The sequence below is a fragment of the Xanthobacter oligotrophicus genome (assembly GCF_008364685.1).
GTDB lineage: Bacteria > Pseudomonadota > Alphaproteobacteria > Rhizobiales > Xanthobacteraceae > Xanthobacter > Xanthobacter oligotrophicus.
The window spans coordinates 228,660-286,330 of sequence record NZ_VTTL01000003.1; the positions used below are offsets into that span (position 1 = coordinate 228,660).

43 protein-coding genes and 1 pseudogene (2 of these 44 cut by a window edge) are annotated in these 57,671 nt (G+C 65.6%); 27 read left to right on the forward strand and 17 right to left on the reverse strand.

The window, feature by feature from the left end; translation table 11 throughout:
- Nucleotides 1-149: the 3' portion of a conjugal transfer protein TraD gene (locus FZ033_RS06025; RefSeq protein ID WP_188079330.1), read on the forward strand. Its footprint begins 178 nt before the window's first position; only the last 149 of its 327 coding nucleotides appear in the window; its start codon lies beyond the left edge, outside the window; the stop codon is at nt 147-149.
- 1 nt (nt 150) lies between these two features.
- Nucleotides 151-369, forward strand: a complete 219-nt coding sequence (locus FZ033_RS06030) for a conjugal transfer protein TraD (protein ID WP_149575241.1) — start codon at nt 151-153, stop codon at nt 367-369.
- Between the two features lie 43 nt (nt 370-412).
- Here the strand turns inward: FZ033_RS06030 and FZ033_RS06035 are convergent, their stop codons facing one another.
- The 3 genes from FZ033_RS06035 to FZ033_RS06050 all read right to left on the reverse strand — a co-directional run bounded on the left by FZ033_RS06035 (nt 413) and on the right by FZ033_RS06050 (nt 3,642).
- Nucleotides 413-1,330, reverse strand: a complete 918-nt coding sequence (locus FZ033_RS06035; RefSeq protein ID WP_188079331.1) for a nucleotidyl transferase AbiEii/AbiGii toxin family protein — start codon at nt 1,328-1,330, stop codon at nt 413-415.
- A 5-nt stretch (nt 1,331-1,335) separates the two neighbouring features.
- Nucleotides 1,336-2,124: a type IV toxin-antitoxin system AbiEi family antitoxin gene (locus FZ033_RS06040; RefSeq protein WP_149575243.1), complete on the reverse strand. Its 789-nt coding sequence runs from the start codon at nt 2,122-2,124 to the stop codon at nt 1,336-1,338.
- Between the two features lie 522 nt (nt 2,125-2,646).
- Nucleotides 2,647-3,642 carry an agmatine deiminase family protein gene (locus FZ033_RS06050; protein ID WP_149575244.1) on the reverse strand — a complete coding sequence of 332 codons (996 nt, stop codon included), beginning with the start codon at nt 3,640-3,642 and terminating at the stop codon, nt 2,647-2,649.
- Nucleotides 3,643-3,775: 133 nt separating this feature from the next.
- On the opposite strand from FZ033_RS06050, the gene FZ033_RS06055 reads away from it, so the two are divergent.
- The 5 genes from FZ033_RS06055 to FZ033_RS06075 all read left to right on the forward strand — a co-directional run bounded on the left by FZ033_RS06055 (nt 3,776) and on the right by FZ033_RS06075 (nt 12,697).
- The gene (locus FZ033_RS06055) at nt 3,776-5,428 is read left to right on the forward strand and encodes an ATP-binding domain-containing protein (RefSeq protein ID WP_188079333.1); all 1,653 of its coding nucleotides are present in this window, start codon (nt 3,776-3,778) and stop codon (nt 5,426-5,428) included.
- Nucleotides 5,429-5,493: 65 nt separating this feature from the next.
- Nucleotides 5,494-5,757, forward strand: coding sequence for a hypothetical protein (locus FZ033_RS06060; RefSeq protein WP_149575246.1), 264 nt, complete (start codon nt 5,494-5,496; stop codon nt 5,755-5,757).
- Nucleotides 5,758-5,780: 23 nt separating this feature from the next.
- Nucleotides 5,781-8,474 (forward strand): PD-(D/E)XK nuclease family protein, encoded by a 2,694-nt coding sequence (locus FZ033_RS06065; protein WP_149575247.1) that lies wholly within the window; start codon nt 5,781-5,783, stop codon nt 8,472-8,474.
- The gene (locus FZ033_RS24510) at nt 8,467-11,637 is read left to right on the forward strand and encodes a UvrD-helicase domain-containing protein (protein WP_188079334.1); all 3,171 of its coding nucleotides are present in this window, start codon (nt 8,467-8,469) and stop codon (nt 11,635-11,637) included. Before FZ033_RS06065 ends, FZ033_RS24510 begins: the two co-directional genes overlap by 8 nt.
- Nucleotides 11,638-11,659: 22 nt before the next feature.
- A complete protein-coding gene (locus FZ033_RS06075) occupies nt 11,660-12,697 on the forward strand; it encodes a helix-turn-helix transcriptional regulator (protein WP_210247866.1) in 1,038 nt (345 codons plus the stop codon).
- A 28-nt stretch (nt 12,698-12,725) separates the two neighbouring features.
- Here the strand turns inward: FZ033_RS06075 and FZ033_RS06080 are convergent, their stop codons facing one another.
- The 3 genes from FZ033_RS06080 to FZ033_RS24515 form a co-directional block, all read right to left on the reverse strand.
- On the reverse strand, nt 12,726-14,033 hold the full coding sequence (locus FZ033_RS06080) for a PDDEXK-like family protein (RefSeq protein ID WP_188079335.1): 1,308 nt from the start codon (nt 14,031-14,033) through the stop codon (nt 12,726-12,728).
- A gap of 76 nt (nt 14,034-14,109) precedes the next feature.
- Nucleotides 14,110-14,526: a hypothetical protein gene (locus tag FZ033_RS23980; RefSeq protein WP_188079336.1), complete on the reverse strand. Its 417-nt coding sequence runs from the start codon at nt 14,524-14,526 to the stop codon at nt 14,110-14,112.
- Entirely contained in the window at nt 14,523-14,648 is a 126-nt protein-coding gene (locus tag FZ033_RS24515; RefSeq protein WP_269149853.1) for a hypothetical protein, read from the reverse strand. The genes FZ033_RS23980 and FZ033_RS24515 overlap by 4 nt, the downstream gene beginning before the upstream one ends.
- A gap of 283 nt (nt 14,649-14,931) precedes the next feature.
- Here FZ033_RS24515 and FZ033_RS06085 point away from each other — a divergent pair, with 283 nt between their 5' ends.
- The 4 genes from FZ033_RS06085 (at nt 14,932) to FZ033_RS06100 (ending at nt 22,715) form a co-directional block, all read left to right on the forward strand.
- Complete coding sequence (locus FZ033_RS06085; protein WP_149575250.1) at nt 14,932-16,875, forward strand: AAA family ATPase; 1,944 nt, start codon at nt 14,932-14,934, stop codon at nt 16,873-16,875.
- A gap of 217 nt (nt 16,876-17,092) precedes the next feature.
- On the forward strand, nt 17,093-18,295 hold the full coding sequence (locus tag FZ033_RS06090) for a hypothetical protein (RefSeq protein WP_149575251.1): 1,203 nt from the start codon (nt 17,093-17,095) through the stop codon (nt 18,293-18,295).
- The gene (locus tag FZ033_RS06095) at nt 18,292-20,106 is read left to right on the forward strand and encodes a phospholipase D-like domain-containing protein (protein ID WP_149575252.1); all 1,815 of its coding nucleotides are present in this window, start codon (nt 18,292-18,294) and stop codon (nt 20,104-20,106) included. Before FZ033_RS06090 ends, FZ033_RS06095 begins: the two co-directional genes overlap by 4 nt.
- On the forward strand, nt 20,103-22,715 hold the full coding sequence (locus FZ033_RS06100; protein ID WP_149575253.1) for a DEAD/DEAH box helicase family protein: 2,613 nt from the start codon (nt 20,103-20,105) through the stop codon (nt 22,713-22,715). Before FZ033_RS06095 ends, FZ033_RS06100 begins: the two co-directional genes overlap by 4 nt.
- Before the next feature lie 58 nt (nt 22,716-22,773).
- Here FZ033_RS06100 and FZ033_RS06105 read toward each other — a convergent pair.
- Nucleotides 22,774-22,911, reverse strand: a pseudogene (locus tag FZ033_RS06105) (transposase); the annotation flags it as partial.
- 149 nt (nt 22,912-23,060) lie between these two features.
- Here FZ033_RS06105 and FZ033_RS06110 point away from each other — a divergent pair.
- Nucleotides 23,061-23,774, forward strand: a complete 714-nt coding sequence (locus tag FZ033_RS06110) for a hypothetical protein (RefSeq protein ID WP_149575254.1) — start codon at nt 23,061-23,063, stop codon at nt 23,772-23,774.
- Between the two features lie 36 nt (nt 23,775-23,810).
- Nucleotides 23,811-24,983, forward strand: a complete 1,173-nt coding sequence (locus tag FZ033_RS06115) for a helix-turn-helix domain-containing protein (RefSeq protein WP_269149854.1) — start codon at nt 23,811-23,813, stop codon at nt 24,981-24,983.
- Between the two features lie 411 nt (nt 24,984-25,394).
- Here the strand turns inward: FZ033_RS06115 and FZ033_RS06120 are convergent, their stop codons facing one another.
- Both FZ033_RS06120 and FZ033_RS06125 read right to left on the reverse strand, forming a co-directional pair.
- Nucleotides 25,395-26,171: an SDR family oxidoreductase gene (locus FZ033_RS06120; RefSeq protein WP_149575256.1), complete on the reverse strand. Its 777-nt coding sequence runs from the start codon at nt 26,169-26,171 to the stop codon at nt 25,395-25,397.
- Between the two features lie 49 nt (nt 26,172-26,220).
- Nucleotides 26,221-26,970: a GntR family transcriptional regulator gene (locus FZ033_RS06125; protein ID WP_149575257.1), complete on the reverse strand. Its 750-nt coding sequence runs from the start codon at nt 26,968-26,970 to the stop codon at nt 26,221-26,223.
- Between the two features lie 129 nt (nt 26,971-27,099).
- On the opposite strand from FZ033_RS06125, the gene FZ033_RS06130 reads away from it, so the two are divergent.
- From FZ033_RS06130 to FZ033_RS06155, 6 genes are all read left to right on the forward strand, one after another.
- Nucleotides 27,100-28,377 (forward strand): ABC transporter substrate-binding protein, encoded by a 1,278-nt coding sequence (locus tag FZ033_RS06130; protein WP_188079337.1) that lies wholly within the window; start codon nt 27,100-27,102, stop codon nt 28,375-28,377.
- A 253-nt stretch (nt 28,378-28,630) separates the two neighbouring features.
- The gene (locus FZ033_RS06135) at nt 28,631-29,512 is read left to right on the forward strand and encodes a branched-chain amino acid ABC transporter permease (protein WP_149575259.1); all 882 of its coding nucleotides are present in this window, start codon (nt 28,631-28,633) and stop codon (nt 29,510-29,512) included.
- 73 nt (nt 29,513-29,585) lie between these two features.
- Nucleotides 29,586-32,111 (forward strand): branched-chain amino acid ABC transporter ATP-binding protein/permease, encoded by a 2,526-nt coding sequence (locus tag FZ033_RS06140; RefSeq protein WP_149575260.1) that lies wholly within the window; start codon nt 29,586-29,588, stop codon nt 32,109-32,111.
- A gap of 111 nt (nt 32,112-32,222) precedes the next feature.
- Entirely contained in the window at nt 32,223-33,170 is a 948-nt protein-coding gene (locus FZ033_RS06145) for a 3-hydroxyacyl-CoA dehydrogenase (RefSeq protein WP_149575261.1), read from the forward strand.
- A gap of 46 nt (nt 33,171-33,216) precedes the next feature.
- Complete coding sequence (locus FZ033_RS06150; RefSeq protein ID WP_149575262.1) at nt 33,217-34,182, forward strand: BKACE family enzyme; 966 nt, start codon at nt 33,217-33,219, stop codon at nt 34,180-34,182.
- Nucleotides 34,183-34,386: 204 nt separating this feature from the next.
- Complete coding sequence (locus FZ033_RS06155) at nt 34,387-37,782, forward strand: non-ribosomal peptide synthetase (RefSeq protein WP_149575263.1); 3,396 nt, start codon at nt 34,387-34,389, stop codon at nt 37,780-37,782.
- Here the strand turns inward: FZ033_RS06155 and FZ033_RS06160 are convergent.
- The 6 genes from FZ033_RS06160 to traA all read right to left on the reverse strand — a co-directional run bounded on the left by FZ033_RS06160 (nt 37,751) and on the right by traA (nt 43,727).
- Entirely contained in the window at nt 37,751-39,388 is a 1,638-nt protein-coding gene (locus FZ033_RS06160) for a recombinase family protein (RefSeq protein ID WP_149575264.1), read from the reverse strand. The genes FZ033_RS06155 and FZ033_RS06160 overlap by 32 nt on opposite strands.
- Before the next feature lie 17 nt (nt 39,389-39,405).
- A complete protein-coding gene (locus FZ033_RS06165) occupies nt 39,406-39,900 on the reverse strand; it encodes a GNAT family N-acetyltransferase (RefSeq protein ID WP_149575265.1) in 495 nt (164 codons plus the stop codon).
- Nucleotides 39,897-40,187 carry a type II toxin-antitoxin system TacA family antitoxin gene (locus FZ033_RS06170; RefSeq protein WP_149575266.1) on the reverse strand — a complete coding sequence of 97 codons (291 nt, stop codon included), beginning with the start codon at nt 40,185-40,187 and terminating at the stop codon, nt 39,897-39,899. The genes FZ033_RS06165 and FZ033_RS06170 overlap by 4 nt, the downstream gene beginning before the upstream one ends.
- 65 nt (nt 40,188-40,252) lie before the next feature.
- Nucleotides 40,253-40,486: a hypothetical protein gene (locus FZ033_RS06175; RefSeq protein WP_149575267.1), complete on the reverse strand. Its 234-nt coding sequence runs from the start codon at nt 40,484-40,486 to the stop codon at nt 40,253-40,255.
- Nucleotides 40,479-40,691, reverse strand: coding sequence for a helix-turn-helix transcriptional regulator (locus tag FZ033_RS06180; RefSeq protein WP_149575268.1), 213 nt, complete (start codon nt 40,689-40,691; stop codon nt 40,479-40,481). The genes FZ033_RS06175 and FZ033_RS06180 overlap by 8 nt, the downstream gene beginning before the upstream one ends.
- A 129-nt stretch (nt 40,692-40,820) precedes the next feature.
- On the reverse strand, nt 40,821-43,727 hold the full coding sequence (gene traA / locus FZ033_RS06185; RefSeq protein WP_149575269.1) for a Ti-type conjugative transfer relaxase TraA: 2,907 nt from the start codon (nt 43,725-43,727) through the stop codon (nt 40,821-40,823).
- Nucleotides 43,728-43,898: 171 nt separating this feature from the next.
- Between traA and FZ033_RS06190 the strand changes: the two genes are divergently transcribed.
- The 8 genes from FZ033_RS06190 to FZ033_RS06225 all read left to right on the forward strand — a co-directional run bounded on the left by FZ033_RS06190 (nt 43,899) and on the right by FZ033_RS06225 (nt 54,270).
- Nucleotides 43,899-44,225: a conjugal transfer protein TraD gene (locus FZ033_RS06190; protein WP_188079359.1), complete on the forward strand. Its 327-nt coding sequence runs from the start codon at nt 43,899-43,901 to the stop codon at nt 44,223-44,225.
- Between the two features lies 1 nt (nt 44,226).
- The gene (locus FZ033_RS06195; RefSeq protein WP_149575271.1) at nt 44,227-44,499 is read left to right on the forward strand and encodes a conjugal transfer protein TraD; all 273 of its coding nucleotides are present in this window, start codon (nt 44,227-44,229) and stop codon (nt 44,497-44,499) included.
- Nucleotides 44,500-45,029: 530 nt separating this feature from the next.
- A complete protein-coding gene (locus FZ033_RS06200; protein WP_188079338.1) occupies nt 45,030-49,112 on the forward strand; it encodes a glycosyltransferase in 4,083 nt (1,360 codons plus the stop codon).
- 214 nt (nt 49,113-49,326) lie between these two features.
- Nucleotides 49,327-49,908: a D-sedoheptulose-7-phosphate isomerase gene (locus tag FZ033_RS06205; protein WP_149575273.1), complete on the forward strand. Its 582-nt coding sequence runs from the start codon at nt 49,327-49,329 to the stop codon at nt 49,906-49,908.
- Nucleotides 49,890-51,107: an HAD-IIIA family hydrolase gene (locus FZ033_RS06210; protein WP_149575274.1), complete on the forward strand. Its 1,218-nt coding sequence runs from the start codon at nt 49,890-49,892 to the stop codon at nt 51,105-51,107. The genes FZ033_RS06205 and FZ033_RS06210 overlap by 19 nt, the downstream gene beginning before the upstream one ends.
- A 9-nt stretch (nt 51,108-51,116) precedes the next feature.
- Nucleotides 51,117-52,112, forward strand: a complete 996-nt coding sequence (locus FZ033_RS06215; RefSeq protein ID WP_149575275.1) for a GHMP family kinase ATP-binding protein — start codon at nt 51,117-51,119, stop codon at nt 52,110-52,112.
- 125 nt (nt 52,113-52,237) lie between these two features.
- Complete coding sequence (locus tag FZ033_RS06220; protein WP_149575276.1) at nt 52,238-53,062, forward strand: condensation domain-containing protein; 825 nt, start codon at nt 52,238-52,240, stop codon at nt 53,060-53,062.
- Complete coding sequence (locus FZ033_RS06225; RefSeq protein ID WP_149575277.1) at nt 53,059-54,270, forward strand: MFS transporter; 1,212 nt, start codon at nt 53,059-53,061, stop codon at nt 54,268-54,270. The genes FZ033_RS06220 and FZ033_RS06225 overlap by 4 nt, the downstream gene beginning before the upstream one ends.
- Before the next feature lie 107 nt (nt 54,271-54,377).
- Here FZ033_RS06225 and FZ033_RS06230 read toward each other — a convergent pair whose 3' ends face one another.
- Complete coding sequence (locus FZ033_RS06230; RefSeq protein WP_149575278.1) at nt 54,378-55,808, reverse strand: DUF1254 domain-containing protein; 1,431 nt, start codon at nt 55,806-55,808, stop codon at nt 54,378-54,380.
- A 150-nt stretch (nt 55,809-55,958) separates the two neighbouring features.
- Nucleotides 55,959-57,671: the 3' portion of a TonB-dependent receptor gene (locus FZ033_RS06235; protein WP_149575279.1), read on the reverse strand. Its footprint extends 516 nt past the window's final position; only the last 1,713 of its 2,229 coding nucleotides appear in the window; its start codon lies off the right edge, out of view — the gene reads right to left on this strand; it ends in the stop codon at nt 55,959-55,961.

A 57,671-nucleotide genomic window follows, 5' to 3' on the forward strand; every position in this document is an offset into this window, starting at 1 on the left:
GAAAGAGGGAGGCGTGGGCTAAGCGCGGGGCCGCGTTCTTTCAGGGGCGGACACGCCGAACTGCACCAGCATCTGACCGCGACGTTGGTGGCGCTCAACCGCAACCGGGCAGCGCGCAACCGGCATCAGGGAGCGCGGGCGCGGAATGATATGCGCACCTGGCAGGTCGAGCGTCGCAGGCGGACGCGGCATCTGATCGAACTCGGCGGCCTCGTGGTTAAGGCCGGGATCGTGGACCTGACGGGCGATGATCGCCCCATGATCTACGGCGCACTGCTCTGGATGGCCGAAAAGCTCCAAAGCGATGAGCGCGACAAGGCGCTGGCGCTGTGGGCTGCGAAGGGAAAGCAGGGGTTCGAGGATAGCTGAGCGTCAGCCCATCAAATGACTCGCCCCTTCGATCGCGTTGCGGTCAGGGAAGGAGAACGCGCTCCAATGCGTCGACCAGCTCCCGCCGTTTGGCATCGGACAACTGGGCGAGGTTGCGCTGCTTCCACATGACGGCTGGCAGATGCTGGGCTTCCGGTATCCCGAGAAGTGCCCAATCCGGTTCGCCGCGTTTGAAGCCGGAAAGGAAGCGCCGGTGGTCTTCCGGCATTTCAGCCACCATCGCGGCGATGATCGCTTCCCGCGCTGCCTCAAGGTCCGCAAGCGCGACAGGCTCCTGAGTCATGCCGGCGAAGCCCCGCGCAAACTCCTCATCCAGCGGCTTGCGGGTCGGGGCGAGAACTTCGGCCATCGGACGGTTGTGACTTATGACGTAGACAAGAAAGGCGCGGCGCAACTCGTCGCCGACGCCCTCGTTTGCCAAGAGGCTGCGCACGTCGAAGAGATCGCGCGGGTGCTGGCGGTCGAAGGCCGCCACGATCTTGCCCGCGTAGAGGTCGGCGAATGACACGACCTGCATTTCGGCGAAGCCGAAGGCGTCTTCGACAACGGGCACCACGCTCATTACAACGGGATCATAGACCGCACCACGGAGCACTGGCGTCACCTCGATCTTGATCTGCACGCCGTTCGTCCGAACGATCAGCTTGGTGACGATATTCTCGGCGGCGGAACGCGAAGCATTGACGCGCGCGACAGGGATCGCCCGCTCGATCCGTCCCTTGATCCTCAGCATGGCGGCGTTGATTGCCGCGAGCGAAGCGGCCCGATCTTCGACCGGCAGATAGGTCAGATCGATGTCCACGGAGAGGCGCGGCATGTCGCGCACGAACAGGTTGATCGCGGTGCCGCCTTTGAGCGCGAAAGTCCGCTCCTCCGCCACGAAAGGAAGGACGCGAATGAGCAGGGCGACCTGCTGCCGATATGTGTCCAGGAAGGCCATGAACTTCACGGGCCTCCAAGATCGGACGGCACGGTGATGTTGTAGCGCGGATCGAGCTTGCCACCTTTAGCGAGGACGCGCTTGCCCGAACCCAGATCGACGCGGGATACATCGAGCCGGGATCGCCACGCATGGCGGTGGCGGTCGGCGAAGTAGAGAAAAAGCCGCTTCACCTTCACGCTGGCGCAAGCCTCCAGTAGGGTTTGCAAACGGCGTGGGCTCAGATCGCTCATCCCCTCCATCAAGGCGTCGGCCTGATAAAAGCTCTCATGCTCGGGCAGTTCGTCGAGCAATTCTAGAACGGCGCGCTCCTTGCTGGAATAGCGGACAGGTAAGGTCAGGCCACCGGCGCTGACCATGACCGGGTTTGATTCGGGCGGTGCGTCGGCGCCGCCGGGAAAGAGCCGCAGGCTGTTGTGCCAAGGAAAGGTCACGTCGAGCGGCAGGTCCGCCAGCCAGGTCGGCGGGCGCTTCGGCCCGTAGAGGTGAACCTCGCGCACGGCTGCCGAAAGGTAGTGGGCGTAACCCTGCTGTTCGAGCGCGGTGCGCCCGCCGACGGTTAGCGGAAGGTCCAGCACCGTCTGGAGTGAGACGGCCACCTGCTGCCAGGTGAGTGGCGTGCGCGACCGGCGATAGACGCGCCGGGCCGGACTATCGAGCCAGCCCGCGCGAACATACTGGCTGCGCAGCGCCGACGAATAGCTGTGGGCCTCCATCCAGGCGGCATCGGCCAGGAGCCCTTCGGGGAGTTCCTGCTGAAGTCGGTTTAGCTTGCCTCCAGAACGCATATCCATGCTTAGCATTTTGGTATATTTTTAAACCGTTGTCGAGTTCATATTGTCCGACACTCGCTAAGTCATGCTTTGCGTTTATTGAAATTTGCAAACCACACCCCCTAAGATCATTGAGGGGACCTGGCCTGCTGCCGGTTCTGTGGACACGAGGTTAAGCTAATTTAGCTCGCTCCTCGAACTCGACGGGGCCGAGACAGGCCAATGTCAGTACCAAAAACCGGAGGGCTTGTGCCCAAATACCTCGGCAGCCACCTCCTAGCCCGCATTCCGCCCTTCATCCCGCCCCCTCACTCGGCCGTCGTGAGGGCTGGGATGCCGCTCACATCGACCTCGCGCTCCGCATGCCACAGGTCATGGCCGGCCTGCATGCGCAGCCAAACAAGCCCCGTCATTGTGAGCAGTCACGCGAATCGCTTAAGCCACGGCGGCATCTCAGCCCGCAGTTCGGAAAGGGGATCAGGACGCCCAGCCCCTCCCGAGGCGAAGCATCTGCCCTGGCTGTCGATCAGCGCATATGCTGGCTCAGACATTCAGCGTAGAGCAGTGGATCCCGCCACCTTCGGCGATGAGGTAAGGAAGCTCCATAGGGACTATGTCCCGGTGCGGAAACGCCGATTTCAGGGCTGCGGCGGCAGCGGCGTCGCTTTCCGCGTCGCCGAAGGCGGGGAGGATGACCGCGCCGTTGACGATGAGAAAGTTCAGATATGTCAGGGCATCGTACTTGCCATTCGTCTTGACTTGGCCGGGCCCGGCGATGGGAATGATCTCGAAGGGTGCCCCGTCGTCCTGACGCGCCGCCTTCAGCGCCGCGACATTCTTCTCCTCAGTGGCATCAACCATCACCACACCGGGCGCCACGAAACGTGCGATCCCATCAATATGCCCACGGGTCACGTCGCCCGGATCGGTCGAGCCGGGGAGCCAGACCACGTGCGCGGCGCCGGTCTCTGCCTTGAGGCGTGGCTCGGCGCCCGCCCGATCGAGACCCTCGTTCCGTTTTTGATGCAGGACGCAGCTTTCCGTCGTCATCAACGTACCAGCCCCGTCGCAGTCGATCGCACCACCCTCAAGCACGAAGGAGGTCTTGCGCCCCGTCTTGCACAAATGCTCTCGCGCAAAGAGCGTGGCCAGATCTCCATCCACCTCGTAGCCCTTGGCGGTGAATCTCCCGCCCCAGGCGTTGAAGTTCATGTCGAGCCAGGAAAACTGCTCATCCGAGGCCCACAGCGGAAGCCCGAGCGTATCGCGGGGCCAGATTCCGAAATGCGGCATGAACAGCGGCTCGACATTACCGGCGCAAATACTGTCCGCCTGTGCCCGCTCTTGCTCGTTGAACAGCAATGTCACGGGCACGTATCTGGCGATGGCCTGCGCCAGCTTGACCAAGTCGCTCCTAACTCCCGGAAGATGCCCTTTTTCTATGGCCGGCTCACGCGAGGACCCATAGCACATATAGACACGCTGCTGTCTCTCCCACTCAGCCTTGATCCGCATCGTCTTACCCCTCCGGTGGCGCATCGCCTTCCGGGCCTGGCACCCTTACATGCGCCGTGCTTTAAAAACGGTCGTTTGGGCCCGATGACGCAGACGCTTGTAGCTGCCCCTCGCTACCCTTAAGACGAGCATATTAACGCGGCGGGAGGTGGGTCGAGTGGCGGAGCTTTTTCCCTCGGACATAACGCCGCTCCATTTGTCGCTGGGCGAAACCTCCGAATTGCGCACCCTGGATCTGCTGCGCCGCCGCCTGCCCGCGGACTATGCGGTCTACCATTCCGTCCATTGGTCGCTCTCCACCAGCGCACGCGTGATGTTCGGCGAGGCGGACTTCGTCATCGTCAACCGCTCGGGCGAGGTGGTCATCATCGAGCAGAAGGCGGGGCGGCTGGAGGACACGCCGGAGGGCCTTGCCAAGCGCTATGACGGGGCGGTGCCCAAGCTGGTGGCACCGCAGATCCACCGAAATCAGGACGCCCTGCGCAAGCAATTCCTGCGGCAGACCGGCCATCAGCTGACACTGGATTACCTCTTCTATTGTCCTGACCACCGGCTACAGGGGGCTGTCGGCGCGGGGCTTTTGGCCGATCGGGTGGTGGATGCGACGGCGGCGGAGGGCTTGCCGGAGCGTATCATGGCGCTTTTGCCCGCCGGGACCGACGGGCGCGAAGGGGCACTGGTCCGTCGCTTTTTCGAGAATCTGTTCCATCTGGTGCCGGACATCCATGCCCATGTGCGCGCCGGCGAGCAGGCCATGGCGCGCATCCCGGGCGGCGGGCTTGCGGGCATCGTCGCGGCCATTGAAATGAACCCCATGCGCCTGAGGGTGCGCGGTACGGCGGGCAGCGGCAAGTCGGTGGCGGCGCTCGCGTGCGCCGCCCGCGAGGTGGCGCACGGAAGGCGCCCGCTACTGGTGTGCTTCAACCGTCCACTGGCAGAACGGCTGCGCGCCGAAGCCCCCGCAACGTGCGAGGTGACCACCTTCCACGGCCTGCTGGACCGCTTCCTGGCCTCACGAGGGCAGTGCATCGATTTCAGCACCATGTCCCGCCCCGACTTCTGGGGAGAGGTTCAGGAGCGAGTGATCCTGGAAACTGTGCCGGATGACTGGCGGTTCGACACGCTGATCGTGGATGAGGGCCAGGATTTCGATTCAGACTGGCTCGATATTCTTGGCCTTTTCATGAAAGAGGTGCCGCACATCATCTGGTTCGAGGATCAAGACCAGGATATCCGCTATGGCAAGGAGGCCGGACGCAGCATCGAAGAGGCGTTTTCCCACCTCGGCTTCGTGACCTTCAACGCGCAGGGCAATTACCGAACGCCCCAGTCCATCGCCACCTTCATCCGCGACCTGTTGCCGGGATTGGACTTCGACGCCCGCAATCCCCTGCCGGGCCTCGGGGTCGGAGAACACCAGTGCAAGGCGCCGGCCGATGTCGCCCGCAGAGTGGGCGCGGTGGTGACGGAACACCTGAAACAGGGCTTCAAGGCGCAGGATATCGTGGTCCTGTCGCTGCGGGGGCTCGGCTCGGCCACACTCGCGCACGCGGCCAAGGTTGGCGCTTTCACGCTCGCGCGCCCCACCGGCATTTATGACCCGCAAGGCAACCAGATCATGGACAGCGGGCAGATCCGCTTTGACACGATCTTTCGCTTCAAAGGGCAGGAGGCGGATGCGGTGATCATCACTGATGTGCCGCCCCTTTCTGCCGATCCCACGGCCACGCCGGCCTCCCGCCTCCTCTTCACGGCGCTCACGCGGGCGAAGGTGCGCGCGGACATCCTCTATGGACCCGACCCCGGCTGACGGACGACCGGAACTGTCGTGGATGGGAGCCAGAAGAGGGAACTGAGAAAGTTTGGGGATGTGCGATGGCGGAAACCGAAGACGACTTGCAGCGCAAGATCTCGCGTCTCGAAGCCAGGAATGACCGGCTCATGGCCATGGTGGATGACCTGCATCGCAAATGGGGTGAGGCGCTGGACCAGGCTTCCCGCCTCGCAACCCTGCTCGTGGCCGCCGCTGAGAAGGCCGACCTTGAGGCCGCCTCTTCCTCGCGGGACGCGCGAGGCGCCATCCCGGATCGCCATGGCGACGCCAGGATCGCGGCCAGCCAGGGCCAATCGGACATCTAGAAGGGTCGGGGCGGGAGAGAGCGATGTTCCAAGGTGTCTTGGCCTGTCAGGCCGGGGGCTTCATTCCGGCCTATGTGCCCCTGCGGCGGGCATTGTTGGAGCGGGCCTATCTGCCGCCCACCCAGGCGGCGGACCTGTCCTTCGGCGAGGCCCTGCGCCCTCATCTGGCGGCGGGGCCATGGGCGGCGAGCTTTGCCGTCGCGCCGGGGGAAACGGCACGGGCGGTAGAGCGCGCCCTTCGGGACGTGATGCTGGCGAGCGGCACGCTGCGCCCCGACGGCATCGACCTGTCCCGGCTTGATCCGCAGTCGCGGGCGCATCATCACCTCTCGGCCCTTCTGGCGCTATGGGTCCGCTTGGGCGACCTCCTGCCGGACGACCTCGCTTTTTTGCGCCCGATCCTGGAGGCGGAGGCGGATGAGGCCATCGATCCGCTCCATGTGGTCCACGATCCGGCCGATCCCGATCTGACGGCGGTGGAGCGCGCCGTCCTCGACACCTTGCTGCGCCATCACGGCGCGCCCGACGACCTTGCGGCGCGCCGGGGCGCCCTCATCGCCACGCGCGATCGCTGCCACGGCCGGCCCGGTTCCGCCTTGGCCCATCTCCAGGAGACGTTTCTCGCCCAGGCGGCCACCCGTCGGCCGCTGGATGACAGCGTGCATGTCTATGGCCTGCGGGATGCCGCGGCCGAGGCGGACTTCGCGGCGAGCCTCGCCCAGAGCTGGCTTGATGGGGATGCCTCGCTCACGCCGGCCGAGATCGGCCTGCTGCTGCCGGGCGGCCCCCAATATGTGCCGTTCGTTCGCGAGGCATTCGCCCGTGCCGGGCTGCCGCTCTCGGGGCTGCCGTCGGAGGGGGCAAAGCGGGATCTGGCCGGGGAGTGCTTGCTGCACTGCCTCCCTTGCCTGCGCCAGCCGGCTCCGGCAATGGCGCTCGCCTCCCTGGTGCGCTCTCCGCTCATGCCGTGGCCGGCGCAGGATGGGCGCCGGATGTCCGATGGGGTGATGGAGGGGAACTTTGATCGGCGCCATGGCGTGTCACTGACCGGTCCAGCCCTCGCCATGGCCCAACTCCTCAATGACCGGCGCGTCCCGAAGGCGCATGATGCCGCCGAGCGGCTGGCGACGCTCCTGCGCAACCTCACCCGCGATGCCGCCTTCGCCGATGACGTGGAGCGACTGGGCGACCTGGCCCGGCCGATCCGGCTTGCGCTCCTCGCACGTCCGGCCGAGAGCGAGGTGCCGTGGGAGGATCTGCTCGCCGGGGTGCCCGTGGGCGGCGCGCGGGACGAGGGTCCCAGTCCCGCATGCCTCGGCGGCGTTACGATCCTGGTGGATGGCGAGCCGCCAACCGGTCCGGTGCGGCGCCTCATCGTGCTCGGCTTCAATGCCGGCGCCTTTCCGGCCACGCCGCCGGTGAGCCCTCTCTTCCTGGACAGCGAGGTGGCGGAGATCCGCGCCCAATGCGGCCTCGATCTGCCGAGCCAGGAAGCCATCTTGGCTAGGCGGCTGCGGGTGCTGCGCTCGCAGCTTGCGGCTGCCAGCGAGAGTCTCACCGTCCTGGTGCCCTATCGCGACCTGATGGGCGCGCGGAGCGCGCCGTCCGCCTCCCTCGCCTTCATGGCGCGCTGCTTCGAGGGGATCGAGGAACCCGACCATCTCATCGTCGACCTCACCGACGAGCGGCATCTGCCGGAGGAGAGGCTGCCGGTGGCGCCGGAAACCAAAAGCGCCGGTCTGCCACCGCTCAGTGTGCCGTCCACTCTGGCGCTGGGCACCGATCTTCTGGCGCTGCGGACCGATGCGGAAGGTCGCCCCCGCCCCCAGTCGCCGACGCGGCTCGATACGCTTCTCGTCAGCCCGCTGGCCTGGCTGCTGAACGAGCTGGACATCCTGGACCGGCCCTGGGCGCCGGAGACGCTGGATGTGCTCACCAAAGGCAGCCTGTTTCACAAGGTGGTGGAGCACTTGTTCCCGCCCGATGCCCCCCAGCCGTCCGAGGCGGACATCCGCGCCCGGCTTCCCGATCTGCTGGCGGCGGAAATTGCGGCGTCGGCGCCCTTCCTTGCCAGTGGCGGCTGGATGGTGGAGCGCCAGTCCATGGAGCGGGAGTTCACGACGTCGGCTCTCTCCTGGCGGGCGATGCTGGAGGCGCTGGGTGCCCGCGTCATCGCCAGTGAGCTGCCCCTGCGCGGAACGGCGCTGGGTGTGCCCTGCCGGGGCTTCGTGGACTGCGTGCTGCTGCTGCCCGATGGTCGCCTCGTCATCGTGGACCACAAGACCAGCGGGTCCGGCACCCGGCGCCAGCGCATGGAAAGCGGTTTCGACCTTCAGGTGGAAATCTATCGAAGCCTCGCGAACCAAGTGGCCAGCGTCCCCACGGAGGCTGGCCTTGAGGTGAAAGCTCTCGCCCGAGGCGGCCCCATGGGCGTCGCGTATCACACCACGCGGGATGGCATCTTGCTGCTGAATGGCCTCTCCATCGTCGCCCCGCCAGGCGGGGTCGAGGTGATCGACACCGACATATCGAGCGCCGCCACCGTTCGCGTCACGCAGGAGATCGCGCGCCTGCGGGCCGGCACACTGCGGTTGCCAGGGGCGGCGGAACGTACAATGCTCGAAAAGGCCGGGGTCGGGCTCTATGCCCTGGAGACGAGCCCGCTTGTTGGCCTCTTCACGCCCGCAGCGCCCGCGCAGGAGGGGGACGATGCCTGACATTCGCATCGTGCCCGCCGGCGCCGGCGCCGGAAAGACCCACCACATCAAGCAGACCCTGCTGGACTGGGTGAAGGATGGCTCCGTCCGCCCGGAGCGAATCCTTGCCGTGACCTTCACCGAGGCGGGGGCGGGGGAACTGCGCCATCGCATCCGCGCGAGCCTCATCGCCGAGGGGCGCATGGAGGGGGCGCTGGCGGTGGACCGCGCCTATGTCTCCACCATTCACGGCCTCGGCCTGCGCCTGCTCACCGAGCACGCTCTGGCCGCCGGCGCGTCGCCAGCGCCCCGCCTGCTCTCGGACGAGGAGCGCGACCTCCTGATCCGGACCGAGCTGCCCCATGCGGACGACCTCGCCGAGGTGTCCGCCGACCTTGCGCGCTACGGCTATCGCTTTGCACTCGGCACCACACCGGAAGCGGAGTTTCGCGGCCGGGTGTTCGAGACCGTCTCGCTGCTCGCCACCATGGGCCCGCGCGGGCTCGATCCGACGCTGCCCGCACGGGCCGAGGCCGCCATCTGCGCCACCTATGGCGCGGCCCAGGGGGAGGCGCTGGCGCTGGCGACGCGGCTCCATGGCGCGGTGGCTACCTTGCTGAAGCGCTTCCCAGGCAGCCTGTCGCGGCCCGACATGAACAAGACGGCCCGGGACACCTTCCGGGGCGATCACCAGGCGCTCCGCGCGGCGCAGGACCTGGCGCGCCTGGAGCGGGACTGGGGCCTGTGGGTTGCGCTGAGCGACTTGCGCCTCACCCGGCGCGGCACGCCGACGCCCGAGGGCTATGACGACCTCGCCCGCGCGGTGATGGAGGCGGCGTCCGCCCTTTCCAGCCATCCCGGCCCCCTGGAGGATGCCTGCCGCCATGCGCGGTGCCTGATCACGGGTGCGCAGCAGATCCTCAAGGGCTATGCCGCCCGCAAGCGCGCCCTCGGAGTCATCGACTTCACAGACATGGTGGCGGATGCGGGGCGCCTGCTGCGCGAGAATGCCCGCATCCGTGCGGCGGTGCTGGGCGAGATCGACTGCGTCATCGTCGACGAGTTCCAGGACACCAATCCGGCCCAGTTCGCCCTGCTCTGGCCGCTCATCCAGGGGGCGCCCCGGGCCATCATCGTGGGCGACGTGAAGCAGGCCATCATGGGCTTCCAAGGCGCCGATGCCCGGCTGATGGAAGCCCTCGTCACCCGTTTCGCCTCCGGCGTCGCGCCGCTCGATCGCAACTGGCGCTCCTCGCCGCGTATCATGGCCTTCGTCAATGCGGTGGGCGCACAGCTGTTTCCCGGCCGCTACGATCCCCTCACGCCCACCCAGCCGGACGGCACCGGCTTCGCTTTGGAGGTGGTGGCGACGCAGGCGCCGCGCACGGGAGGCGGCACGCTGCGCCCCTACCATCACCTCGCCGCCCATCTGCGCGCCTTGCTCACGCGCCCCGACACGCGCATACGCGACCGCCAATCCGGCGCCTTGCGTCCGCCCGGCCCGGGGGATTTGGCCGTGCTCTGCCCCACCCATACGCAGTGCCAGGCCTATGCGGCGGCATTGGCGCGCCTGGGGGTGCCCGTCCGCGTGGCGGGTTCGGGCTGGTGGACGAGCCCCATCGTGCAGGCGGCGCGGTTCGCGCTCCAGGTGGCCGACGACCCGCAGGACCGCCACGCCGCCTTGTGCTTCGCGACGCTCGGCCCGCCCGCTCTGCCTCTTGAAACCGCCCTCAAGCAGATGCTGGACGGCGGCACTCTCGACCATCCAGCCCTTGCGCGCCTGCGGGCCCTTGCCGCTTCCAGGCCGAGCGACACCGTCCGCGCCTTGCTCGGCGCGGCCATTGCGGCGGCGGGTTTGCGTGACTGGGCCGACCTTCAGGACGACCCGGCGCAGGCCCGCGCCGACCTGCTGCGCCTGGAAGCCGAGGCCGAAGGCTTCCTTGCCACCCATCGGGACATGCGGGCGGCGGCGGGCTTCTACGGCTTCGGGGTCAAGGTGTTCCTGGGCTGGATGGAATCGCGCCAAGGCGAGCGCGGCTTCGACCAGCGCCCCAATCCCACCGGCAATGTGGCCGATGGCGTGGAGATCCTCACCTGGCACGCCTCGAAGGGGCGGGAATGGCCCGTGGTGGCGGTGGTGGGGCTCGACCAGGAGTTCGGGCCCCGCGTGGGCGGATGGCGGGCGGCGTGCGAGGATTATGGCGACCTCGACGGCATGCTGGAGCGCACTCATCTCGCCCACACGCCGAAATTCCATGCGCCCGGGACCAATGAACGCTTTCTGGCCGGCGAAGCGCCCCAGGCGCAGGACACGGCGCGGCGCCTGCTCTATGTGGCCTTCACGCGGGCGCGGGACGTGCTGGTGCTGGAATGGCCGGAAACCTTCGCGCAGAAGGCCGAGGCCGGCGAAAAGCCCCCCTTCAGCGGCTGCGCCCTGCTTGTCGCCGGCGGAATGAAGCTGGAGCCGGGGCACATCCGGCTCGGCAAGGCGGCCTTTCCCGCCCGCATCTCCTTCTGCGGCAAGGAAATGCCACCCGAATGCGAGGGGGAGCCGCCGGCCCGGGCGCAGTCCTTGGCGCGACTGGGGCGGCGCGCCATCCTCCCACGCCTGCCGCGGCCGGATGGCGGGCCGGCCTTGCTCGTGCCCTCGGGCCTCGACACGGCCCTTTCCGCCCCCCCGGTTGGGCTTGCCACGGACGCCATCGGCCCGGCCTTGTCCATGCCGCCCGAGACCTTCGCCAGCGCCACCGACCGCGGCACGGCGCTCCATGACATGCTGCGCATCCTTCTCGTGCGCCCCGACATGGCGGACCACGCTGCGCCGCGCCTCGGCCTGAGTGGAGAGGCCTGTTCCATCCTCACCCGGCAGGCGGAGGCTCTTCGCGCCTGGCTGGCCAGCAGGGGCTATGGCACGCTCATGACCGAAGTGCCGATCGAGGTGCAATTGCCCGGCGGCGCCCGTGTCAGCGCGGCTCTGGACCTTGTGGCGCGGGGCGAGGCCGGCCTTGCGATCATCGATCACAAGAGCGATGCGGTCTCCGATTGCGACGCCCGCTTCGCCCATCACTGGCCGCAACTGTCCTCCTACGCAGCGGCCGTGCGCGCCCTGGGCTTCGCACGGGAGCCCATTCTGATGGGCATCCATTGGCTGGGGCGCGGAGCGGTGACGTATGGGATGAAATAGCGGCGATTGTGGAGGGAACAGCGTGGCCCAGGACACCATCCGCCTTGAAAAGGCGGCGAACCTTCTGAAGCTCGCCCAGGCGCTTGCGACCTCGGCGGAGGGGCTTTCGCTGGACGAGATCGCCAGCCAGTTCTCGGTCAACCGGCGCACCGCCGAGCGCATGCGCAATGCGGTGCAGGATCTGTTTCCCGGCTTCGAGACCCTGGAGGAGGGCAGGTTCAAGCGCTTTCGCATCACGGGCGGGCTCGGCGCCTTCTTCATCGCGCCCAGCGTCAGCGAGCTTGCGGAACTGGAGACGGCCTGCAAGGGGCTCCAGCAGGCCGGCCACCAGCCGCGCGCCGCCTTGCTGCGGACCTTGCAGACTAAGATCACCGCCGCCCTGCGCGACACCACGCGCCGCATGCTGGCCCCCGATATGGAAGCCTTGTGCCGCGCGGAGGCCATCGCCCGGCATGTGGGCCCCCACGTCGTCACCGATGAGGCGACCCTTCAGATCCTGCGGGAAGCCCTCATCGCCATGATGCGCGTAAGCTTTTACTATCCCCTGCCGGACGGGCCGGACGGCTATGTGCGCACCGTCGTTCCCTATGGCCTTCTGTTCGGTGCCAATGCCTATCTGGTTGGCCGCGAGGCGGGGCGCCCCGACGCCGTGCTTTGGCGTCTCGACCGCATGCGGGGCGTGAAGATGACCGCCCAGGCCGGCGGGCCGCCCGAGGACTTCAACCTCGATGCCTATGCCGCCCGCTCCTTCGGCACCTTCCAGGAGCCCGCCATCCGCGTGGTCCTGCGTTTCGGGTCAGAGGCGTCAGAGGCGGCCGCGCGCATGGTGTTTCACCCCACACAGGAGGCCCGGAGGCTGGAGGATGGCCGGCTGGAGGTGTCGTTCGTGGCCGGAGGAAAGCTGGAAATGGTGCATCACCTTTTCACCTGGGGCGCCACGGTGGAGATTGTCGAGCCGCCAGAGCTTCGGGACCAGATGATTGCAGAACTGAAGGCAGCGCTCGCGGGCCACGAACGCCCCACGCGGACCCGTTCCAGGGGCATCCGCGGCAAGAATTGAGGTCGCGCAGGGCGCGGCGCGTTTCCCGTCAGGGCTTTGCCATCGGAGCGGACGGTAGGAGGACGGGTTCTGCGGGGGCGGTGCCGAGTGCGTCCCTGATCCTGTGGACGGCCGCCAGTATCTTTCCCGCCACATCGGTTTCCGGACCGCGATGGCCCCTTTCCCGCTCCGCGACCTGGACCCACGGCTCGGGGTTGGCCCAGAAATCTGCCGGCAGTGGACACAGGTCGTTTCCCACATTGGGCAGAAACACCCACGCCCAAAGGTCGTCGCCCCATTTCTCCGAGGCCACCAGACCCGTCAGGCGAGAGGCATATGCGCGCCCTTCAGCAATGCGCATGGGATCTTGGGAGTTTTTCTCCTCGCGTCGCATGAGGCCGATGGCCATCATGTCGAACGCCTGCACCCGAACGATGAAGGGGATCTGGCTCGCAGTCTCGAAATTCAGTGTGAAACCGTCATTCCTGAATTCTGATTTCAGCAAGCCGGCGCCTTCGTTATTGCTGATATCCGAAACCAGCGCTTTGAAAAGTTCTCTTTTCATCTCTAAGAGCGAACGCTGGACATCGAACGCGGAACGGATGAAGTCCGAACGGCCGGACATCAGGCTGACAAGAGCGTCATCTTGGTTCATGTCACGCATGCCGACAAACTCCGCTTTGATCTGTGCTTGAATTTCTTCGATAAAACTTGCCACGCGGGGGGAGCGGGATGCCAGTCGGCAGGCATCCAGCCACGCGGGTTCCCCCGGTCGAGGCGATAGCGCGAGGTCCCGGTAGCTGAGGCAGACGAGTGTTCCGTCGCGCTGTCTCGCCTCCGCCACCTCGTGATCCAGGCTGTGTTTCGAAGGCAGCCGACCATCGGCTGTCAGGTAGACGATGGTGGCCTTGAGATGCGCCCGGCTGAGTTGATCCGCATATGTGAAATAGCGCTGCAACTGCCGGTCCTGGTCTGCGGCATAGGGTTTGTTTTCAATGACGAGAAACCGCTCACCGCATTCGACGACGATGTCGATGCGGCCATCAGAAAAGGAGTGTTCAATCTCGACACGGGCCTGGTCGCAGTCCTTTTCGGACCAGAGGCCGGCCCCCGGAACCAGGTTGCGCACGAACAGATGGAGGAAGCGCCCCTTTTGCGCGTGGGTCTCACGCGGGTTCAGCAGCCATGCCATCAGCCTCGACCACATGAGTTCGTCGAGCCACAGGAACTGGAGCGGACTGAAATCCGGCGCGAGGCGATCCTCATATTGTCGCCGCGCCGCTTCCACCACGGTGCGGCAGGCCGCCACTTCGCTCAGAAGCTGGTGGGCCGTCTGAATGGGGTCAATGCGAGTCAAACCTGCACCTTTCCTTTCCTCGGATGCGCCCTTCGTCCATGCCCTTGTCGTTCGGGCGGCGCCGCGTCCATCCCCCTCAGTACCGCCGATAATGCGCGTCGACCGCAAATCGCACGCGCGCGGCCTCAAGGGCGAAGCGGGCGAGGATAGCGCAGCGGCGCCGGGGCGTGTGGAGGCCCGGATCCGCATAGAGAATGAAAATTCCAGGGCCGCATTGATAGACGATGCGGCCCCGCGGGAAGTCCTCATATTCATGGTCGAGGATGCAAGCGGGAAGCGCCAGTCGCGCCAGGCCGCGCATCCCGAGGGCGCGCCAGGCCTCCCATGTTTCGAAATGCCCCCGGGGATGGCCCAGGCACGCCCCATAAGGTTCCGCCTGCGACAACGGCGTGCTGTCGCAGAGCAGAACCGGCCCGCCGGGCGCAGGCACCAGCCAGAAGATGCCGAGCTGGGGCGTCGGCCGCGCCGTGGGGTCGAAGGCGCCCGCCGTCACAGCCAGCCGAACATCAGGAGGGCGATGGCGGCGATCATGAGGCCGAACAGGCCGAGGCCGATGAGGATCATGCCCCACAAGATGAGGCCGCGCGGCGTCCGATCGGGTTCAAAAGTCTGCATGCACCCCCTCCGTTGGCCTGATTAGGGATGCCATTGACATGCGACAGAAACGGTCGCATTCGGGCTGGATCGCCTTGGCGGCGCCTTCGGGGCTGTTCGGGGACGATGCTCATCGTGCGACCATTTCTGTCGCATCTTTGTGGCATCTCCTCTCTCCCTCACGGAGAGCGCTATGCACCCTTTTGAACGGCATATCCTGGCCCGATAGGTCGCGGACCTCGCCACCGGCGGGAGCGCGGTCTGGGCGCGCTGGTGGCGGAACACGGAGCTGGCGCACTGGCTGGTGCGCCACCAGGCCGTGATTGGGCTTCCCGCCCTTCCCGGTACGCAGGACGAGAACGACCCCTCGGCCAATTCCGCCGCCCGCGATGCCGCGCTCCGGCACTTCACCAGCCTGCGCCAAAGCCGGACGCCAGCGGCCTCGCCCCTGGAGCGCAAGATCTCCTGGCTCGCCGACGAGTTGGGCCTCGGCCAGATCGACCGGTCGATCCTCGCCCTGCTGGTGCGGACGGCGACGGTTCCAAAAGCCCATGATCTGGCCTTGGCTTTGGGGAGCCAGTTCATTCCGGAGCGCCTGCGCATGCCGCATAATATGGATGTGGCGCTGGGCAGCATCGCCGCGCTGCTGGGGCAGACCCCGCGCGCCGTGAGCCGTCGCCTCACGCGCGAGATGCCGCTGATGATGTACGGCCTCGTGGACGACCGGAGGGGGCAGGATTTCGCCGCCTCCGATCGTACTTTGAAGGTTTCGAACGCGTCCCGCTCCACCGCGCAGACGCTGCGCAGCCTCCTGTTTGGCAAGCCCAAGACCACATCCTTGACGTGGGAGGATTTTTCCCACCTGAAGGCCGACGCAGAAGTGGTGTGCGACCTTCTGAAGGCGGCGTCCCGCAGCCGGACGCGGGGCATCAACATCCTGCTCCACGGCGCGCCCGGCACCGGAAAGACCGCCTTTGCCAGTGCGCTCGCCGCGCGGGCGGGGCTCCACGCGGTGTTCGTGGGGGAGTGCGCGGAGGAGGGCGAGGAGCCCGACCGGGAGCAACGCATCAGCGCGCTCGCCCTCGCGCAGAAGCTCTCCAGCCAGAGCGAGGGGCTGCTTCTGGTCATGGACGAGGCAGAGGACATTTTCGTCGGCGTGGACGAGGCGCGCGGCCACAGCCGCCTCGGTGCCAAGGTGTTCATGAACAACCTGGTGGAGGCCAATCCCTGCCCGACGCTCTACATCTCCAACCATCCCCACCGGCTGGGCCGTGCCGTCCTGCGCCGCATGACCTATGCCGTGGAATTTCCGCGCCTGGATCGCGCGGCCCGCGAGCGGATCGTCCGCCGCTCGGCCACCCGCCACAAGATCGCGCTCGATCCGGCGCGCCTGCAGGAGCTTGTCCGCCTGGATGCGCCCCCCGCGCTCATCGATCATGGCCTGCGGGCCGCGCGCCTGTGCGGCGCGGAGAGCCGGGTCGCGGTGCGCGCCGCCGCGTCGGTGTTGAAGGTGATGGGAGGGCGTCCTGCCCCCGTGGACGCAAAGGCGCGGTTCCACGCCGCCTTTGCCTGTGCCGATACCGACCTTGCGCGCCTCACCGACAGGATCGTGGCCAGCGGGCGCACGGAAATCTCGCTCTGCCTCCATGGCCTTCCCGGCACGGGCAAGAGCGCCTATGCTCGCCATCTGGCCGAGCGCATGGGCCTTGAAGTGCTGGAAAAGCGGACCAGCGATCTCCTCGGCATGTTCGTGGGCGAGACCGAGCAGAACATCGCCGCATGCTTCGCCGAGGCGAAGGACAAGCGTGCCTTCCTTATTTTCGACGAGGCGGATTCCCTGTTGCGCGACCGCACCAATGTCGGGCAGTCCCATGAAGTGAGCCAGGTGAACGAGATGCTCACCTGGATGGAAAGCCACCCCTATCCCTTCGCCTGCACCACCAACTTTGCCGACGCGCTCGATCCAGCCGCCGCGCGGCGCTTCCTGTTCAAGGTCAGATTTCTGCCCCTCTCCCAAGCCCAAGCCCGCGCCCTCTTCGCCCACACGTTCGGCCAGACCGCGCCCGCGCACCTGGACGGCCTCTGCCAGCTCACCCCCGGCGATTTCGCGGTGGTCGCCCGCAAGGCGCAGGTGATAGGAGAAACCGACGCCTGCGCCCTGGTGGAGGCGCTTGCCGCCGAAGTGGAGGCCAAGCCCGGCGGCCCCGGCCGCCCCATCGGCTTCCGGGCGCCGGCGCCGACAGGCTGACGACCCGGCGAGGGGACGGCGATACGTGGCGGCCGCCTGCACGCGCGACTGGCAGCATCATCCGCAAGAGGGATCGATTCGGCGGTCCAACGCATGGGGAGCAGTCATTGCCGCAGCGATCGACACACGCGCCGTTCTTGCGGGCGGCAGCGCCATCGCGCACCAAATGCCTATGGGGCCACGCGGGCGGTACATGTCGCAAATCGGGGAAAGGGACTTGGAAGTGGTGGAAGCATGGGGAATCCTCCGGCCTGGCGACATCCCTTCGGCTCGCCGGCTGCAGGCACTGGGCCTGACCAGTGCGGTTCGCCACTTCAATGAAAGGGCGGTGCCCGGCATGGGCGGGCTTTGGTTTGCCATGCCTTTGGTGTGGTCGATGCTTGGAATAAGCGTCGCGCGCAAGCTCCACCATCGTCCCATTGAAGCGGCGAACGCCGTAGAAGCGCTGGCCATGAAGGAGGCGCTCGCCAAAGGGGGAGGAGAGTCAAATCCACGTGTGCGGGGAAGCCGGAACCTACCTTACGTCACAGGCGATTTTCAGATCCTGAGCAAGCCGGGCTCGTACGTCACCCAGCCGTTCCGGCAAACCTGCACCCAACCCCTCGTCACCCTCGGCCTCGTTCAAGGCACGCGGGCGCGGTTTAACTCCTTCGACCTCACGGAGGATGGAAGGCGCCTTCTTGCACCGCTTGGGATTGTTCCCGACCTGATCGAAAAGTGGGTCTGTCGCGGCATGCGCCCGCCTTCTGATGACTTGGCACCTATCGCCCCGACCGCGTGTCTTCCTGACGCCATACGTGCGGAGCTGACCCGGCGCATCTATGGCGAGGGCGCCGATGCGGAGCGGCGAAAGGCCATTCGCGACATGCGCGGGGACCAGAACTCAGACGCATTGCTCAACGCTTCGCTCCCGGCGGGCCTGACGCACGAGCATCTGGTGGATCTGCGCGGAGGCATTGCGGCCGTTCAATTGCGGGCGGCCGCGCTTGAGGTCCTCGGCGCGGTCGAGAACCGGATCTCCAGACGGCGGGATGATGGGCTGACGCCGGCACTCAGTCTCGACGAGGCTGAGCGAGACGAGGGCATTTGCGCGAAAATCGAAGCATGCGTCGTCAAGGCCGAGCGTGTCGCCCGCCATATCGAAGCGGCCAATGAGCCGGAGAGCCAGACATTCTTGGGCGAATGCCGGACCCCCAACGGTCTCGTGCGGCGTCTCGCCAAGCGGGACGGGGTCGTGATTGTTCTGCGCGATGAGGAGCTGGCGCCCGGGCCCGCATTCGGGGCAGACGCCGTGCCTGAAGGCGATACGGATGCCGCTCCGTCAGGGGTGCCAGAACTGCCTCGGATCGCAAATCTCCTCGCGCTCACGGCCGATCTCTGCGGCGCCAATTCGCAAGCCGTCGGAGGAGACGCCCCATGAGCCAAAGCCTGTTGACGCTCTTCGCCCCTCCCGAAGAGGGAGAATATGTCGGTGACTTCGGCATGCTGTGCGGCTTCACGGCCAGCGCCGGTGTGCTCAATCGGATTGCCGAAACCTTCTCGGGAGATGGCTCGCGTCCGCGCTTGGCCGCTTTCATCCATCCGACCGCCTTGGCTGTCACCGACGTCCCCGGTCTAGCCTGGATGCATTTTCGCCTGCCGCTGCCCTTCCGCCTTCTCCATGCGAAGGTGGCGCTTCTCGGATTTTGCGGGCCGACGGACTATCTGCTGCGCCTCGCGGTCAGCACGGGGAACTGGACCGCAGAGCCGCTGACGACCAGCATCGACATGTTCTGGTGCGCCGACCTTGTCGTGGGCGCGCGTGACCTACAACTCGCCTCCGACATCCGCGCGGCCGATGACCTGTTTGGTTGGCTGCGGGAGCGTTGCAACGACGACCTGCTGCAGCAGACCTTCGATGGCGCCCGTCCCGACGAACGCTTCCGGGAGGCAATCGACCGAATGCCAGCCGAAGGTCGCCGGCCGCGTTTTGTGGATACACGCAAAGAGACAATGCGCTCACAGGTGTTGGAGAGACTGACCAAAGGCAGTAGACGGCACCTGGTCATCGGGTCGGGATATTACGAGCAAGGGGTCAGCGAGAACACCGAAAGCCTCTTAGAGAGCCTCCACAACCAGCTTGTGAGGGAGCGGAAGCTCGCCAAGGAAGATGTGGCCCTTGATCTCGTGCTCAATGAGGACAGCTGCCAAGGTCTATACGAGTGCGCCGAACATTTGGTCGGGAAGGGATGGAAGCTCCGTCGACCCGGCTCCCTTCATAAGGAGCACAGCCAAGCCAAGCTGCATGCCAAATACCTCTATCTCGCGCAATTTGGCAGAAAGGGAGAGATTGGACGGGCGCAAATCTATATCGGCTCGGGCAATTTCAGCCGTGCGGGGTTCGAGAGCACCGCACCCCATGGCAATCTTGAGGCGGGGATTGTCGTCTCGCCCGATCCCACACTGAGCTGGCGCAACAATGCAAAGAACAGCATTCGCAGCTTTCTGCCCGGCGATTTTGCATCCGGCGTGGAGCTAGCCGCGCTCGCCCCTGGCGCCGCATTCGATCCTCCGCCGGACCCACCACCGCCTCCGCCGGTGGCGTTCGTGGAATGGGCGGGCGGCGAGGTCAGAGCGCCTGCGGCCTGCGAGGTCGCGGTCGAGGTCCTTGGTCCCGCGGACGCGCCAGTGGAGCTGCCGTGCCCGTGGCCCGCGCCGCCCCCCGCCTTCGTGACGCTGCACCCGACGGGCTGGAAGGTGCCTGTGCGTGCTGACGGGGCCCTGGTGGTGCCACGGCGGAGTGCCCCCACGTTGGAAGACATCCTGGTGCTTATCGGTCAGTTTCCGGCTGCCCCCATCGGCGTCGGAGAGGAGGAGGAGGACGGGGAGGGCATCGACCGGGTGTGCAAATGCGAGGCATTTGAGGCGGAAAACAATGCCACGCGCACCTACCCGATCAGGCAGATGATGCGCCTGATGACGCGCCTCACGGAGGCCCAGAAGAACCATGATCCAAGGGATTGGCAACGCTGGTGCCGTGAGCTCCAGCAGAACCTTTCCGATCTGGCCCAGACCGAACCGGACATGATTAGGCCCTTCCGCGAGGCGGGTGCCAATCCGCTGTATGCCCTGTCCGACACGGAATTCCTGCCCGCCGGCGTCGATCGCCAGCGGATCGAGGCGGCGATCCGCCACATCACGGAGGCCTGGGATCTGTCAGGTGCGGGGAATCTTTGGGAGCATACGCCGTGACCGGATTTCAAGGATGGGAGGCCGTCGCGGACGGCTTGGATGCGGTTGCGGCTCAGGCCGAGGGCTTGGACGTGGAACATGCCCAGCTCGATGAGGGCCAGTGCGCCAGCATCCGGATGATCGCGCAGCGTATGCGGGGTGGGCGTCGCGCCCTTCTCATCGCGGATGAGGTCGGCATGGGCAAGACTCGCATCGCCGCCGCCCTCATCTCGGCCGTTCGCAGCTGCGGCGGGCGCGCGGCCATCGTGATGCCCGCCGGGCTTGGCGCGCAATGGCAGAAAGAGCTCGCCATCTTCGACCCGGACCATCGCACACTCATGCCGCTGCGCAGCTATGAGAGCTTTATTCGAGGCTTTGCCAGGGAGGGACATGACGGACTCCGCCAGGGGTGGCAGGAGCGTCGCAATGCGAAGCTGAACGACCGACGTCAGCAGCGTGAACTGCCGGAGAGTTCTTGGCAGGACGAGAAGATTTTGATGATTTCACATGCCTTTGCGCGGATGACGTTTCCGTTGCCTGAGAACGGAAACCTCCCGTGGCGCCGCGAGCTGATGCCCGCGTTTGAGGCTCTGTGCAAGGGACGCAGGCGCAACATGCGCGAGGGTGGGCGTGGAGAACGTCACGCATCGCACGAGGCGGCCCGCGCAGCCTTCGCGACCCTCGCCGCTGAACCCCTGCCGATGGAGTGGGCGCGGGATTGGCGGCTCATGCCATCGGAGGATTTTCGTCGCGCAGTGCTGCCCGTGATCGGCCGCGCCCTCGGCCGCTTCGATCTTGTGGTCATTGATGAGGCACATAAGGCGCGCGGCGAGGACAGCAGCCTCTCCCGGATCCTCAGCGCTCTCATCTGGGAAAGCGCGGACCCGTTTCGCCTTGGGATGACGGCAACGCCGGTGGAACTCGAAGCGCAACAATGGCTCAACACGCTGCAGCGAATTTGCGGCCCAGCGGATCCTTCGGCAGATGGGGAGGGCAACGGAGGCGACCTCAGAGCCATCACAGACCCTATCTCCAAATATGCCGAAATTGCCAAGCGCCTGCGAGCCGAGCCACTGGACGAGGCCTTGGTCAGCGCATTCGAGCAGGCCGCAAAGTGCTTTTCCTCCGCCCTCGGACCTTACATCATTCGGCGCGACAAGCGCTCAGACCGCGAACTGAAGGGCTTCCAGGAGGCACATGGGTGCAGCTATCGGGACATCCGAACGGTCTCGGTGACCACGAAAGTCATGGGCCGCGATTGGATGCGCGCTTTTTGCGCCGCTGAGGCGCTGTCGCTTCTTCCGGAAACAGACACCGCCACCAAGCGCCGTCGCCTGACGGTCGAGAAAGGCCACGGCCTGGACAGGCTGATCTTGGAGTCCGCTGCGTTGGGATCGAAGGCTGAGCTTGACTTCTGGTCTCGCAATGCCCGGCCTCCGCACGACGCAAGCATATTCACTCACCCGGCCGTTCTCGCTGCGGTGAGGATCATTGAGGCGGCCACCGCTGAAGGTCGCAAGGCGCTTGTGTTCGGCACCTTGCTTCAACCTCTCTTCGCGCTGACGCGCCTGCTCGATGCGCGTGCCATGCTGCGCCATCTCGCGGAAGGCAAGCATTGGCCGGCACGGGAAATCGACCCCAGTTCCACGAGGCATGATCTCGGCGCGGTGGAGGCTGTCCGGGCAGCCCTTCTGTCGCCGGATTGCCCGGTCGGCATTCCAAATACTGTCGAGGACATCAATCGTGTGCTCGCTGCACGATACGACTCCGCCCGCCAGAAGCGCGACGCGAGCCTCAGGTCGGTCCACGGGGAGATCTCGGCTCTGGCCGGGGACGGGGATGACACCGCATTGCTCATCTCGCAGGTCTGGGCAGCGCACGAACAGGATGGCATTGCGCGGCTGCTGCAGGCGCTGGAGAGCCGCCGTTCCCTACGTTCAGACGTACAGGATGTGGAGGCTCAGACGCGCTGGACGACAAAATGTCTGATCAAAGACACATACGAGTTGGTCAAAAAGCTCCGTGAAGACTCCAGCGACTTCTCTACGAAAGAAACGCCAGACGGTTTGACTGCCCGCCAGGAGAGCCGGCTCCAGCTCCTTCAGGCTCATCTCGGCGAATTTTCCGGCCGGGGAGGCAGCTTCGCCCGACTGCTCTACGGAGAGACCAGGCCCCAGACCAGGCGTTTCCTCCAGAACGCCTTCAACCGCCCGGGTTCTTGGCCGACGGTCTTGGTGGCGCAGTCCATGGTCGGGCGAGAGGGGCTGAACCTGCACGAGGAATGCCGCACGGTGGTCCTCCTGCATGCGGAGTGGAATCCCGGTGTCGTGGAACAGCAGATCGGCCGGGTGGACCGCAAGAACAGCCGCTTCTTGAAGGATTACCGCGCGGGTGATTGGCGTAGTCATGGCGCGTCGCCGCCGCGCATCGAGGTCTCCTGCATCCAGATGGATGGAGGGTATGACAGCCTTCATTGGGCTCAATTGCTGAGGCGATGGGACGATTTGCGTGCCCAGTTGCATGGCGATGTGGTTTCGATGCGAGACCGGGAGCGCTCTCGGACCGATCCCGAACTCGAAAGCCTGATCAGGCGGCTCGATCTCGCGGCTCCCGATTTCTATCCTAGGTGACTCTGCGGATCAGACTGCCTCCACCTTATCCTAGGCAGCGGTCTCATAACGCATTGAGGGTTGTGCGCGGACCGTAGCGCTCAGGCACGTCCCGCCAAGGCGCCCCGGTCCGGAATCGCCAGAGAATGCCGTTGATCACCAAGCGGTCATCCACCCGCGCAGCATCCACAGCTTTACCAATCTGCAACGACACCACCGCCTACGGATCAAGTGGACGGGGAACAGGCTGCGTGATGAGGAACGGTCGAGCGCGGCCCATCACGCAAATAATTCAAGTGATGTTCTTGCCATGCGCAAAAATTCGTGACATAAATCAGAATTGAGGCAAACTGTGGGAGCTGGCCGATGACTGCGGACGAGATCAAGGCGCGCATTGTCAGCACCTTGCCGCGAGACTTGTTGATCGACCTTCTCGATACGTCCGCGGCGCGGACGCGCCAGGCTCACGAACTCATCCGCGATAACACGGACCTGACCGGGCGCAGCGCTCGTGGGCTGGAAGGACAGGCCCGCTTCCGGTTGATGGAGAAGGGCTTTCAGGACACATGCGAGTTGCACGGAGGGATGCGGTTGGAAGGGGACGTGATTCCCGGCACGGAACTCCGTTACTATCAGCCATTTATGCGGTTCGGGGGCGATCAGCCCGGCATCCTGCTCGGTTTGGCATCGATGTCAGTGCCGAAAGAGTTGCCGACCAAGAACCAATCCCGGCTCGCTGGTGTGACACTAAATTACCGTCTGACGCCGCGCCTAGACTTGGAAGGTGATGGCGGGACTGCGAAGCCGGGCGACATCTTCGTCCTTTTCCTGTTCGCACGAGACTCGTCGCAGGGCGGTCGTCTTCAGGAAGTCGCGATCGGCGTCATCGATGCCGAATATCAGGGTTTCCTCGCATACGAGACGGTTGAGACGTTCATGGGAGCCTATGCTCCGCCCTCCACCGGAACGGAGTCGGCCCCGGAGGGTCAGCCTCTCGTCACGCTGAAGAAGACGCCCAAGGCTTTCAAGCCGCCGGAGCAGCCGGATTCTGGCGAGACGGCTGACGGCCCGGCGGAATAAGCGGCGACGACCATGCCAATCGGTACACCAGGCTTTATGCCCGGCCGTCTAACGGAGGCCAGGGCGGCTCGACGGATTCCAAGCATGTCCGCGCTTGCGCGGGCTATGAGTTTGAATCCCAGCAGCGTATCGCGATGGGAGGATGGAAGCTCGGCTCCCGACCCGGAAACGCTTGCTCGATTGGCCGTTTTTTTGGGTGTGCGGCCGGAGTTCTTTTTTCGGCCCGAGCATGTGTCGGCGCGACCGACATTCCTTCGTTCGCTTTCGTCGACGCTGGTCCGCGACCTTCAATACCAGAGCGCGCACATGCGATGGCTGCAAGAGATCAGTCATGCGGTCGAGCACTATGTGGACCTCCCCGTCGTCGATATTCCGGACGTGATGGCCGGCGCGAGCTACCACCAGCTTCGCGATGAAGACCTTGAGCGCATCGCGCTCGATTTGCGGCACCATTGGCGTCTCGGCGACGGCCCCTGCGGGGATATGGTGTCCTTGCTTGAGCGCTTCGGTTTCATAGTCGGCGTCATTGAAATGGGGACGGTGAAACTTGATGGGCTATGTAGCTGGTCGCCTGTCGATGACAGGCCACATGTCCTGCTTGCTAGCGACAAAATGTCCTTTGCGCGTAGGCAGATGGATGCCGCGCATGAAATGGCGCACGCAATCCTCCATCGGGATGTCACCGAAGAACAACTTAAACGAGACCTGAAGCTGATCGAGGCGCAGGCGTTTCGGCTGGCCAGCGCTTTCCTGCTTCCCTCGACGACTTACCCGGTCGAGATGCGTTTCCCTTCACTCGCAACGATGGTAACAGCAAAGGAGCGTTGGCGCGTGTCGATCAAGGCGCAAATCAAGCGTCTGGCCGATCTCGAAGTTATCCCGGCTGACTTTGCTACTCACCTCTACAAGCTCTACTCCGCCAAGGGCTGGACGAAGGAAGAGCCATTCGACCGCCAGTGGGTACCCGGCGAACCTCGGGTGCTTCGGGATGCGCTCCACCTGATTGTCGATGAAGGTGTCCGGTCAAAGCCGGACCTGCTAGCGCTCGAGTTCACGATCCCGGCGGGTGATGTTGAAAATCTGACGGGCCTGCCGCCCGGCTGGTTCACCCATGAGGTGGCGACGGTGGTGCGTCTTAAGCCCAGCCCTAGCCAAGCGTCTGCCGGGGCGGGAACGGGAGAAATAATTTCGTTCCGCCGCCGGGATTGATCATACGATCGATTTCATGATCGAGGCGTGTCCGCGAGGGCACCCAGCAAGGGCAAGACCCGCCAACGGAGAGAAAAGCAGCGGCACCTTCTCCCGAAGCTCAATCTCTTTTGGCCTGCATTTTTCGCGGCGCCCGTTTATGATGTGCGTGCGTATATGGCGGGGAGGACAGCCATATAGCATCTGTGAATCCAGCGCCCTCAGCTTGGTGGTATCGCAGTTGGTATGGGGTTTGGGGCGTGTCCGAAAAGCCCAATATTTGCAATGCTTACCCAAGTCCATTGACCATCGAGTGGGAATGATTCAGGCCCATCCGAACGCCGTCCATGGCAGGCCGGGACGCCCCGCCGGCCTTTGAGATAACATGGTCGGTCGGCGCAGCTGTCGCGAGCGGGCTCCACTCGGCGCCGGCTACACCAGCATCTGCAGGTCCCCGTCCACGGCGATGGCCTGCCCGGAAATGCTGGAGCCCAGCGGGGATGACAGGAACACCGCCACGTTGGCCAGGTGCTGCGGGGGAATGAGGCGCTTCAGGGAGGTGGCGGAGAGCGCCATGGCCTGCACGTCCTCCATGGACAGGTTGCGCTCGCGGGCCTTGTGCTCGAACACCGAGCGGATGCGCGGCCCGTCCACGGAGCCCGGCAGGATGGCATTGGCGCGGATGCCGAATTCACCCAGTTCCATGGCCAGCGACTTGATGAAGCCGACCACGCCCCATTTGGCCGCCGCATAGGGCGAGCGCAGCGGAAAGCCGAAGCGCCCGGCCGCCGAGGCGAGGCCGATGATGGAGGGATTGTCGCTCTGCTTCAGGGCCGGCACGGCCAGCCGGGTCACGTTGAAATGGCCGGTGATGTCCACCGCCAGCGTGCGGTCCCAGTCCTCGGGGGAGATCTGATCCACGCGGCCGGTGGGGCCGGCGATGCCCGCATTGTTCACCAGCACGTCGAGCCCGCCGAGCCGGCCGAGCGCGTCATCCATGAAGCGCTGCACCGCCGCGCGGTCGGCCACGTCGCACACGGAGCCGGTGACGCCGGGAGCCGACTGCGGCAGGGCATCGAGCGCCGCCTCGTCCACGTCGCACACCTCGATGCGCGCGCCCTCCCGGGCGAAGGCGCGGGCGATTTCGAGGCCGATGCCCCCGGCGCCCGCGGTGATGATCACGCGGATGCCCGTGATGCCGAGGTCCATGGCGTTTCTCCGTTGAAATGCTGGTGTTGTTTTGGGTGTGAAGGCCGCGTCAGTCCGGCAGGACATCGCGGGAGAGGATGAAGTCGCCCGCGCTCCAGATATCGGCGACGAGCGCGGTTCGGGCCGCTTCCGAGTCCCGGGCCTTGAGGGCGGCCACCATGGCAGCGTGGCGGATGTGGGCCTCGCCCATGCGCACGCGATCCGGGCCGGCCCGGAAATCAAGGTTCAGCACCGGGCCGATCTGCAGCCAGAGCCCCTCGATCATCTGGAACAGGGTGGGCAAATGGGCAGCCCGGTAGAGGGCGAAGTGCAGGTCCTTGTTGTGGCACATGGCGACGGCGCCATCTGGCTCCGGCTTGTCACGCTCGGCGGCGAACAGGCGCTCGAAGCGCTCCACTTCCGCGACCTCGGCGTCGGTCGCCTCGCGCACCGCGATCTCGGTGGCGAGGCCTTCGAGGCTGCAGCGGATGAGGCGCAGCTCCCTGAAGCGGGCACGCGGCATCAACGGCACCCGCACCGCCCGGTTGGGGAGGACTTCCAGCGCATTCTCGGCGACCAGGCGCGACACCGCCTCGCGCACCGGCATGGCGCTGGTGCCGATGGCGCTCGCAAGGCCCCGCAAGGTGAAGCGCTCGCCCGGGGCGGCGCGGCCGGCGAGCAGGATCTCCTTGAGGTCACCATAGACCTGGTCCGCCAGCGTCTGGCGCACGATGCGGCCCACGCGGGCATCAAGGCCTCCGGAAGCCTCTCCTGCCGCTCCGTCCTCGTGCTCGTCCGCAGATGCCGTCTTGTGTTCCATGTTTCCCGTCTGCTATGTGTGATCACAGATAACAGATAGCCGAGCCTATCGGCAATCACCCGGTGCGGGTTGGACAGGGAAAATCCCGCCTCCGCAACAAACCGGTCCAAAAGGGAGGAGACCCACGCCGTGAATGACACGCCACATCCCGCCTCGCTTGCATCCGTCCCACTGGCCCGCCGCACCCTGCTGAAGGGCGCCGGGGCGGCCGCGCTCCTCGGCGGCGTCGGCATGCCCGCCATCGTGCGGGCGCAGGCCGACACCATCACCTTCGGCCATCTCACCCCGCTCACCGGCTTCCTCGGCCCGCTCGGCGCCTATGGGCAGATGGGCGTGCAGCTCGCGGTGGAGGAATTGAACGCCGCCGGCGGCATCAACGGCCGCAAGATCAATCTGGTGATGGAAGACAGCGTGAACCCGGCCACCGCCTCCTCCAAGGCGGAGCGCTACATCGAGCGCGACAAGGTGCCGGTGATCATCGGCGAGATTTCCTCGGCCTCGGCGCTGGCCATCTCCCAGGTCGCGGCGCGCAACAAGGTGGTGTTCGTGAACACCGGCGGCAATTCGGATGCCCTGCGCGGCAAGGATTGCAACCGCTACATGTTCCATGTGGAAGGCGCCAACACCCAATATGTGAAGGCAGTGGGCGCGGCCATGGTCCGCGACGGGCTGGTGAAGGGCAAGAAGCTGTTCTTCCTCACCGCCGACTACGCCTTCGGCCACGATCTCTCCCGCGTGGCGAAGCTTTACATCGCGGCCAATGGCGGCGAGGTGGTGGCAGACGAACTGGTGCCCACCGACGCCACCGACTTTTCGCCCTACCTCCTGAAGGTGCGGCAGGCGCGGCCTGATATGGTGATCTCCAATCTCGCCGGAAACCAGATCACCAATTTCATCAAGCAGTATTCGGAATTCGGCCTCAAGTATCCGTTCGGCGGCTTCGGCTTCGATACGGCGGTGGCCTGGGGTGCCGGCAAGGGCACCTTCGGCGGCCTCTGGCCGCTGATCTGGCACCACGACGTGCCCACCGCAGACTCCAAGGCATTCGTCGCGGCGTTCGTGAAAAAGTTCGGCAAGCCCCCGGAGAACCAGGCCTGGGGCGACTATGTGGCCACCAAGGTGGTGGCCCGCGCCATGATCGAGACCAAGAGCACCACGGCGGCGGACCTCATCGGCTTCTTCGAGAAGGAGCCGGAGCTGGACATCCTGAAGGGGCGCAAGGGCTATTTCCGCGCCTGGGACCACCAGCTCATCCAGGAGATGTACACCGTCACCGCCCGGCCCGTGGCCGAGGTGAAGGACCAGTGGGACCTGATGATCCTCGGCCCCGCCGTGCCCGGCCCGGAGACCGCGCTTTCGGCCATCGCCCCAACGCCGGAAGAGAACGCCTGCACCTTCCCGGGGTGAGGGCCGAGGCCTCACTCCCTCTCCCGTCCGAGGCCGGATGTTTCCGGCCTCGGTTCGTGGGAACCGAACTCGGCAGCAGCCGAGTTCGGGCGGGGGAGGGAGCCCGCCCGCAGCGCGGAAATGGCGGCGCCACGCTTCCGGGCGCCACGCCGGCCGAAACGCCGCCCCCTCCCTACCCTCCCCCGCAAGCGGGAGAGGGCTTTCGCCCGTCGCTGAAGATGCGCCGTTCCGCCTCAGGTGGAGTAAAGCCCCCATGCCCCTCGAACTCGTCTTCCTGATCGAGCAATTGCTCAACGGGCTGCTGGTAGGCGTCGCCTACCTGCTCATCGCGCTCGGCCTCTCGCTCATCTTCTCGCTGGGCGGCATCGTGAACCTCGCCCACGGCGGCTTCTATGCCATCGGCGCCTATATCGGGGTGGAGATCGGCAATCGCTTCGGCTTCCCGGCCGCATTCGTGGCGGCGCCACTGTCGGTGGCGGTGATCGGGATGGTGGTCGAGCGCCTCCTGTTCTCGCGCTTCTACAGGGCCGACCCGATCCTCTCGCTGCTGCTCACCTTCGGCCTCGCCATGGTGATCGAGCAGGCGCTGCGCATGACCTTCGGCGCGACGCCCATCCCTTTCGCCATCCCCGAATTCCTGAAGGGCCAGGTCTTCGTCGGCGATTTCATCTATTCTCGCTACCGCCTCGCCATCCTCCTGGTTGCCGCCGCAGCGGTGCTGGGGCTGTGGCTGCTGCTCCAGCGCACCGCCTTCGGCCGGGTGGTGCGGGCCGGCGTGCAGAACCCCGACATGGTGGGCGCGCTCGGCATCTCGCTGAGGCCCTATCTCACGGCGGTGGCCGCCATCGGCATCGGCCTTGCGGGGCTCGCCGGCATCATGCTCGCGCCCATCTCCGGCGTGCATCCGGCCATGGGCGCTGAGATCCTCACCGCCGCCTTCGTGGTGGTGGTCATCGGCGGGCTGGGCTCGTTCTGGGGCGTGGTGCTGGCGGGGCTGCTGGTGGGGCTGGTGCGCGGGCTCACCGTCTATTTCGTGCCGCCGGCGGCCGAGGCCTCCATGTATCTGCTGATGCTGATGGTGCTGCTCCTGAGGCCGCGCGGCCTCTTCGGCGAGCGCATCCTGCGGTTCGAGTGAGGCGGCCATGCTCCAGCACCCCACCTCCTCCCTTCGCCCCGAACAGTCCGCCCGCCCGGGCAAAGGAGCTGCCATGCTCGCGCGCAACGCCAATCTGCTGGTCGCCGCGGCAAGCCTCATCGCGCTGCCGTCGGTGCTGTCCGCCATCGGCCTGACGCTGACCTCCGCCAGCGACGTGGTGCTCCTCGCCATGGCCTGCATGGCGCTGAACCTGCTCGTCGGCTACACCGGCCTCGTCTCCTTCGGCCATGGCGCGTGGTTCGGCCTCGGCGCCTATGCGGCGGCCCTGCTCCAGCACCACCTCTTGCCCGGATGGGGCGTGGTGCTGGCGCTGCCGGCCGCGCTGGTGGTGGCGCTCGCCGCCATCCCCATCGGCTTCGTGGTGCTGCGCCGGCGCGGCGTCTATTTCTCGCTGCTGACGCTGGCCTTCACCGCCCTGCTGTTCTCCATCGCCTTCCGCTGGACCAACGTGACCGGCGGCGAGAACGGCATCGGCGGCGTGCGGCGCGGCACGCTGTTCGGCTTCGACCTGGAGACCGGTCCGGCCTTCTACGCGGTCGTCGCGGTGGTGATGTTCATCGTGGTGTTCAAGCTCCAGCGCTTCGTGCGCTCGCCCATGGGCTCGGTGCTGGTGGCGATCCGCGAGAACGAGCAGCGCGCCCGCTTCATCGGCTACGACACGCGGGCCTACAAGATCGCCTGCTTCACCCTTTCGGCCGGCGTCGCGGCGCTGGCCGGCGCGCTCATGACCTTCAACCATCGCTTCGCCTCGGCGGACCCCATCGCCGTGGCATTCTCCGGCGAGCTTCTGGCCATGGTGGTCATCGGCGGCATGCGCAGCTTCCTCGGACCGGCGCTGGGCGCGCTGTTCTTCGTGCTGTTCCGCGAATTCCTGTCCATGTGGACGCCCAACTGGCTGTTTTATTTCGGCCTGCTGTTCATGGCCTTCATCGTCTATTCCCCCACTGGCCTCGTGGGGGTGGCGGGCCGCCTGATCGCGCCCCTACGCAAAAAGAGCGAGGAAGCCGCCGCCATGGGCCAGCGCACCGGGGCGCAGGTGCGCGCCCTGCCCGCCGGCCTCACCGCCCGCCCGCGCTGGGACCGGCCGGAACCGATGCTGGAGGCCAAGGGCCTCGTGCGCAGCTTCGGCGGCATCAAGGCGGTGCGCGAGGGCGCGGTGGCGGTGAAGGACCGCACGCTCCACGCCCTCATCGGGCCGAACGGCGCGGGCAAGACCACGGCCTTCAACCTCATCTCCGGCATGTTCGCGCCCCAGGCGGGCGAGATCCGCCTTGCCGGCGAGCGCATCGACGGCCTGCCGCCGAACGCCGTTTGCATGAAGGGCCTGTCGCGCTCGTTCCAGATCACCAACCTTTTCCCCACCCTGACCGTGGAAGAAAACCTGCGCCTCGGCGTACAGGCCACCCACAAGAGCCGGCTCGATCCCTGGCGGGACGCCGCCGCCATTCCCGAGATCGTTGCCGAGACCCGGGAGATGATGGACTTCCTCGGCGTCGCCGGCATGGAGAAGGCGGAGGCCGGTGCGCTCTCCTATGGCGGGCAGCGGCTGCTCGACATGGGGCTCGCCCTCACCTCCCGCCCGCGGGTCCTGCTGCTGGACGAGCCGCTGGCCGGCCTTGCCGCCGCCGAGCGCACGCGGGTGTCGAACCTCATCAAGCAGATCTCCGCGCAGGTGCCGGTGCTGCTGGTGGAGCACGACATCGACCGGGTGTTCGAGCTGGCCGATGCTGTCACCGTCATGGCCGACGGCGCCGTGCTGGTGGACGGCACGGTGGAGGACGCGCGGTCCAACAAGAAGGTTCAGGAGGTCTATATCGGCTCGGGCTCGGCGGCGCTGGCGTCGCGGGACCTTCAGTCGGCGGCCACCGACAAACCCATGCTGACGCTCGCGAAGGTGGATGCCTTCTACGGCAAGAGCCGCATCCTCACCGACGTGTCGCTGGAGGCCAAGGAGGGTGAGATCCTGGCCCTGCTCGGCCGCAACGGCGCCGGCAAGTCCACCCTGCTCAAGACCATCACCGGCATCGTGAAGCCGGCGTCCGGCTCCATCGTGCTGGCGGGCGACGAACTGGCGGGCCTGTCGTCCGCCGCCATCGCGCGGCGTGGGGTCGGCTACGTGCCGCAGGGCCGGGCGCTGTTCCATGGCATGAGCGTGCGCCACAACCTGGAACTGGGGCGGCTGAAGCGCATCACCGGGGCCGGCAAGCACTTTTCCGAAGAAGAGGTGCTGGAGCTTTTCCCCCGCCTCAAGGTGCGCCTCGACACGGCGGCGGACCTGCTCTCCGGCGGCGAGCAGCAGATGGTGGCGGTGGCCCGCGCCCTCATGGGCGACACTCGCGTGCTGCTGCTGGACGAGCCGTTCGAGGGCCTGTCGCCTGCGGTGACGGAAGAGCTGTTCGACGCCTTCGACCGGCTACGGCAGTCGCTGACCCTCGTCATCGTGGACCACCATCTCGATGTGGTGCTCAACCTCGCTGACCGAGCCGTGGTGCTGGAGCGCGGGCAGGTGATGCACGAAGGCCCCGCCCGGCCGCTGGCCCGTGACCTCGACCTGCGGCGTCAGGTGCTGTGGCTGTGAGGGACAGGCATCGCCGGCTTCGCCGACCTTTTCCCCTGGGCCCCGGATCAGCGCTCCACCTGTGGTGTCGCTGGTCCGGGGCACGGGCTCTTTCGACCTGAAGAGGCTTCCATGACCAAGATCGCCATCATCGGCTCCGGCTTCATCGGTCGCGCCTGGGCCATCACCTTTGCCCGCGCCGGCTTCGACGTGGCGCTGGCCGACCACGCGGCGGGCGCGCCCGAGGCGGCCCTCGCCTATATCGAGGGCGTGCTGCCGGACCTCGCCGACAACGACCTGCTGAACGGCGCATCCCCCCAGGCCGTGCGGGCGCGGCTGTCGGCCACCACCTCCTATGCGCAGGCGCTGGATGGCGCGGCCCACGCGCAGGAGAATGCGCCGGAAGACCTCGCCATCAAGAAGTACCTCTATGAGGAACTCGACTCCCTCGCCGGCCCCGACACGGTGCTCGCCTCCTCCACCTCGGCGCTCCTGCCGTCCCTGTTCTCCAAGCACCTGAAGGGCCGGGAGCGGGTGTGCGTGTGCCATCCCATCAACCCGCCCTATCTCATCCCCGCGGTGGAGGTGGTGCCAGCCCCCTGGACCAGCGCCGACACCATGGCCCGCGCGGCGGACCTCATGCGCGCCGCCGGCCAATCCCCCATCGTGATGAAGAAGGAGCTGGACGGCTTCGTCATGAACCGCATGCAGGGCGCGCTGCTGGAGGAGGCCTTCCGGCTGGTCGCGGACGGCTATGCGAGCGTGGAGGACGTGGACATCGGCATCCGCGAGGGCCTCGCGCTGCGCTGGTCGTTCATGGGGCCGTTCGAGACCATCGACCTCAATGCGCCGGGCGGCGTCGCCGACTATGTGGCGCGCTACCAGCAGATCTACGAGCGCATCTCGCCCGACCAGTGGCGCCGCGTGGACTGGGCCGGGCCGGTGCTCGAAACCGTGCTCGCCCAGCGCCGCGCCCGCCTGCCCGAAAATGGGCTGGCCGAGCGGCAGGTGTGGCGCGACCGGCACCTGATGGCGCTCGCCGCCCACAAGCGCAAGGCCGCCAAGGACATCGGCTCCTGACCTTTCCTCCCATCTATTCCCCTATTTCCACAGAGGCTTGAATACCATGGCCGAGACCACGCCCGCCCCCAAGGCCCCCTCCACCGCATCCCGCAAGGTGGTGATCACCTGCGCCATCACGGGGGCGATCCACACCCCCACCATGTCGCCCCATCTGCCGATCACCCCGGACGAGATCGTGACGGAAGCGCTCGCGGCAGCGGAGGCCGGCGCGGCCATCCTGCACCTGCACGCCCGCAACCCCGAGACCGGCCAGCCCGACCAGACGCCGGAAGGCTTCTCCCGCTTCCTCCCGCGCATCAAGCAGGCGACCAACGCGGTCATCAACATCACGTCCGGCGGCAGCCCCTACATGAAGGTGGAGGAGCGCGTGCTGCCCGCCGCCACCTTCAAGCCGGAAGTGGCCTCCCTCAACATGGGCTCCATGAATTTCGGCCTGTTCCACCTGGCCGACAAGTACAAGGAGTTCAAGCATCCGTGGGAGAAGGCGCATCTGGAGAACACCCGCGACCTCGTCTTCCGCAATACCTTCAAGGATATCGAATACATCCTCTCCACCTGCTACGACAACGGCACCCGCTTCGAGTTCGAGTGCTACGACATCGGGCACCTCTACAACCTCGCCCACTTCCTCGACCGCGGGCTGGTGAAGCCGCCGCTGTTCGTGCAGTCGGTGTTCGGACTGCTGGGCGGCATCGGCCCGCATCCGGAGGACGTGATGCACATGAAGCGCACCTGCGACCGGCTGTTTGGCGACAAGTATCGCTGGTCCGTGCTGGGGGCGGGGCGCAACCAGCTGCCCATCGCCGCCATGGCCGCCTCCATGGGCGGCAACATCCGCGTGGGGCTGGAGGATTCGCTCTGGGCCGGACGCGGCAAGCTCGCCACCTCCAATGCCGACCAGGTGAAGCTGGCGGTGAAGATCATCGAGGGCCTGGGCCTTCAGGTCGCCTCCCCCGACGAGGCGCGGCAGATCCTGGAGCTGAAGGGCGCCGACAAGACCAACATCTGACCTACCCCGGTGCCGGCCCCAACCGGCACCGGCTCGACTGGCCCGTGCCCGGCTGTCAAAGGCGTCGGATGGGACGCGGAACGCGAGCTTAGCCTCTTGCTTGAAGGCCGGTTTCCTGCATCAATCCGGCCGCTCGCCTCTCCCCAGCCCGCATCCATCCCCCTCCGCGCGGCCACCCCGCGCGCCAGCATCGGGAACACCTCGATGAACGTCGTCACGGCCCCGATCCCGCTTGCCGTCGTCACCCAGCGCATCTGGCTGGAATGCAAGCGGGCACCGGACAGCTCGGCCTATTTCGTGCCGTTCGTCTATCGCCTGAACCCCGATATCGACCCCGACCGGCTGGAGCAGGCGCTGCGCGAGACCATCGCCGCGCACCCCGCTTTGCGCTCGGTGATTCGCGAGGTGGATGGCAAGCCTTACCAGGTGGTGCTGGATGCACCGGCGCGGGTGCTGGAGCGCTCCGACAGCTGGGAATGGGCCATCACCCAGCCGTTCGACGTGGAAAACGGCCCCCTGTTCCGCTTCGTGCTGTGCGGCGACATCTTCGTCCTCAACGGCAGCCACATGGTGATCGACGGCGGCTCCATCATGCTGCTGATGGAGGAGGTCGGCGCCCGCTATCACGGCCAGACGGTGCCCGAGCCCGGCCCCGGCCCGGCAGCCTGGGGCGCCCACGAGCGCGCCTATCTGGACAGCCCCGACCACGAGGCGGACCGGGCCTATTGGGGCGAGGCACTGGCCCAGTCCGATTTCCACGCCGGCCTGCCGACGCGGCGCGAGAGCTACCAGGGCGAGAAGGACGGCAATCTCTATTTCTCGCTGCGCCTGCCGCAGATGAATGTGAGCCCGTTCATCACCACGCTGGCGCTGATCCAGGCGCTGATCCACCGCTACACCGAGCAGGAAATAGTGGCGGTCCTCTATCCCACGGACCTGCGCGGCAAGCCTTTTGCCCGCTCCATGGGCTCCTTCGTCAACACGCTGATCGCCACCGCAAGCTTCACGCCGGAGCTGACCTTCGCCCAATTGGTGCAGCAGGTGCAGGAGCAGCGCCGCGCCACCCGCGAACATGATCGCCTGTCGTTCCAGGAGGTCATCGCCGGCCTGCGCAAGGCGCGCCCGTCCGATGGCATCCAGCTGCCCAACGTCTCCGTCTCCTGGGCCAAGCCCCTGTGGCCGTTCGCGCTGGGCACCCCGCTGCCGCTGGAAACGGTGGATTGCCAGAACGACCTCCTGTTCCTCGCCTTCGCCGAGGGCGAGCGGCTGGACGTGCGGCTGCAATACCAGGCCGCCCAGTTCACCCGCCGCTTCGCCGAGGAGCTGGCCGCCCACCTGTCCCTGCTCGCCGATGCGGTGAGCGCCCAGCCGGACGCGCCGCTGTCGAAGCTGAAGCTCGCCACCGAGGTGGAGGTGCAGCGCATCGAGACCGAGTGGACGCCGCCGCCCGCGCCCCGCCCCGACCTCCAACTGTTGCACGACGCCTTCTCCGACTGGGCCGAGCGCCAGCCGGAGGCCCCTGCCCTGCTCATGCGCGAGCGGGTGGTGAGCTATGGCGAGATGGAGCGGCTGACCAACCGCATCGCCCACGGCCTGCGTCGGCGGGGCGTGAAGCCCAACACCCTGGTCGCGGTGATGATGGAGAAGGGTTGGGAGCAGGCGGTGGCCTGCATGGCCATCCTGAAGGCGGGCGCGGGCTACCTGCCCATCAATGCCGCCTGGCCGCCCGAGCGCATGGATGCGGTGAACGCGCAGGGCGAGGTGGAGATCGTGCTCAGCCAGCAGCGCGTGCTGGACCGCCTCGGCCGCCCCGGCCTCGCCGTGGATGACGCCGCCCTGTGGGCGGACGAGCCGGACACCCGGCTGCCCTCCATCAACGATATCGGCGACATCTGCTACGTGCTGTTCACCTCCGGCTCCACCGGCAAGCCGAAGGGCGTGACGCTGACCCATTTCAGCGTCATGAACAGCCTGCGCAACGCCAATGCGGAGCATGGCGTCGGGCCGGGCGACCGGTCGTTGCAGCTGTCGGATTTCAGCTTCGACCTTTCGGTCTATGACATCTTCGGCATGCTCTCGGCCGGTGCCGGCGTGGTGATCCCGGACGAGGACCGGCATCTGGAGCCGCCGCACTGGGTGGAGCTGGTGCGCCAGCATCAGGCCACCATCTGGCTGAGCGTGCCCATGTATGTGGACATGTGGGTGCAGTCCGGCGAGGCGCTGCCCTCCATCCGCGTGTTCATGATGGGCGGCGACAAGATCCCCACCGACCTGCCGGACCGCATGCGCCCGCTCGCCCCCGACGCGGTGATCTGGAGCATCGGCGGCCCCACCGAAACCTCCATCTTCTCCAACTGGTACCGCATCGGCGCGGTGGATCCGATCTGGACCACCATCCCCTATGGCCGGGCCATGCCCAACCAGAAGATGCTGGTGCTCGATCCCGGGCTCAACCCGTGCCCGCCGTTCATGCCGGGGCGGATCTTCATGGGCGGCGTCTGCCTTGCGCGCGGCTACTGGCACGACCCGGAGAAGACCGACGCCGCCTTCATCACCTATCCCGCCACCGGCGAGCGCATCTATTACACCGGCGACCTCGGCCGCTGGCTCCCCGACGGGCAGGTGGAATTCCTGGGCCGCGCCGACTTCCAGGTGAAGGTGAACGGCTTCCGGGTGGAGCTGGGCGAGATCGAGGGCGCCATCGAGGCCCTGCCCGGCGTGAAGGCCGCCATCGTGGACGGGCAGGACCAGCCCAACCGCAAGGGCAAGTTCCTGGTGGCCTATGTGGTGTCGGAGGACACGCTGGACGCGGCCGAGATGCGGGCCGCCCTGCAGGACAAGCTGCCCTATTACATGATCCCGCGGGTGTTCGTGCCGCTGGAGCGCATCCCGCTCTCGGCCAACGGCAAGGTGGACCGCAAGGCCCTGCCCCGCCCCGACGTGGCGCAGATGCCCGGCGAATTGCCCTATGTGCCGCCGCGCACCGAGACCGAGGCGGCGCTGGTGGACATCTGGCAGGCGGTGCTGAAGCACGAGCCCGTCGGCATCCACGACAATTTCTATGCGCTGGGCGGCGACTCGCTGCTGGCGGTGCAGCTCGGCATCAAGGCGCGGGAGGGGGGACTTCCGCTCGATCCCACCGCGCTCCAGCGCACCCCCACCATCGCCGAGCTGGTGCAGGGCCTTGCCCCGGTGCGGGCGGTGGACGCGAGCGAGGCCACCGGCGACGAGCCGCTGTCGCCCATGCAGCGCTATTACTTCACCTGGGCGACGGAGCGTCCGCAGCAGTTCAACGTCTCCGCCGTGTTCCGCTGCGCGCTGGAGCCGGAGCGGCTGCGCGACGCCCTGCAAGAGCTGGTGGCCCACCACGACGCGCTGCGCCTGAGGTTCCATGACGGGCGCCAGTATTATGTGGAGACCGGCATCGAGGTGCCGCTGGAGTGCGCCGACATCCCGCTGGCCGACGTGGCCGCGCGGGCGGCGCAGATGCAGGAGACCATCGACATCGCGCAGGGCCCGATCATGCGCGCTGGCCTGTTCACTACCGAAGAGGGCCAGCGTCTGGTGCTCATCTGCCACAAGATGCTACTGGTGGCATAATACGGATGGATCGGCTGTTCTTCTCCGCGGCGAAGGCGAGGATGCCCATGAGTTCGCCGCGCAGTTCGGCATGGACCTCGCCGCGCTTCGGGCCGGGGGTCAGCACGATCTCGCCGATGAGCGAGCGCAGCGCCTCGGCCGCCTGCCGGCCGCCATCGGGGTCGTTCAACGCTTCGGTGAACCGCTCCACGTTCCGGCGATAGACGTTGGCGATGTTGGGATGCACGTCCGGCACATCGGCGGGGGCCTGCGCCATGCGGGCGGTGATTTCCGCCTTGTCGTGCTCAAGCTCGTTCATCCGCGCCTTCATCGAAGGCTGATAAAGTCCATCCTCGATGGCCGCCATGATGCCGGCGATGGCGCGCTCGATCTTCTGTAGCGCCCGCTGGTCTGCGTCCGCCTGCGCGCGCCGGTCATGGTACAGCCGGTTCGTTTCCTTGGCATAGGCGCGCACGGCTTCGGCGACAGCCTCGGTGGACACCAGTTTCTCTTTCAGGCCCGCCAGCACCCGCGCCTCGATCTCGTCGCGCCTTATGGTGCGCTCGTTGCTGCAAATCCCCTTGCGCAGATGGTTGCGGCAGGCATAGCGGTCGGTCATCACCATGCTGATCCTGCCGCCGCAGCAGCCGCAGACCAGCAGGCCGGAAAGCAGGGTGACGGGCCGGTTGGTGCGATGGAGCTTTTTGGCCCTTGCCTCGCGAGTGTTGGCGAGGTTGGGGCCGAACAGGGCGGAGATACCCCGCTGACGCTCGCGCACCGCCTGCCAGAGCGCATCGTCCACGATCCGCAGATGCGGAACCTCCGTCCTGATCCACGCGCTTTCCGGGTTCACGCGCGATATGCGGGTGCCGGTCTCGGGGTTCTTGATGAAGCGCTGCCGGTTCCATGCGAGAACCCCGGCATAAAGCTCATTGTTGAGGATGCCAGTGCCGGCCGCAGCATTGCCCCGGATGGTGGCGTCAACCCAAGGGCGGTTCCGGGGGCCGGGGACGCCTTCCCGGTTCAACTGGAATGCGATCTCCTTCGGGCTTCTGCCGCTGGCGTATTCGCGGAAGATGCGGCGCACCACTTCCGCCTCGTCCTCGACAATTGCCCGCTCGCCGCGGATCGGCTCGCCGCTGGCGTCGAGCTGGTGGACGGTGCGATAGCCGTAGGCGGCTTTGCCGCTGCCGGCCTTTCCCGCCTCCACGCGCCCGCGCTGGCCGCGATGGGTCTTGATGGCGAGGTCTTTGAGGAACAGCGCGTTCATGGTGCCCTTCAGGCCGACATGCAGTTCGTTGATCTCGCCCTCGGACAGGGTGACGATGGAGACGCCCGCGAAGCGCAGGCGCTTGAACACGGCGGCCACGTCCTCCTGATCGCGGCTGATGCGGTCCAGCGCCTCGGACAGCACGATGTCGATGCGGCCCGCCTGCGCATCGGCCAGAAGCGCCTGAATACCGGCGCGGATCATGGACGACCCGGAGATGGCCCGGTCGGAATAGGTCTCCACCACGGTCCAGCCCTCGCGCGCGGCCCGCTCGCGGCACTGGCGCAACTGATCCTCGATGGAAGCATCGCGCTGGTTCTCGGAGGAATAGCGGGCGTAAAGGGCGATGCGGGTCATGGCGGTAACTTCCCTGTCTAGAGGTTCCTCAAATCCTTGATGAGCGCGAACAGATGCAGCGGATCGGTTGGGGACGGCTGGAAGTCGAACCGCTCATAGAACGAACGCGCCACATCGTTCTTGGCGTGAACAACGAGCGCGCGGACACCGGCAATGTCGGCCACTTGCAGCGTGCGCAGAACGGCGTCGCGCAGCAGTCCCGCGCCGATCCTCTTTCCCTGCCACGCCGCGCTGACACCGAGCCGGGCCAGCAGCATGACCGGCACGGGATGCCGGGCCAAGCCCCTGGTCAGCCGCTCCGGCGCGCCCTCGTAACGAACCTCGCCGACAACGAGCGTATAAAACCCCACGATGGCGTCGTCATCTGCAAGACCGACATAGGTTTGCGAGGCGTTCGCCATCTGGTTCGGAAGGGCGAAGCGGACCAGAAAGCGATTCAGCGCGTCCTCGCCGCAATTGAATGCCTCGACGGCATGACGGCGATGCAGCTTTTCGATCCGAAAGCCCGTCACGCGCGCTTATCGTCCGAAAAGACGCCCGGCTCGTTCAGCAGTTTGCGCAGACGCGGCAGATCGCGCGGCGGTGCGTCCAGCGCGGCGATGAAGGCTTCCCATTTCTCGGGCGGAAGCTGGAAAACGCGACGGTCGGCAAGGGCTTCCTCAGCCCGACCAAGGGCGCTTTCAAGCACGAACTCACTCAACGAACGGCGCTGCGCCTGCGCGGCGATGGTCAGTGTATGCTTGGCCTCGGCCGTCAGGCGGAGATCGAGCTTTTCGGTGCGGGTGATGCGTGTTGTCATGACATTGTCTCCTGAGCGCATCCTGCCAGAGCGCCGGACATTGTCAAGACATTTTGCGCGCCGCGTCATATGTCCTCTTCGTCCGACTCGTCTCGGGCCGGCGGCGCGTTGTCATTGGCGGCGCGCATGGCCTTCTCGAAATCCTCGCGCGCCATCCGCCTGCCGATCAGGCGGGCGATGGTCAGCACCACCGCATCCAGCCGCTCGCAGGCATCGGTTTCGCGCCCGTCCCGTCCACCGGGCGGGTGGTTGTCATTGGCGGGTCTCTCTCCGCCGGAGCGCTTTCCGTCATCAGCCATTGCCGCCGCCTTCCTCTGGTCGCCACGCCACGGGATCGGCGACCCATCGGTCGATGTCGGATTCCCGCCAGCCCGCGCCGTTGACGCTGATCCTGATCTGGGGCGGGAACGTGCCCTCGGCGATCTTGCGGTAGATGGTGGACCGGGACAGGCCTGTGCGGTCACGGACGGTGTTCAAGCGGATGATACGGTCTGGCTGGCGCATGGCCGCGATGCCTCCTGCTGGCTGTTTCTGGGAACTGCCAGGACAGGCAAAGGCAAGGAATTGCTGTTGTGCAATAGATAGTTAGTCGTCGTAGGGTGTGGCGAAGAGGCGGCGGTAAATAGGACGGTTCTACAGCCCGAGACCCCGGCCCCGGCCAAGCCCGAACGTGAGGGTGAGGTCGCGGCCGACGCCCATTCCCGAATCGAATGAGATGCCGAGTTCCCGCTTGCGGCCCGCCAGAAGGGACTCCATCTGCGGGTCGCGTTCGAGGCTGTGCGCCATATTCCCCATTTCCGCCCGCGCGGCCCTGTGACCGGCATAGTCGCCCGCCGCATATCGCTGGTCGCTGGCCCTATGGAGATTTTGCCAGCGCTCCACGAAACGGTCGGCACGCAGGCCGGGATCGGTGCGCAGCTCGGTTTCCAGTTGCAGGGCGCGGATCGCGCGCCGGGCGTCGCCGGACGCCGCCTCCGCCGCAAGCTCCGGGTTTTTCTTGTAGGCGGCTTCGGCGTCGTGCGAGCCGTAGGGGCGCACCTCATCGAACCGCTGGCGCGCCTCCTGCAATTCCCTGACCTGATCAGGGCTGGCCTTGCCGCCCTGCTCCTGCGCCGCGAAGATCGCATCGACGGCGCGGGCATGGCGGACGAGCGCCCGGCCACGGGCGCGGCGCAACGTCGCCTCCGGGCCTTCCTCCACCTTCCTTTCCGGCCCCTGTCCGCCCTCGGCGGGCAGGCGCAGCCCGTCGAAGATGCCGCGGACCTTTTCGGGAACCTGGCGAACGATCTCGATAACCCGTTCCACCCGTTCGCGGAAGGTGATGCCGCGCCGCTCGGCGTAGTCGCGGGCAGGTTCGTAATCGCTCGCCATGTCCTTGGCCCGGTCGCGCGACAGGGTGTTGATGAGTTTGTCCTGACTGGCGAAGTCGTCGCGCCCGTAATGCAGGTCCATGCCGTCGCGGTGGCGCGAGAGGGCGACATAGCTGCCGTGGGCGTCCATGCCCGGCGTCGCCAGGACATGGGTGCGATCCACGGTCATGCCCTGCGCCTTGTGGATGGTGGCGGCATAGCCGTGGTCGATCTTGTTGTAGTCCTTCAGGTCGAAGGCAACGGATCGGCCGTCGTCGGTACGGGCGGTCATGGATTGCGGGCTGACCTGCTCGATGGTCCCGAGCGTGCCATTCTTCACGCCAAGGCCGCGCTCGTTTTGCAGGAACATCACGCGGTCGCCGGGTGCGAAGGTCCGTGCGCCACGTTCGGCGGCGACATGCACGTCTGCGCCAAGATCGCCCGCCGCTCGCATCCGGTCGCGCGCGGCCTCGTTAAGGGCGCGCACCTCCGCATTGGTGTGGGTCAAGATGATGCGGGAGGTGTCGGGGCTGGCCTGCCGGTCACGGTCCCAACGGTCGATCAACTCGCCGCGCGCCTGTGCGCGGGTTTCGGCGGAATGCACCATGCCGTTGCGTTCGTAAGCATGGATCGCATCGGCAGTTCTGTCGGTTGCCAGGTCGCGCGTGGTGTCCCGTTGCCAGTCCTCGCGCTGGCGGCGCACCTCGCTGATCTCCGCGCCGCCGTGGCGCTCAAAGATCGAACGGAACGCCGCGCCCGCCTCGATGGATTGCAACTGCTGCGGATCGCCGACCAACACAACCTTCGCGCCAGCGTCGGCGGCATGGGACAGCACGCGCTCCAACTGCCGCGTGCCGACCATGCCCGCCTCGTCGATCACCAGTACGTCGCGGGACGTGAGCATGTCGCGGCCCTGCGCCCAACCATGCTCCATGCTGGCGATGGTGCGGGACGCGATGCCCGATCCGACTTCCAGATTCTCGGCCGCGATACCGGAGAGCGCCACGCCCCGGACCTCGTAGCCCGCCGCTTCCCAGGCTTCGCGCGCCACACCCAGCATCGCGCTTTTCCCCGTTCCGGCATAGCCGACGACAACACCCAGACCGCGCCCATTCGTGACATGCGCCAGCGCGTCGGCCTGCTCGCCGGACAGGACAAGGCCGCGCTGTTCGGCGCGGGCCAATGCGGCTTCGTGGTCCCTGTCGTTCACCTCATGGCGTTCGCGCTCGGCCATCATCGCGGCGGCGCGGTGCAGGCGCTGTTCGGTCTCGATCATGTCGCGGGTGGTGAAGCGGTCCTGCCCGGCATCGTCCTTGCCGAGTTCGACAAGATCGGGCGCACTGCGCATCGCGCCCATCACCTGGTTGAACTGTTCGATCCCGTCGCTGTGCCGGTGCGCGAACATCGCCATGTCGCGGCTCGTAAACGTCGATTGCTGGTGCGTGATCGCGTCCAGCGCCAGGTTAGGATCGGTGATGATGTGGTCGCCGTTCTCACGGGCGATGCGCCGGTGATCCTCGGCCCGGTCGGCTTCAAGCCCGGCGGCCTCGATGCGCTGCGCGGGTGCGCCGATCTTGGTTTGCGGCTCAAGGCCGATGCCCTGCGCCTCAAGGCTGCGATGGTCGATCCGCGCGTCGATATCGAGTTCGGCCAGGCGCTCGTTGACGTGATCGGCCCAGCGTTCGCGCCAACGCTCCACCAGCTCGGTGCGGTTCCAGTCCCTCGCCTTCGGACCGAAACCATTCTCGTCCACTGACCGCATGGTGAGCATGACATGGGCGTGAGGCTTGGGCAGCCCGTCCGCGCCGATGTCCCAATGCACATTGAGGTCGGCGATCATGCCCCGATCGACGAACTCGGCCTGCACGAAGTCGCGGGCCAGTTCGATGCCTTGGCGCTCCGTCATCTCGCGCGGAATGGCGAACTCCACCTCGCGGCAAAGCTGCGCGTCCTTCCGCTTCTCGAACGCCTCGACATCGTTCCAAAGCTTTTCGCGGTCGTTCCATTCCTCCGGCGCTCGCTCCGGCAACATGACCTCGGAATGGACGACGCCGCGCTTGGCGGAAAAGTCCTGATCGCGGCCCAGCCGGTCGTCGCGCAGCCGTGAGGCCGAGCGGTAGGAGGCGGCAGCGACCGCGCTGCGCCCCGCCGCGCGTCCGATGACCTGAACGGAGAAATGGTAGATCGCCATGGCGACCGACCAGATACTGCCCTCAAGCGCACGTCGGAACGACGTATAAGCGCGCCCTCGAAATGAATTTCTCGGGATGATCCGCGCCGTTCCAGGCCGTCCCGGCAACCTTACAGCATTTCGGTCGCTGCGAAACTATCATCGCTCCACTGACAACCCATGGAGATGATGATGCGCAAACTGAGAGACTTCGATGCGGAACTGAAGGCGCTTGAGGACAAGGCGCGAGACTTGAAGAATCGCAAGGTGCAGCAACTCGGCGAGTTGGTGATCTCGACCGGAGCCGACGCGCTGACCGCCGACGAACTGGCGGGCGCGCTGGTCGTGCTGACTGAAACCAAGGACGCCGGGAAGAGGGAGGCATGGGCGAAGCGCGGTGCCACGTTTTTCCAAATCCGTTCGCGGCGATCTGCTTCGACATCTGGGCGCGACGCTGGCGGCCCTCCAGCGCAACCGGGCGGCGCGCAACCGGCATCAGGCGGTGCTGGCGCGGCATGACATGCGCACATGGCAGGTCGAGCGCCGCAAGCGCACCCGGCATCTGATCGAACTCGGCGGGCTCGTCGTCAAGGCCGGGGTCGTGGACCTGACCGGCGATGATCGCACTATGATCTACGGCGCGCTGCTTTGGATGGCCGACAAGCTCCAACGCGAGCAAGGAGAACATGCGCGAGCGCTCTGGGCCGAGAAGGGAAGGCAGGCGTTCGCTGCGGAACGGGCGACAGATGCATCCGCGATTTCGCACGAAACGCCGCAGCAAGATCGAGTGTGACCGATAGCGGGCGGCGCCGGCGGTCAATCCGCAGCGCGGGAGCTTTCTGGATCGGCGCGCGTCAGGCGGCACGCCCGAGCGGCGCGGCGATCGACATGGCGTGGCGCGCGCCGAGCCGATGTCATGGAAGCTGCGCGCCACGGCATGAGCGAGACCTTGTCGCAGATCGGCGGCCTTTTGCCCAAGGGGCGGGTCAGGGAGGAATTCGAGCATCGGGCGCGCAGCCTTCTCAAAAAGGCCGACGACGCGACCCTGGCACAGCGCCGGCTCGAACAGGCGAAACGGGCGGAGCGTCCTCGGCCTGCCAACGGGCTGTCTGACGCCGATCGCCAACGTCTTGCGCCTTGTCGCAGGGGGCGGTATGTGTTCGGATGTCGCCTCGGATAAGGCGTTCGAGAACGTATTCTGCATCAATGCGATCCGGCGTTTACCGACAGAGAACCGCTGTTGTCGTTCCTCTCAACGCCTTATTCAACTGCGTCCAGTATGGTGTAAGTGTCTGTCCAAGAAGGATCGGCGAGGTGGAGGGGTTGAGTGAAGTTCAGAAAAGCGCTCCTAATTTGAATGCCCAGTTTGGAAAAGAGACGGAAGAACCGCGCCTGATTTGGTGGCTTCAGGACCAGGAGCGTCAGAATTTTGGCGATTACCTGACCGATTTTCTTTGGTCGAACTTGGCCAGAGGAATGCGCATCCCCGCCGATGGCTACCGGCTGTTGGGGAGCGCGATCTCCGATTGGATCGTCCACGATGACCTTTCGAAGCTCGGCAGTTGGGAACATGGACGGATCGTGTTCTGGTGCTGCGGTATGCGCGATGAGACGCCGCTTCAACCCGAAACGCTAGCGCGAAGCATCTTTTGCGGCGTCCGCGGCCCCCTGACGCGCGCGGCGCTCAAGCTTCCCGAAACAACGGTGATGGGCGATCCGGGATTGCTTCTGCCCCTCCTGCACCGACCGCAGCACGCGCAGCGGACCGCGGGCAAGAGCATTTGCGCGCCCCATTTCCACGAAAGCGCCACCGACGATCAGTTGCAGAAACTAACCGGCGCCGATGTGATCGTTCGGCCGGCCATCGACAGGTCCCCCACCGCGCTCAAGATTTTATTGGACGAGATCGCCACGTCCGATTTCGTGCTCGCGGGCTCGCTCCATGCCGCCATCGTCGCCTGCGCCTATGGCGTGCCGTTCTGCTATTTCGACTCCGGCTACGTCGATGTGCCGTTCAAATGGCGCGATTTCAGCGCGTCCGTCAATATTGGAACCTTTTTTGTCGATAATGTCGCCGAAGGCAGGCAAACTTACGAGACCGCGATAAGACCCAGGCTGCGCAAGCCGCTGCTTTTTCCAATTCTCGCCGCGGCGCCATTCGCTGTGCGGACGCGGTATCTGTTCGACGCGGCGCTGCTTGATTCGCAGCAAATCGGCGGTGATCGCCAGCTTGCGAAGGATGTCCTCGCCAGCTTCGCCGACGCCGCGAACAATGGAATTGCGCTTTTTGATCAGCAATCGATCTTGGCCAAGCTGGCCGACGCCGACCGTGCCTTGACGGCGGAATGCACCGCCCACGCCGCCACCTTGGCCAAGCTGGCCGACGCCGACCGTGCCTTGACGGCGGAAGCGGAAGAGCGGTTTCGCGTCGCGCAGGACCTGGATAAGGCGTTCCGACACCCATGGAGGCCAGGCATGGCATGGGCTCAATATCTTCTACTCAAGTCGCTTGCCTTCGCCAGTACACCCTTCTCGCCGCACGCGTCCGAACGTTTCAAACGGTCCGCCCAAAAGCGCAGTCCACGACGATACAAGAAAATGCTTGCGGCCCTGGTTGTTGCGTCGCGAACGACTGAGCGAGAAAAGGCGTCGCCGCTGGCAATTCCATTGGTGATGTCACGCGGTTCCAAACCCGCGCTTCCTGCGGTGCGTCATGTGGACCTGCGCGAAGCCTTCCTTTCACGATACGGGAACACCGCGATTGATTTTCCTGCCGTCGAGAATCCCAAAGTTTCGGTCATTATACCTGCGTATCGCAACCTCGCAGACCTCGAGATGTGCTTGCGTTCGCTTGCCGCGCATCAATCTAGCGGACCGTCGTTCGAAGTCATCATTGTCGATGATTGCCCGTCGGTTCCGGTAAACTGGGCTCTTCCCGCAAGTGGCGGCTTGGTTAAGATCGACAACGAAGAGAACCTAGGCTTTCTTTTGACCTGCAATCGAGGCGCCAAAGCCGCACGGGGCGAGTTCCTCTGCTTCCTTAACAGCGATACGATCGTCTCGCCAGGGTGGCTGGCCGCTCTCGTTGAAGCCTTGGAGGAAACGCCTGACGCCGCGCTGGCGGGGTGCATGCTCTTGAATGTCGACGGCACCATTCAGGACGCTGGTTGGCGCATCCTTTCCAACGGCTGGGGCTATCCGATCGGCCGAAACTGTGACGCAAATGACGGCGCGTATACGTATCGCAGACATACCGATTGTGTGACGGGTGCATGTTTCGTGACACGTTCAGCGGTTTTCGCGCGAATGGGCGGACTGGACTCGCTCTATGTTCCTGCCTTTTATGAAGAGTTCGACTTTGCGTTCCGCGCGCGCCAGCTCGGGTTCAAAACCATTTACGAACCGCGCAGCCGCGTGGTGCATCTGGGCAGCGCGTCCTATGGCGCGGAACAGCGGGACCGGCTCTCAGGGATTAACCATCGAAAATTTTGCGATCGGTTTGCTCAGATTTTAGGAAAACAACCCTATGATACCGGCGATCCGTTTGAAATGCGTCAGGATTTCAGCGCGGGTCCGGTCGTGCTCGTGGTCGATGCAGGGATTCCGCGACCTGACCGTCATGCCGGCGACGTGACAATGAGTCAGTACTTGTCCATGCTGGCGCGAGGTGGCTGGCGCGTTGTTTTCGCGCCCATGGGCGGACAGGCGACCGGCTCGTCGGCGGAAGCTCTCGAACGCTTGGGAGTGGAAATCATTCGCGCGCCGACGACTGTGGAGGACTGGCTCATCAGGCATGGTCGGCACGTTCGTGAAGTCTTGCTTGCCAGGCCTGAAATAGCGGAGAAGCTCATTCCCTTGGTGCGCAGTCATACGACAGCGCGAATATCCTATTACACGCATGACCTTCACCATTTGCGTCTTCAACGCGAAGCGGCGCTTAAGGGCGACAGGGATTGCCATAAACAAGCGAATCGGATCAGGGCACAGGAGTGCGGTATATTCGCCAGCGTGGATTGCATTCTTTCGCCAAGTCAAGACGAGGCGGAAATAATCGCCACTCTTGTTTCCGGCGCGGACGTGAAGGTATTGCTTCCATACTATTATGACGAGGCGGACATACGCGCCCGTGATCGGATGCATTTCGAAACGTGCTGCGATGTCATTTTCGTGGGCGGCTTTCCGCACGTTCCTAACGTCGACGCCGCGCTTTTTATTGCCAACGAAATCATGCCTCTCGTTTGGGCGAGGTCTCCGCAGACCAAACTCGTTCTGGTCGGCTACGGCCCACCGCCGGAAGTCCGTAACCTTGCAAACGAGCGAATCGTCGTTACGGGCCAGGTTCCGTCTCTCGCGCCATATTACGATCGGGCGCGGGTAACATTGGCTGCCCTGCGGTATGGCGGCGGGGTCAAGGGCAAGGTTGTTGACGCTTTGCGCCAGGGCGTTCCGGTTGTCGCTACGCCGGTTGGCGCGGAAGGCATCGGCATAACGTCGGGAAGGGAAGCCCTTGTCGCCGACAACGCCGCCGATCTTGCCGAGGCCGTGCTGCGCTTGCTCGGCGATTCGCAACATTGCGCCGAGCTTTCCGAGGCCGGCGCAGCCCTTATCCGCCATCGTTACTCGCGCGAGTCCGCGCGCAAGGTGATCAACGCCGTTTTTCGCACACCACGTTGCGCGGTTTGCGGCTCTAGTCACGTTCTTGTCCTGCCGGCGGAGTGCAACTACCGCGAAGAATTCATCTGTCGGAACTGTTTTGCTCTCACGCGTTCGGAGGCGCTTGGGCAGGTTATCCTGAAGCGTTTCGGGCGCGAGGGAGAGCAATCGCTCGTTGAACTCATCGACAAGAATCCGAACCTTGACGTTTACGAGATTGGCTTTGTCGGCGCGATCCACGATGCTTTTGTGAAAAGCCCGCGTTTCGTTTGCTCCGAATATTTCGAGGACGTTCCGCGCGGCCAGACCGATTCTTCGGGCGTGCGCTGTGAAGACACGACCTGCCTGACCTTTGCCAACGAAAGCTTCGACCTCGTCGTCAGTCAGGATGTGTTCGAACATGTGTCCGATCCTGATCGAGGCTTCGCCGAGGTTGCACGCGTCCTGCGACCCGGCGGGGCTCACATTTTCACCGTTCCGCAGGCCCCACATCTTGAAACGAGCGTTACGCGCGCTCGGATTCGTGACGGCCTCGTCGAGCACGTTCTGCCGCCGGAATATCATGGCGACCCTGTTCGCGCGGAAGGGGCGCTCGTATTCACGGACTTCGGCGCTGACTTGAAAGCGAAGATCGCAGACGCCGGAATGGCATTGTCGATCCATGAGATAGCCGTTCCAGGGCATATTGAGCAGCGAACCGTGCACGTGTTCGAGGCGCTCAAACCCAAAACGGTTGGAGCCAGACGAACATAGAAAATTTCTAACTGGTTTAGTCAGGCCAGCTTTTGCAGCAGCCCGCTTGCGAAGGTGAGCAATTACTCCAAAAGGCGAAGACCTCTGTCTCCGAAATGGCCCACTGAATCGATCGTGACTGGCGCTGGGTGTTGGGTCAGCAGTTCTTCTGTCCCGGTTGACAACCCTGGATCGCGAATATTGAAACGGCGCCAATTCAGCGCAGAGGGAATCCATGACACAAAGGGATCATATCCTCAGCTATCTGGCCGAGATAGCGCGCCTCATTGAAGGGCTCGGGGCGCTCGCGCCGCAAATCGAGGCGGCCGCAGACATGTGGGTCGAGGCCTTGTCGGCCGGGAACAAAGTGATTTTCTGCGGCAATGGTGGATCGGCGGCCGACGCTCAGCATCTGGCGGCCGAATTGATGGGGCGGTTCCTGATCGACCGCAATCCGTTGGCGGCGCTTTCCCTGACCGTGGACACATCCGCCTTGACCGCGATCGGCAACGATTACGGCTTTGACAAGGTTTTTTCCCGCCAGTTGCGTGGCCTCGCGAAAGCGGGCGACGTGCTCTTCGGCATGTCGACCAGCGGCAATAGCGGCAATGTGGTTGACGCCTTCCTGACGGCGCGCGAGCTTGGCGTCAAGACGATCGGCCTCACCGGCCAGAGCGGCGGCAGGATGGCCGCGCTGAGCGATCTTCTGATTGCTGCGCCCCACGACAAAACCAATCATATCCAGGAAGCGCATATTGCGATTGGTCACCTGATTTGCGCTCTGACCGAGGCGGCGCTGTGCTCTCCCAGGCCGTAATTCTTTGCGGGGGGCTCGGCACACGGCTCGGCGAGCTGACGGCGACAACGCCCAAGCCGCTCCTGCCGGTGGCGGGCGCGCCTTTTCTCGACATCCTCATCCAGGAGGCGGCGCGCTTCGGCTTCACCGACATACTGCTGCTCGCCGGACGTTTCGGCGAGCAGATCGCCGGGCGCTATAACGGCCGCGACATGTATGGGGCGCGTGTGCGGGTCCTCATCGAGCCGGCGCCGCTCGGAACAGGGGGCGCGCTGCGCTTCGCGGCCGCGGAGCTTGCGTCCGCCTTTCTGCTGATGAACGGCGATTCCTGGATCGAGGCCGATCTGACCCGTTTCGCCGCTGCCTGGGCGGGGAACGGTGGGGCGCTCGCCGCCCAGATGCTTCTGCAACGGGTTCCCGACGCTGGCCGTTTCGGCGCAGTTGAAAGCTCGGGCGGCCGGGTGTTGGCTTTTCGGGAAAAGGACGCCGCGTCATCGGGCCGCCCCGGCCTGATCAACGCCGGAGTTTATGTCGTGAGCCGCGAGATCGTCGCGGGGATCTCGGCGGACAAGACGCCTTCGCTGGAAACCGACATCCTGCCGCCGCTGGTCGCGGCGGGCCGGGTCGGCGCCGTCGAGGCCGTCGAGGGGAGCTATTTCGTCGATATCGGCGTGCCTGAAAGCTATGCTCGCGCCCAGACGGAGCTGCCGGCCGTGCGGACCCGTCCCGCGCTTTTCCTCGATCGCGACGGAACGCTGAACGAGGACATGGGCTATACCTCGAGAATTGAGGACCTTCACTGGACGCCCGAGGCCCGCGAGGCGATCGCTCTGGCCAATGGGGCGGGCTATTATGTCTTCGTGGTGACCAACCAGGCCGGCGTCGCGCGCGGATTGTACCCCGAATCCGCGATCCTTGAGTTCCATCGCGCCATGCAGGCCGATCTTTTCGCCATCGGCGCGCATATCGACGCGATCGAATGGTGCCCGCACCACATCGAGGGCACGGTTGAGCGCTACGCAAAGGCCTGCCCGCGTCGCAAGCCGGGCGGCGGCATGCTGGCCGATCTGATCGCCGCCTGGCCGGTCGATGTCAGCCGCAGCCTGCTGATTGGTGATTCGCCTCATGACGTCGCCGCGGCCGAGGCGGTTGGCGTCCGCGGCCTGCGCTACGAGGGCGGGTCGCTTCTGGAATTACTGCGTCAAGAGATTGAAAGTTAGGATAATTTCATGTGGGTCAGCAGAACGCCCTTGCGGGCGAGTTTCCTGGGCGGCGGAACGGATTATCCCTCTTATTTCCGGGACCAGCCGGGCGCAGTGCTCGGCGGCACGATCGACAAACATATCTATATCCAGGCCCTGCCGCTCGCGCCCTTTTCCGAGCAGAAGTTTCGCGTCACCTATCGCGCGACGGAAAGCGTCAACCGGGTCGAGGACATCAGGCATCCGGTCATTCGGGAATGCCTGAAGCTTTATGAATGGACAGAGCCTCTCAATATCGCGACCATGTCCGACCTGCCCGGCGGCACCGGGCTTGGCAGCTCCTCGGCTTTCACGGTCGGCTTCATCAACCTGCTGAACCGGATGCTCGGGATCGAACTAACGCGTTATGAGCTCGCTCGGCAAGCGATTCGCATGGAGCAGGACATCCTGCACGAAAATGTCGGGGTTCAGGATCAGGTCCACGCCGCCTTCGGCGGTCTCGCGCGCTATGAGTTTTCCGGCGATTCGATCTCAATCCAGCCGCTGCGGCTCACGACGACGCGGCACAATCGCCTCAACGCCTCGCTTCTGCTGGTCTATACCGGCGCGGCGCGCAGCGCGTCGGCTGCGGTCGCCGCGCAGGAGAGTCGCACGAAGTCCGGCGCAAACCAGGCCTATCTCCGCGAAATGTACGAAATGACCGCCGTCGGCGCCAGGGTTCTGGAAGAGGAGGGCGACGACCGCGCGGCGATCGTGCGATTCGCCGAACTGCTCGACCACGGCTGGAAGCTGAAACGCCAACTCGGCGAAACGGTGAGCAATTCGGCCATTGACGAACTTTATCTGGCCGGGAAGGCGCTTGGCGCGTGGGGTGGCAAGCTCCTCGGCGCCGGGGGCGGGGGCTTCGTGTTGTTTCTCGCCGACGCCGGTCTGCACTCCTTGTTCGCCGAGCGGTTCGGCAAGCCGAACATCATTCCGGTCGCGATGACCAACGGCGGCTCGACCGTGTCCTGGATCTCCTGACGATGGTAAGTCGGGCGCGGCCCGCCGGTAAGAACGTCAGTAGGCAATAGGTTACGCTGCCGTCCTCTGCGCTCAAACCGGGACCGTGATCGATTTATGCCGGAAGTGCCATCTGGCACCATCTGGTGACCGATGGCCTCTCCTGGGGCGCGGTGGTGACGGACCTGCAGCGCGCCTATCTGGGCCAGCCGCTGGCGCCGGCGGGCGGCACGTACAAGGCGTGGGTGGAAGGCCTCATAAGCTACGCCGCGACCCCCGAGGCGGAGGCGCAATTCCCCTACTGGCTCGAGCAGCAGGGCCCGACCTTCACCCCCGACAGCGACCAGCCCGGCGCCCGGCAGCGGGACATCGTCACCTTCCAGAGCGTGATGCTGGAGGAGACGCCGTATAACCCTTACGAGCGTGTCGCCGCCGCCCTGGTGGAAGCCTCTGGCCAGGATCGCCTGATGCTGCATGTGGTGGGCCACGGGCGCGAGGCCGTGGTGGAGGGGGTGGACCCCACCCGCATCTGCGGCTGGTTCACCACCCACACGCCCATCGTGCTGTCGGGCGGCCTCACGGACGTGGCCGGGCAGCTGCACGCCATGCCCCGGCACGGCATCGCCCATGGCGCGCTGCGCGCCTATCATCCGCGTGGGGCGGAGCTGGCGGTGCAGGACCAGGTGAAGATCCTGTACAATTTCTTCGGCGAGACCTGGGATGCCAGTTTCCACGGCGCGATGTTCGAGAAGCCGGAAGACGAGCTTTTGTACCTGAAGAACCACGCCTTCGCCGACAACCCGGCGGACTTCTGGCTGTATCTCGTCGCCGTCATCCATGAGGGCAAGCTGCTGGTGCGGTTTCAGTACTCGTCCGTCAACTACAGGGAAGAGACGATCCGCGGCCTTGCCGACCGGATGCGGGAAAGCCTGAAAGCGCGCCTCCACGACCCGGTCGCCGCGCCGGCATGATCGCGCTCTATCTGCTGATCCTGGTGGATTCCATCAGCGCGACCGTCATCATCCCGCTGCTCGGCCCGCTGCTGATTGATCCGGCGACGCTGGTGTTCCTGCCGGATGCGTCGTTGCCGCTGCGCAATTTCGTCAGCGGGCTGCTGGTGGCGACCTACGTCTTCCTGATGCTGTACATGGCGCCGGTGCTGGGGCGGCTGTCGGACCAGTGGGGCCGGCGGCCGGTGCTGCTGTTGTGCGGGGCCGGCGTGCTGCTCGGCAATCTTCTGGCCGGACTCGCCATCGACCTGCACCTGCTGCCTCTGCTGTTCCTCGGCCGGCTCATCGGCGGCGCCACCGCCGCCGCCCAGCCCACGGCGCAGGCGGCACTGGTGGATACGGGCAGCAACAAGGCCCGGCTGCTGAGCTACAGCATGCTGTTCTCCTCACTCGGCTTCGTGCTCGGCCCCGTGGTGGCGTCCAGTCTGTCCACCATCTCCTTCTCCGCGCCGCTGCACCTGTGCACGGCGCTGACGCTCATCGCCCTCTTGCTGCTGTGGACCGGCTACCGGGAGGAGGACAAGCCCGGGCGCAAGGTCGACTGGTCCACCATCTCCCTCTTTGAAGGCGTGCGCTGTTTCCGGGAGGCGGCGGGCGACAAGACGGTGCGCGGCATCCTCGGCGGCTTCCTGCTGATGCAGGTGGCGTGGGGCAGCTTCTTCGTCTTCGTCTCGGTCTATCTGATGGCCGCGCCCGGCCTGCAGCTGAGCCTGCACCAGGTGGGCGCCTTCATGTCCATCATGGGGATCGGGTTCTGCATCTCCAACGGACTGGTGCAGCCGGCCCTGTCCGAGCGCTTCGGGATGCGCAGCCTCGCCGTGGCCGGGCTCGCCCTGAATGCGGCGAGCATGGTGCTGTGCCTTCTGCTGGGTTCGGCCTATCAGGCCTATGCGGCGGCGCTCATCGCCGGCATCACGGTCAACATCGCCTACCCCTCCATCGTCACCATGCTGTCGGATCGCGTGCCGGCGGAGCGGCAGGGCTGGATCCTGGGCATGGTCGGATCGGCGGCGGCCATGGGGTGGGGGATTTCGTCGGTGATCTCGGGCGCCCTGGGCGGGCTGGGCCAGGCCCTGCCGGTGGTGCTAGCGGCGGCGCTGATGGCGTCCGCCGCTCTGGCCATGACCGTGGCGGGCTCCGGCAGGACGACCGCCGACGCACCGGATTGAGATCAAAGGCCCTCGCGCTTGACGCGCGGGCTTTTGATCAAGCCCGAGCATCCGTCGAGGGGCGAAATCGGCAAGCCTCAATCGCCCCTCGTGCTGCACCTCGGTGCTTAACCCACCTTGGTGACCGCCGGGATCACCCATGACCCGTCGAGGATGGAAGGCTTCTTCTCGTCCGGCCAATAGAGGCGGAGCATGAGGAGGAACTTGCCCTTGGGCGCCGGCAGCCAGTTCGCCTCCTTGTCCGCGCCCGGGGACTCATTCTGGATGTAGATGACCAGGGAGCCGTCCTTCTCCAGCTTCGGATTGGTGCGAACGCTCATGGAGTAGCGGTTGATGGGATTGGCGACGAAGAAATAATCCTCGTCATACATGGTCAACGACCAGAATCCCTTCACCGGGGGCAGTTGCCCCTTGGCAAAGCGCATCACATACCTGTTCGAGCCCTCGTAGGACCCTCCGGCCGCCGGCTTCAGCGACGTGGGATAGACCGCGTCCTGCGGGCGGTTGGCGCCAAGACCGATGGCGGTAATGAGCGCGCGCTGGATGTAGTTGGTGCCGTAGAGGCCGGTCTTCGTCGAGAAGCCCCAGCCATTGATGAGCTGGATGTCGCCATCGCTGAACTTGAAGTGCATCATGATGCGATCGAACGAGACCTGCGGCAGCCGCTTTTCCCACCGGGCGTCGATTGCCTTGCCGTCGAAGCTCTTGCCCGGCACGAGCCCGATCTTCGCGAAGCGCTCAAGGGCGGGGGCATCCTTCGGCGCCGGAGGATTCTGCTTCATCAGCTCTGCGAGCAACGTAAAATACTCGGTGGCAGTGAGCTTGTTCACCTGCTCGCGGACCGCCGTCTTCATGTCGATGGCGGGGTCCACCTTGCCCTCGGGCGGTGTCCAGTCCTTGCCGGCGCTGAGCGGATAAAGCTTGAACTGGTCCTGCAGCGCATGCACCGCAGCGTAGTCCTCGGGCGTGCCGGAGCAGTAGATGCGCCCCAGCAGCCACACCAGGCTGGTCGGTGACTTGAGCTGCTTCATCCCCGCCGGTACCGGCCCGCTCCAGTTCGGCCCGGAGATCAGGTAGGTCTGCGGCCCGGTCCCGGTGGTGCGCTTTCCGGGAACCTCGAACACGTCGGTCCATCCGCTGAGCAGGGGCAGAAGGAAATAGCGGTCCTTCATGTCGGGGACGCTCAGCACCCAGGGCTCGGCGCCCACATCGAAGAAGGACGTGGTGTAGAGCGTATCTGCATTCGGCGCGGTCACGTCGCGGAACGTGGCATCCGGGTAGGAGCGCAGCTTGATGAGCTGCCCCATGGGCGCCCGGGTGCCTTCCGGCTTTGCGACATTGGTGAAGACCCGCCGGGTCATCTCCATCGTGACCAGGGGATAGCCGTAAACATAGGCGTCGGAGGCGATCTTGAAGTCCTCGACGCCCTCGACGAGGTCCGAGACGAGCCCGTCCCAGGCCAAGGCGGCCGAAGGCACCCCCACCGAAGCCAATAGTCCCAGCCCGCCGAATGCCGCTTCACGCCGCGTCAATTTCATGGCCGCCTCCCTTTCATTCAACACACCCGTCGGAATGCGCAGAAAAAGAGACTGAACCAAGGCCGCCGGGACCCGTTCTCACATGGACGTAGCGGCACCTTCCCATGCGCATGGCGAGGCGCCGCCCGACCGCTTGTCACCTTCGATCCTTCAGAACTTCACCGTGACCCGGGTGTTGAAGGAGCGGCCCATACCGGCCACCGGGTAGCCCCACGCAGCCGACGATCCCATCATGCTGGCCACCTGGTAGTTCACCAGGTTCGCCCCGCCCAGCGGCAGGTCATAATTGGTGTCGAAGATGTTATCGACGCCGAAATCCACCTTCACCATGTCCAGCTCGTAGCTGGTGCGGAAGTTGAGCAGGGCATAGGCCGAGGTCTCAAGCTCGTTGCGCACCTGGCTCACCAGCGTCTTCGACGACACCAGCTGGAGCTCGAGGCTGGAAGACCAGTGGCCGAGGCTATGGTCGATGGCCACGACGCCGTTCAGCGGCATCATGTGGTAGAGATTGACGCCATCGGTCCTCTGGCCCTGCACGAAGTTCAGGCTGCCGCGAAACGCGCCCTTGCCGTAGGTTGCGTCGTCCCACAGCGCCAGCTTGCCGTCGATGTTGACGCCGTAGAGCCAGGCGTCGTGGTTGGCGAACTGCAGATAGACGAAATTGTTGGTGGTGGTCAGGTTGCCGGGCAGGTTGGGGCAGGTGGACAGGGCGCAGCGGTCGGCGTCGATATAGTCCAGCACATAGCTGTAATAGGGCGAGACCCGCAGCTCCCACACCTTCTTCGCCGGGTCGTGCCAGGTGGCGGTGAAGCTCACCGTGTGCGCCGCCTCCGGCACCAGATCCAGATTGCCCACATAGCCGTTGCCGTCGCCGAACCAGCCGATCATGCTCATGGCCATAGCGTTGGTGGACCAGGCGTAGCGCTCGTAGAAGTTCGGCGAGCGCGTCTTGCGGGCAAGGCCCAGCTCGTAGAGGCTGGACTCATTGGCCTCGTAGCGCAGGATCGCGGAGGCATCCACATTGAAATCGGTGCGGGCATGGTCCTGCGCATTGAAGAGCGCGGCGTTCTGCCCGTACATCATTTCGTTGTAGCCCTGTACGTCTCCGGTATTCATCCAGACGATGTCGTTGCGCAGGCCGAACACCGCGGTCCACTTGTCATCGATGTGGCGCTCCCACTCGCCGAAGGTGCCGAGGCGGAGCCGCTGGCCGTTGTTGATGGTGATGAAGGTGTCCGGCCCCATCATCATGGAGCCCTCCACCGGGGGCCACCAGTCGTCGAGGTTGTTGTAGTAGAGCTCGTTGCCGAGGCGGATGACATCGTGGGCCGACACCCCGAACGTCCCCTTCACGGCATAGCCGAGATCAGTGCTGCGCGTCTCCATGGGCATGTCGCCGCTCTTGTCCGGCTCGATGAAGCCCATAGTGTGCCGCACGCGATTGGCGAACACGGTCGCCTCCAGCTTGCCCCAGTCGAACAGCCCCTCGTAGCGGGCATTGCCGAAGATGCTCTTGTTCTCCACCAGGTCCATGTACTGGTTGACGTAACCCTCCGAGGGAATGAACTGCCCGCCGATCTGGAAAGTGAACAGCTGGTCCTGCAACTTCTTCGAGACGCTCAGGGCATGGTTCTGCGTCTCATACATGGTGGACTTGATGGTGGTGCCATCGCCCGCCGTATAGTCGCTCGCCCGCGCCCAGCCACCGGTGTAGGTGACGCTGGTGTCCTCGTTGGACACGGTGACGTTGGCATCGACGCCATAGCCGTCGCCGTTGCTGCGGTAGAAGCCGGAGACGCTGCCGTGGGTGGTCAGCGCCTGCCCGGGCGTGAACTGTGCCGGGGCGACGGACACATCCACCTT

Excerpts from the sequence above, each read along its gene's own strand:
- FZ033_RS06030 (WP_149575241.1), top strand. The coding sequence starts at position 151 with ATGCGCACCTGGCAGGTCGAGCGTCGCAGGCGGACGCGGCATCTGATC.
- FZ033_RS06035 (WP_188079331.1), bottom strand. The coding sequence starts at position 1,330 with ATGGCCTTCCTGGACACATATCGGCAGCAGGTCGCCCTGCTCATTCGC.
- FZ033_RS06040 (WP_149575243.1), bottom strand. The coding sequence starts at position 2,124 with ATGGATATGCGTTCTGGAGGCAAGCTAAACCGACTTCAGCAGGAACTC.
- FZ033_RS06050 (WP_149575244.1), bottom strand. The coding sequence starts at position 3,642 with ATGCGCCACCGGAGGGGTAAGACGATGCGGATCAAGGCTGAGTGGGAG.
- FZ033_RS06060 (WP_149575246.1), top strand. The coding sequence starts at position 5,494 with ATGGCGGAAACCGAAGACGACTTGCAGCGCAAGATCTCGCGTCTCGAA.
- FZ033_RS06065 (WP_149575247.1), top strand. The coding sequence starts at position 5,781 with ATGTTCCAAGGTGTCTTGGCCTGTCAGGCCGGGGGCTTCATTCCGGCC.
- FZ033_RS24510 (WP_188079334.1), top strand. The coding sequence starts at position 8,467 with ATGCCTGACATTCGCATCGTGCCCGCCGGCGCCGGCGCCGGAAAGACC.
- FZ033_RS24515 (WP_269149853.1), bottom strand. The coding sequence starts at position 14,648 with ATGCAGACTTTTGAACCCGATCGGACGCCGCGCGGCCTCATCTTGTGG.
- FZ033_RS06095 (WP_149575252.1), top strand. The coding sequence starts at position 18,292 with ATGAGCCAAAGCCTGTTGACGCTCTTCGCCCCTCCCGAAGAGGGAGAA.
- FZ033_RS06110 (WP_149575254.1), top strand. The coding sequence starts at position 23,061 with ATGACTGCGGACGAGATCAAGGCGCGCATTGTCAGCACCTTGCCGCGA.
- FZ033_RS06115 (WP_269149854.1), top strand. The coding sequence starts at position 23,811 with ATGCCCGGCCGTCTAACGGAGGCCAGGGCGGCTCGACGGATTCCAAGC.
- FZ033_RS06120 (WP_149575256.1), bottom strand. The coding sequence starts at position 26,171 with ATGGACCTCGGCATCACGGGCATCCGCGTGATCATCACCGCGGGCGCC.
- FZ033_RS06125 (WP_149575257.1), bottom strand. The coding sequence starts at position 26,970 with ATGGAACACAAGACGGCATCTGCGGACGAGCACGAGGACGGAGCGGCA.
- FZ033_RS06135 (WP_149575259.1), top strand. The coding sequence starts at position 28,631 with ATGCCCCTCGAACTCGTCTTCCTGATCGAGCAATTGCTCAACGGGCTG.
- FZ033_RS06140 (WP_149575260.1), top strand. The coding sequence starts at position 29,586 with ATGCTCGCGCGCAACGCCAATCTGCTGGTCGCCGCGGCAAGCCTCATC.
- FZ033_RS06145 (WP_149575261.1), top strand. The coding sequence starts at position 32,223 with ATGACCAAGATCGCCATCATCGGCTCCGGCTTCATCGGTCGCGCCTGG.
- FZ033_RS06150 (WP_149575262.1), top strand. The coding sequence starts at position 33,217 with ATGGCCGAGACCACGCCCGCCCCCAAGGCCCCCTCCACCGCATCCCGC.
- FZ033_RS06155 (WP_149575263.1), top strand. The coding sequence starts at position 34,387 with ATGAACGTCGTCACGGCCCCGATCCCGCTTGCCGTCGTCACCCAGCGC.
- FZ033_RS06160 (WP_149575264.1), bottom strand. The coding sequence starts at position 39,388 with ATGACCCGCATCGCCCTTTACGCCCGCTATTCCTCCGAGAACCAGCGC.
- FZ033_RS06170 (WP_149575266.1), bottom strand. The coding sequence starts at position 40,187 with ATGACAACACGCATCACCCGCACCGAAAAGCTCGATCTCCGCCTGACG.
- FZ033_RS06175 (WP_149575267.1), bottom strand. The coding sequence starts at position 40,486 with ATGGCTGATGACGGAAAGCGCTCCGGCGGAGAGAGACCCGCCAATGAC.
- FZ033_RS06180 (WP_149575268.1), bottom strand. The coding sequence starts at position 40,691 with ATGCGCCAGCCAGACCGTATCATCCGCTTGAACACCGTCCGTGACCGC.
- traA (WP_149575269.1), bottom strand. The coding sequence starts at position 43,727 with ATGGCGATCTACCATTTCTCCGTTCAGGTCATCGGACGCGCGGCGGGG.
- FZ033_RS06190 (WP_188079359.1), top strand. The coding sequence starts at position 43,899 with ATGCGCAAACTGAGAGACTTCGATGCGGAACTGAAGGCGCTTGAGGAC.
- FZ033_RS06195 (WP_149575271.1), top strand. The coding sequence starts at position 44,227 with ATGCGCACATGGCAGGTCGAGCGCCGCAAGCGCACCCGGCATCTGATC.
- FZ033_RS06205 (WP_149575273.1), top strand. The coding sequence starts at position 49,327 with ATGACACAAAGGGATCATATCCTCAGCTATCTGGCCGAGATAGCGCGC.
- FZ033_RS06215 (WP_149575275.1), top strand. The coding sequence starts at position 51,117 with ATGTGGGTCAGCAGAACGCCCTTGCGGGCGAGTTTCCTGGGCGGCGGA.
- FZ033_RS06225 (WP_149575277.1), top strand. The coding sequence starts at position 53,059 with ATGATCGCGCTCTATCTGCTGATCCTGGTGGATTCCATCAGCGCGACC.
- FZ033_RS06230 (WP_149575278.1), bottom strand. The coding sequence starts at position 55,808 with ATGAAATTGACGCGGCGTGAAGCGGCATTCGGCGGGCTGGGACTATTG.